Genomic DNA, 57,671 nt, shown 5'->3' with positions numbered 1-57,671 from the left:
GGACACGCCTACGGTAAATCGCTGCGCACGGTAAAATCCTGCGTAGGCAGCACCTGGTGCCGCTACGGCGTGCAGGATAGCGTCGGCATGGCGATTCAGTTAGAGAACCGCTACAAGGGCCTGCGCTCACCCCACAAGATCAAGTTTGGCGTTTCCGGCTGCACCCGCGAGTGCGCCGAAGCCCAGAGCAAAGACATCGGCATTATTGCCACCGAAAACGGCTGGAACCTCTACGTTTGCGGTAACGGCGGCATGCGCCCCCGCCACGCTGAACTGTTTGCCACCGACCTGGACGACGAGCAGCTCTACCGCACCATTGACCGCTTCTTGATGTTTTACGTGCGCACTGCCGACCGTTTGCAACGCACTTCGGTGTGGCGCGAAAACCTCGACGGCGGCCTGGAGTACCTCAAAGAGGTGATTCTGGAAGACAGCTTAGGCATCAACGACGAGCTAGAGCGCCAGATGCAAACCGTGGTGGATACCTACCAGTGTGAATGGGCCGACGCTATCAGCGACCCGGAGAAGCTCAAGCGCTTCCGCAGCTTCGTCAACGACGACCGCCCGGATCCGTCAATCATTATGACCTCCGAGCGCGGCCAGCTGCGCCCCGCTTAAGCGACGCTGGGCCCTGACACTGACAACGACACTGATTCTGAATAAAAACGAGGCAACCCATGACCGCAACGGCACTGAAAAAAGAGATGGATATGGCGGATGTGCACAATAGCGAGGCTTTTGAAAACCACGCTTCTGAAAACAACACGGCGTGGCAAAAAGTTTGTACCAAAGATGATCTGGTAGCGTTCTCTGGCATCGCCGCCTGGCTGGAAACCGCCGAAGGCCCCGCCCAGGTAGCTATTTTCTACTTGCCCGGGCTACGAGGAAAGGGCGATGAACTCTATGCTCTCGACCACCATGACCCCTTCTCAAATGCTAACGTGATCGCCCGGGGCATCGTTGGCGACCTTAAAGGCGCGGCGGTAGTCGCCTCGCCTATCTACAAGCAGCACTTCCGCCTTGAAGACGGCCAGTGTTTAGAGGATGAGGACGTTAAGCTACGTACCTGGAAGGTTGAATTTAAAGGTGATGAGGTGTGGGTTGAGGGGTGATAACGCTGCTTAACACTGTTAAGGACGGCCAGAACCGCTCTTAACATTATTGAAACACACCTCAATCTCAGCTTGCTTTAGAATCGACTGCATCTGGCTATCGAAAACCTGATTGCCTGATGCAGAATCTCCTTACGCTTAGGTGACGGAAGCTCTACTTTTGACGATCGTTATTTTTTTGAAGGGATTACCATACCGCACCATTTTAATATTTTCTTAAAAGAAAAACGTGAGAGTAGCGTCGTTGTTGAAGAGTGCTGAGTAGTGTCAGGATGACATAGCAACGTTTCACCTTGAATAACCGCGCAAGTTTTAGGCATTGGCTGCCCACCCTGCTCTGGCGGAAGGCTGATAACTTCATCCTCAATAAACGCTAACCACCACTGCTTCAGGCGGCGCCCAGGCTCACTGGTTAAGGGAAAGGCCTGTTCAACCAACAGCAGCTGAGAGGCAGCATGATCATACTCTGCATGATCCAATAAAAGGCTGTTTACCATAATAAAAAGCGTATGCCACGCTTGCAATTGGTCTTGTTCGGAGGGGCTCTGTTTCAGGTATTCGATAAATTCACTAAAGAAATTATTACTAAGCGCCATGGGGCTGCCTGCTTTTTCAAGGCGAGCATCATGTTGTCTAATATCGTTTAGGAAATCTTGTCGCCCTCCCCCTCTTTGCATAGAGCTAGGTTCATATTCATCGCTAGTCAATGGTGCAGTCATATACACATAGAGTTCTTGTATCAAACGTGCGCGACCCAACGCATCAGGCGCATCCAGAGCGACTTCTAACGCCAGGTTAACCAAGCGCTCGTTCAGTTCTTTGAAACAAGTGCAGATTGATGAACTAAGGTTTGCAGAACACTCTGAAACAAGCCACATTAAATGCTCATGGGGTACAAAACGACTGCCCGCTCGGTTATGAAATGCTACTAATGGCTGAGCAATAGACACCCAGTTACGGGCTTTATTTTCAGCGGTAGCGACATACTCAAAAAGCTCTTTTTCAGACTCACTTAGCTCATTCGACATTGTGTCCTCATAGGACAATCTTTTCTCTGAACTAACCGCTTGATAAATTTCAGTAGATATAGACTCAAGACCTTCTTCTAACTCTGCTAGCAAACCAGCAACATTTTCATGATACGTATCATATAAAAAAACTGCTAACTGATTGTTAGCAACATCAATTTTTTCATCTTTACTTATTGCCATTAAGACACTGCCCAGCACAGAAGCACCGTGCGGTTCAAAGGCGTTCACTACAGCATGAGCAATGCGCTTTGCATGCCATTCCAGGGCGTATTCAAGCTCTATCATCGACACTTCACTGAAGTGCCCGGCACGCCGCTGCTGGTTAATACTATCTAATAAGGTAGATTTATTAAGTTTCTGCCACTCGTATAATACATTGTTAACCGTATCAGGCTTTAATATACTTTCGGCTGTTAAATTGTGAACCGACGAGTTAAACCTAGCAAATGGTGGGCTCAGCGAATCCTCATCAAGCTGCCCCTCAACCGCTTGGAGGGCTTGGGTAAAACCAACACCTGGCAACCACGCCACCTCTGCTTTCAAACGCATAGCAGAGTCCACTAGAGCAGACTCGATCATGTTGGCCTCTTCGGCATTTAAGCAGGATTGCTGAACGTTATGCCGCAGCCGATGCTTTAAATCCGTATGGCTATTACTGGGCGAATAGTTTAAAAGGCAAAAAAGATTGTCATTTAATGAAAATGAGGAAATTTTCATTTCTCGAAGAGCGCTGACTTGCGCCTGCATACGGCCATTCATAGTACGTCCTAAATTAAAAGAGAGAAAACATTAACATCAAAAAATACAAAAACAACAACTCAGTAAAAGCACATCCTTAAATCCAACCACTTCTTTTTAAAATATGGTATAGGTTAAGAAACTGACTCCAAAACCCAGCCACACTTCTAATATCCTGATCAACCCTCTACCAAATAGACAAAATTACCATCATCAGGCTTTATTCAGACCAATTGTCAAATCAGCCTGGTTATCAACGAGCGCCTTCAGTAAACCAAAAATCCCCAGCCCGACGGGCATATAAAGAATAAACCCAAGTCCGCCAAAGTAGAGAGACACGATTAGTCCCCCGAGGGTGTAGAGCAGCATAAAAACAACCATCGCCTTCCCGAATCGCTCTCTTTTCTTCATAACACTCGCTAGGCGATCCTTGTCTTCAGTCCCAATCAGCAACTCACCTTCACAATTTGGGCAAGTAGCCTTATTGGCTTTCAAAAGGTCGGCAATCCATGGTGAATCTTCGCAGAAACAAGAGCTGCATGAGGGACACTCGAAATCAATGTTTTCAACTAAGGCTTTCTCTTCTTTTGTGCAGGCTTCTTTTTCACTCAATGCTGTACTCTCCAATACTGGGTTATTGATACACTATCGCTAAGCGACCTGGTTGCGCACCCACTCTCGGTTCTTCAGGCTGAGAGTAGCGTTTCCTCTGCATAAATCTCGGCAAAGATAGCGGTGATCGGCCGGTTTGGCTGTTGCGCATGGCGCTGTCTGACTTCTTTTGATAGGCGCGTGAGCTCTTCACTGGGCTTTGCCCACTGCTCTTTGGGCAAGGGTTGCGACCACTGATCAAGACTCGCCGGTAGCGTTTTCTGCCCAGCTTTTTGGATGACGCTTATCTCCCATTCTGCAAGGTGAAAAGGTATCGTCCATAGGTCGAGAATGTGCCACAGGTACCACATGGTGACCGCGAACAGACCGATGTCGCCCTTGCGGTAGCGGCGGTGCAACCGGCGCCGGGCATTGTGGAAAGTATGCACGCCCTCGTAGGGCGGATCACCGGGGCGATGTAGGCCGTGGGGGTCTTGGAGTTCTTCGCGAGTATTGACCTCGTACTCCATATAAGCCCGCACCGCTTCCCAAAGCCCCAATGCCAAGGGCATGCCCGGCTGTGATAACTCCAGGAAGTGCTGCTGCCCGGTTTCAGGCTCGATAAAGCCTATCCCCAAGCCATACTGACGCTGCACACCGTATTGTGTTACCCCCTGCGCCTGGGTCACCCAGGCCGCCACGCTTTCCCAGGGCACGATGATAGGCGGCTTGCCGCCACCCGGCGCAAAGGCCACCTCGCGGCGCTGGCGATGAAAACGGGTGGGGACAGCCTCACGGAACTTGAAGTGGTAGTGGGCTTTGATAAACAAGGCGAGAATCAATATCAAGGTGCAGATCACAGAGGCCTTGGCAAAGACTTCATTAAAAAGCCCGGCAATCCCTACATAGAACAAGGCAATATCCTTTCCAATGAACCACATTAGCCCCCCCCCCCCCAACACTGGAATAAGAAAAACAAACATTAAAAAACTAATAAAAGGGCCTCCCAGCGTAAACTGCCAAGTAAATGGCGTAGGAAGGCTACCGCCGAAATCCAAGTAGGCATCGTTTACTTCCCCAATCGCCTGATTGAAATCCAAGGGGGCTACACCCGTAGGCAAGGGGACTGGCGACAGGTAAATAACCTTGCCACCTGGAAATGACTCAACATCACCAGCCCGGTGGGGCTGGAGCATATCAGGGCGCGGCGAGTCCGGTATCTTCTGGTTCATAACTGACATCCTTGTCACGTTAACATAATCATGCTTTGAGCCCCTGCCACCGGTAGGGCGACATCGGGTGCTGCACATATGGCGCTAGGTATTGATGGCCTCGGCGTCTTCCGCGCCCTGGTTAAGTCTCCTCTGTAGCTTGGCACGCCCCAAGTAATTGATCATCGGTATGGTCAGCAGGCTCGATGGGGCAGTGGGTAAAGCGCCGATCGCGAGGAGTACCATAGAGGGGATAGACCACTTTTCTTGGCCAGGCTTATAAGCATAAGCCCTCAATGCCAGTCCAGAGAGGACAAAGATGACACAGGCCAAGGCATAGGGGTAGAGAAACGCGACATTGTTGTGAGTGGTATACAGCAACCCACCGCCAGCGACCAGAACGACATAAAGAAGAAGACAAGCGACGCCGATATCAGTCGTAACCTCCTGCTGGTGAATATCCCGCTCCTTCAGAAAGGCAAACAAAGGCTCTTGAAGCGGTCCCGCATGCTCCGTGTGAACGATTCCTTCCTTCGGGCTCATCCCGAACAGCTGCTTGTTGCTGGCATTGCGAATTTCTCCAATACCGGCCTTCTCGGGGTCATCGGTCTTGCGCCCATTCTTTGTCCTGAGTATCAGCTTTAGAGAGTCATCATGGCACACAAGCCGGTCATACAGCGATTGAATAAACTCAATATCAAAAGATGTTTTAAAACTTAATGGAAGCACGCACACTCTCCTTAATACGAAGGTTTAATTGAAAGCAAAAATCAAGAAAAAGACGTATTTTCATCTTTATCTTTTAATGTTCTCCTCTTGACAAACTTGATTTTAGGTTTGGTTTCTGAGGAAATTACTACATTCGGATTAGCCGCTTCTATTATAGCGACGTACTAAAAAATGCTTTATAAGCCTGATGCCAGGAGAGAGGCTTTAATCTACAAGCGCAATCACACCCCTTAGCAAAACAGACATGCTCTAAACACTCATTAAATCTAGCCTTTCATAGAACATTAACTTTCCCCTCTTCATACTCCGCATCAGGCAGATGCTCTTTGAAGAGCTGAATGCGCTCATCCAATTCATCTGCGCAGCAGAAAATAAAGTGGGTGCATGGCCTATAGTAGGAGTTCTTGCTAAAAGGCTTCCATTGGTAGGTCAGTGCAATAATGCTGCGTTTACGCCATACCTTGATATGCTCGGTTTTCTCCCACGTCCACTCTTCATGTCGACTATTACTCTGCTTCGCCTGTTGCGACCCCATGATCCACGCCATCAGCCCCATCCCTAATGGCCCTATACCCGCAACCACCAGCGAAGGATCCATTAAAATCAGCACACCCACGATAGGCAGCAAAATAATCGTAGACCATTTCAGGAAAGCAGCAGCGGCAGCCGCTTGCGGCTTCCATGAATATTCCCCAGCCAACGTTTCAGTAAAACGGTAAGCAATAATGGTGGTATTATGGGTTACGCTCATGAAAATCAACATGAGCAACAGGAACAGCCCCCCTCCCAGTAACAATGAGCCTAACAATGATTGTCCTAGTAAGGACATTACATACCCCCCCAAGGCAATGAGTGACATTGGAATTACAGCAAGATTATCAGGAGTGGTGTTGTAATTACGCGCTCTAATTTGCCATGCCATGACCGCAGGCTCATCGACATGCTTCCAAGGTATTTCAGGAATATAGTCCTGTTTGGGTTGAATAAACCACATATATGAATCCTTACTCTTCTGGGGTTATGGGAACCATGAGTTCAAAGCGGGTAGGCGCGCTGAGCCCCCAGTTCGGATTCCCCTATAAGGCATAGTTACTAAACACCTTAAGCTCTCGCTCGTGATACGGAACGTTTGGCAATGCCTTTCTCAGGTATTGGATATTTTCGTCAAAATTATGCGGCTGACAATAAATGGTGCTATAAAAAAAAGTCTCTATTCCATCTTCGTGAATATCAGTAAAACGTAAGCCAATTAAATTCCGCTTACGCCAAGCTACAATTTCCTCGGCTTCCATCCATTCTATTTCTTTATGTTGAATTTTATTCTGCTTCGCCTGTTTCCTTCCCATCATCCATGCCATTAGGCCCATTCCCAATGGCCCGATACCCGCAACCACCAGCGAAGGATCCATTAAAATCAGCACACCCACGATGGGCAACAAAATAATCGCAGACCACTTCAGGAAAGCAGCAGCGGAAGCCTCTTGTGGCTTCCATGAATACTCCTCAGCTAACGTTTTGGTAAAACGGTAAACAATAATGGTGGTATTATGGGTTACGCTCATGAAAATCAACATAAGCAACAGGAACAACCCCCCACCCAGTAAAAATGAGCCTAACAATGATTGTCCAAATAAGGACATTACATACCCCCCCCCCAAAGCAATGAGTGACATTGGAATTAAAGCAAGATTATCCGGAGTGGTGTTATAATTACGGGCTCTAATTTGCCATGCCATGACTGCTGGCTCATCGGCATACTTCCAGGGCATTTCGGGAATATAGTCCTGCTTGGGTTGAATAAACCACATACCTGTATCCTTACTCTTCTGGGGTTATGGGAACCATCAGTGCAAAACGGGTGGGCGCGCTGAGGCCCTGGCTCTCCTCGCTATTGGGTTCGATCTCTTTTTTTCCTGCGGCAGCGTTGGGCTTGTAAAAGGTGAAACTTAAGGTGTTGTCGCTTGAGAGCAACGCTTCGGCATAGTCCACCGTGAGGATGAAAGAGGCATTTTTTGCTTGTTCGCTGGCCGGAATCCAGGCCTGCCAGATACGCACATCGTCTGGGTTATATTCTGTGTCAGCGGGTAACGCTGCGCCGCGCTCCGCTTGTTGCGAAGGACTCTGCTCGAAGCTATCGCCCGGTGCCCAGAAGCCGTCTCCGGCGATCTCGGAGATTCTGACGATGTCACCTGCTAGCGAAGCGGGGAAGGAGATTTGTAGCCAATAGCCATGATACGTAGTGCTCATTCTACCTGGGCTGTAATTGGACGCACTAGACATATCGAATGTCGTATGACTTACTTGTGTCAATTTGACAGAGGGGCGTAGCAGAGTTTCCATCAACGCCTGCCACTCGTTTTTTTCGCCTTCGTCGGTTTGCTCCCACTGATACTCTCCATTGCCCCAAGTGCTGGTGTATAGCCAAATGCGCACCCCTTCACGGTTATAGCGGGCGGCAAAATGTGAGGCGATTAGGTGAATAATACCCGCCGCAAACAGAATGCCAGAGACCCACCCGCCAAGTATCCAAGCGAAAGCTTTTGAACCTGCCCGAGCTGCACCATAAATTTGAGCACCGGCTGTACCAGCCATAGCGAATCCTGCAAAAGCTTTAACTGCTAAGGCCAAACGCTCTTTCCCACTTGTCGCCTCTCCATAGTCACTTAGGCTATTCCACGTATCGAGCCCTGCAGAGATTGCACCGATAGCCGACAAGCCCGCCACTCGCGTGGCTAATTTGGCCGCTAAACGCGCCGTTTGCGGCGAGTTCTGACCTGACCATTCGGTAATACCAGCCTTTGCTACTTCTGTCATAGTTCGTGACAGCATGAACTTTTGCGTAGCATACTTGTTCCAAAATGGCATGACCCATAGGCTCATTGTTGCACCAGCGGCGAAACTGGCGGTCGTCGCCAAGTTCCGTGCTTCCTCTCCATCAATGCCTTCTTTGTTAGCGGTGCGTACCGCTTCCTGAAAGTTGTAGAGGTTTAGCCCTGCAATTAAGAGTGGCAACCCGCCACCCAGTCGTTCGACTAACCCCGTTAGATGTCGACGAGCAGCCCTCACGCCGCCCATGATTTTTAAGCGGTGTATTTCACGCTGTTCGTAAAAACCGACGGAGGCAAGATTATTCGCACGCGCCTGATTGCCGGGACTACTGCGGTCAAGGGTATCGTCCGCAGCGGTGACACGCCTGGGTTCATCATAGGCATGCTCGTAGCGTTGTTGCTCCAGTCGCTTCATCTCATCGACATTTCTTTGCCGCTTTGCGGTACGGATGTCTGTGGTTAGCTTCCAGGACTTTTCCCGCCATTCGCGGTGCTTAGCCTCGTACTCAAGGTCTAGCACCAGTTGTGATGAAGCAACATCTGGATGGACAAGAACGACCATAAGGGGGTGCAAGAGTGCTTTGGTTGCTTTTGCCACAGACACTTGGCCTCTGGCACTTAAGGAAGGAAGAAAGTGGTAGGCGATGCTTTCCCAAGCTTTTTGTGTTGGCCCGTTCACCCCCACGCGCAAGGTATCAAATGCCTCTTTTACATGCGGTGCCAGGGCTTTATAGGCGGGATGACTCTGCACCTTTTCGTACTTGAGGATACCGCGAAATGCACTGATCCGCGAAGCCACGCTCGCAGCGCCAATGCCATTATCGGCGGGTTCTCCATCTTCCGTACCTTGTTCAATAAAATGTTGTGCAATGGTTTCAAGGGCCTCGGCCAAGGCGGGGTCAAGGTTACTCATCGCAAAACCAATCAATGAGTCGCTCGCTTGATAGGTGTCATTCAACCAAGCACGGCCAGTCTGCGTAGCGCCGAGGGCTTCAATCACCATGCAACCAAATTCATGAATGCACTGGTTCTGCTTGACATTGCAGGTATCAAAACAGAGCTCTTGGGCGGACAGCGGCAAGCGTTCTAGCCAAGTAATCAGATCCGCCAAGCTGTTTTCGATATGCGCCTGCAGACGCTCAAGCTGTGGCACTTTTTCGGTCAGAAAAGCGATGGCCTCATCCAGCCTGACATCAAGGCGGGGAAGCTCTTTGCCATGCCACTCTTCATACTGCTCGCTATTACGATTGGGGGGGTTGGGCATGCCTAATTCGATTAGCTCTTCTCGAATCTCTGTTACGCGCCTTTGCCTAGCGATCAATGTATGATCAGAACCGTTCTCTGCCCTTTTCATTGCATCGAGCAGTTCACCAGTCTTAACGGTTATTTCACGATAACGCTCTGGATCTTGGCGCGCTTCATCACTGATCAGGTCATCAATATCGATCAGGCACAGGGATTTGACGACCTGCGCGGTCTCAAGCTTATGACCGTGTTCATCCAGAAACGCTTCTAACTCCATTTCGCGACCGGCTAACGCCATGTGCAGATCGTTAACAATCCCCAAATCGTCATCGAGCGCTACAAAGATAGCTTCATCGTGATTATCGATATTGGCGAGAACGCTAGCCTGGGTTATCTCCGGCTTGACCTCACAATGCCGATAAACGCTTGCCTCTTTACTATCGTCTTCACTCTCCCCATTTTTATCTGCTCGGTTTTCGCTATCGCTGCTGTCGTCGCTTTCCGGTGCGGTCTCCCTCTCTACCGTCGAAACGGTCGTGCTGGTAAAACTATCCACAGCACCATCGGGCGTAATGTCCGCCACGTGCTCGCCGAGCTGCGTTATAGGGGCAGCATGGGAAGAAAATGACGCGCAGTCGCCCGTTGCATTGATCGCCGCTATCAAACTGACGGAACGCATGATGCGTTGACGAAAATCCGCGTTCTCCAGCACATACTCACGAATACGTTCAGTCCATTGGACAGAGGAGTAAGCTAACGCGATGGAGGCGTAAGTGGGATACGTTAGGTGAGGGGCTTTATTAAACGTTGCACCCTCTATGCAGTACTCATCAATGCGCGGCTCCTTGCCAGCTTCACTCACCCAGACATAAAGCCAGCCATCGCGCAGTTGCCGAAGCGTGTAGTCGCGCGTTTCGATAGTAGGGTAGCCCGGCCCCTGCCACTCCTCATCAATCGGGTGTGGCGCTGGAGCACCGGCCTCGGCAGGCGCCTCGTCAATGGCGTAGCGCACGGGAAAAATGTCTATATCGATAAACAGCGGGCAAACACCGCCACCTATGGGGGTTTCATCAAAGGCGGCATCGCGTTCCTGTGCCTGAACATCCGTGTTAGCCATTGGCTTCCTCGTCTACTGATAGCGGTGCTTGGGAAGGTGACCCGTAATTTTGGGTGCGTTGCGAGGCGCCAGCAGCCGGTGTTCGGCTCCAGGCGTCAAGGGCATATAGCTGCTCCTGCCGGGGAAGACACACTTGGTCAGATGAGTGTCTTGCCCACTGGGCATATAGCCCATCATCAGCCGTCATAAGTGCTTTGCCCCAGTGCAAACTGAGATCTACCCAGATGGCGAGCTGACGTTCGGTACTGGCCCCCCATGCGATGGCATCGTCCAAGCGTTCGTCAAGCCATCGGCCGTGATCGCCCTCAAGTCGTTGCCACGCATTAGGCACATGCTGTTTAAAGTAGTCCGTTAACCGCTCTTTAAGCTGCCAGCGCGCCACGGCTTTGAGCGCTGCATACTGTTGATGCCCCATTGGCGGAAAATCGGGAGCTTGTGCCGCAGGGGTTGATTCGGGGTGGTGGCTGGCTTGAAAGGCTTGCCATTTCTGAGCACGCTGACCAGCCCAGTTAGGCGTCCAATCGGCGACCCACCACGTATTGATGGGGCCCATGAGGATAGCCGGTAACTCGTCGCCATAGCTCCTTAACCAGTGGCGTGTCACCAGGGGGTCGGCGAAGCGCAATAACTGTTCTTGCCCTGCCTCGCTGTTGAAGGTAATGAACCGGCGGAGATGCTTGCTTAGAGATTGCGTGCTTGCTTGGCTACTGAGCAGGGAAAGCGAGCGATAAAGCGGAGTGTGGTCATTTTGGCTGGCCTGACTGATCAAGCCAGCTCCTTTAAGAGTGACCAGCATGGGCCCATGCTCGGCCACCGCACTCCACCGGGTTGACAAGTAAAGTGGCTCAACTTCCTCAACACTATCGTGTCGATATAAGCGCTTCCATGCATCGGGATAGCAGACACCGTCTACCAGCGCATGGGTCGCGGATGATATAGGCGGCATTTAGCTTTCCCCCTGATTCGACTCTTCACAAATTTCGCAGTAGGCAGGCGCTCTGAGCAGGGCTTTAAGCTGTGCGGCCTGATTGATCGGAGGGCCCAACAACGGCGAATGCCCTATCGCTTCTGCCCGGTCATGATCTTTACCTTCTAACACCGGTGGCAGTTTGGGCGGCTCGGCCGCTTGCCCGGTGCCATTACCAGGGCTGCCGCCGGCGTTGATCTTGACCTGGGGGCCGACGATGGTGATGCCGCTGGCGTCCAGTTTGATAAAGCTGCCACCCACCTTGAGGGTGATTTCGCTACCGGCTTCGAGTACCGCTTTTTGGCCCGACTTGATATGCAGTTCCCGGCCACTTTCGCTTAGCCAGGCCTGCCCGGCACGCATATGCATAGTGCCTTCAACATTTAAATGTTGGGCGCCTTCGGTGTGCTCAAAACGGTGGCGATGCACCGTGTGGTGCTCGTCGTTGTCGATCTCACTGATACGGTCGTTGTGCACTTTGAGATGGCTATCGCGTTTGATCTCTTCGGTGCGGTCATTAAGCGTCAGCAGCTCTAGATCTTTTTGGGCGTGAAACCATATCTGCTCTTCGCCAGTGGCGTCCTCGAAGCGCAGTTCGTTAAAGCCTTCCGACTTATGGCTCTGGGTGCGGATCACCGTGCGGGTCTTGTTGTCCGGCAGCGGGTAGGGCGGGGTGTTCACCGCGTGGTAGGTGCGACCGGTGACCAGCGGTTGATCGGGGTCGCCCTCTAAAAACGAGACAATGACCTCATGGCCGATCCGCGGGATCGCCATGCTGCCGTAGCCACCCCCGGCCCAGCCCTGGGCCACCCGTATCCAACAACTGGCGGTCTCATCAGGATCAGCATAACGATCCCAGGGGAACTGCACCTTGACCCGGCCGTGTTCGTCGCAGTAGATCTCTTCGCCTTCGGGGCCGACCACAAAGGCCACCTGGGGGCCATCGACCCGCGGCTTGGGGTTGGGCACTGGGCGGAAAGTCTGATCCCGGGGCATGATCACCACGTCGTTGTGGTAGCGGGTCATCAGCTCGCCTGCTTGCGCCGAGGTAGCACTGCTGCCATTGTTTCCCCGCGCCATACCGTCCTCTTCCAGGGCCTGGGGCTGTTCGCCGTGGTGTACCACCGAGACCACCTGCCACGCTTGGTTAAGGCTATCGATATCGTGGTCGGTGAGGGTAAAGCAGATGCCGGGGGCGAGCTCGGGCAGGTCACTCTCGGCTTCGGCGGTGGTGGCGTCGGCGCGCAGGGATTCTAAGCGGTGGCGGGTAAAAGGCTTACCGGAAGCGTCCTTCTTATAGCGGCCGGGGTAGTCGAAGTGCTCGTAATCCTCCCGCTGGGCGTGCTCGCCCAACCCCGGCGCCAGGTGCTCGTGGATCTGGGCGTAAGGCGGGTTCTTAAAGGTGTAGTCCTTGAGCATGGCCGAGGCGGGGCGCACGCGGCTGGCCTGACGCAACTTACGCAGGTGACGTCGGGGCGGCGTGCCCCCGGCGCGGCCGTGGTAGGTGCGCTCGCCCACGCTGGGCAACACCACCGTGGCGTCCGCAAATACCAGCTGGTGTTTACCGCCCTCGGCGTTCTCGAACTCATGGAAATAGAAGCAGCCCTCTTCGGCGGCTAAACGCTCGATAAAGGCCAGATCGGTCTCGCGGTACTGAACCAGAAACTCCCGATCAAGGGGCGTGCGGGTGGTGGCAAAGCCGATATCGGTGAGGCTACGCTCATTAGCGAGGGTGGTGATGGCATCAAACGGCGAGGTGTCCTGAAAGATACGCGAATTATGGCGCAGCGATAACCGCCACAGTGCAGGGCGAATCTCCACCCGATAGAAGCTGCGCCGGTGTCCCCTATCGCCGCGGTGCAGCTCTGAAATCATCCCATGCACGCGGCGCAGCGGCTCGCCGTCCTGCCAAATGGTCAGGGTGGCGTTTTGATCCAAACAGTCGCTGGGCGACAGGTCGTGGGTGCGGCTGGCAAACTCAACCGAGAGCGAAAACGGCTCAGAGAGAGCCTCGCGATGGGTAAAGCGCACCACGGCGGTGTCATCGGCCCCGGGTAGGGTCAGGGTAAATTGCAGGCCCGTTTTGTCCGCCATCGCTCCGCTCCTTGGATCATCAACTGCTAATGAGAGGCAGTCAGGATAGCGAGCCAGGGGCAGAGGGCAACCCCTTGAGGGCACGAAGCGTCAATGTCTTACACGCTTGTAAGAGATCTCTTACAAAATAGGGCCGAAGACTCATCAAACAGGCAGCCAGCATTCAATAAGCCACTGACGTTGTGACCAACAAAGTTGCTATGCTTATTGGCTATTTTGACTATGTACACTGGAAGAAACCTTCGTGAAGACAGAATCAAGCACTCTAGCGTTCTCCGCTTTTATGGCGCTGTTAATTGGTTGTGCAGGCATCGTGGCCACACTCGCCTCCAACTCCCAGGCGATCCTACTGGATGGGCTGTTTAATCTGATCTATTTCAGTGTTGCCCTGGTGACGATCAAGGTGAGCAAGTTAGCCAGCCGCCCCGATAGCGAATCCTACCCGTTCGGCTATAGCTACTTTGAGTCGCTGGTGAATTTGTGCAAAGGGCTGCTTATTTTAGGCGTGTCTATTTTTGCCTTGGTCGATGCCATTGCCGCCCTACTCACCGGCGGCCGCGAGATCGCGGCAGGCTTGGCGGTGCTGTACGCGCTATTCGCCACCGCGGCTTGTTCACTCACCGCTTGGGTGATGCACCGCAGCCAGCGCCACGTAAGCAGCCCACTGGTGGCGGCAGACAAACTCAACTGGCTAGTCAACAGCGTTATCTCTGCCGCTGTACTCGTCGCCTTCTGCCTGGTGATGCTGTTTGAGCGCCTAGGCTGGCAGACTATTCTGCCTTACGTGGATTCGGTGTTGGTCATTGCGGTGGTGGTGCTGTGTTTAGGCGTGCCGGTGCGGATGGCCTCCCAAGCCTTGAAGGAGCTGCTCAACAGAACCCCGGAAGAGGCTATCGCGGTGCCCGTTCGCCAAGCCGTGGCGAGTGCCCTGGCGGATACCGACACCCAAGAGGTGCGGGTGCGCATGGTTCGCCCTGGACGCCTGCTATATGTGATAGTGCATGTGGTACTACCCGACGCATCCGATGTTTCGGTCTCCACCCAGGATTTACTCAGGGCACGCGTCGATGACGAGGTGCGCCGCTACTACTCTCCCGTGGTGTGTGACGTGGTGTTTACTGCCAACACCCGCTGGGCAGCGCCCTCCTGTGGTCTATTGATAGAGAAGCAACCATAGATCAGTTGTCCAAGTTACCGAGCCTTGCGCAATAGAACTAGCGTGGCGATCACGCCCACCAGTAGCGCAAGGCCAAATAGCGTTAACGCCAAGGTATGCCCTACAGCATCAATGAGTACCCCAGTAGTGATCACCGGGATACTGAAGCCCAGATAGGCCATCAGGAAATAGCCCGCGCTGGCTTGGGTGGCTTGTTGACTAGCCGAGCCGTCCGCAATCGCCAACACGCCGCTTAATCCCCCCAGGTAGATAAACCCATAGCAAGCGCTACTGGCTGCTACCGTGCCCAGCAGCACCGCCGCAAGATAACCATGAACCGCTCCCCAGGCGATCAACCCATAGGCAATCGGCAAAATCACCAGCCCCAGTCGGGTAGCGCTGCGCGGCGCAAGTCTTCTCGCCCAGGGCTGAAACAGCACCCCGCAGCTGCAGATACCGAAGGTGGCGAAGCCACTCCAGGCGGATAAACCGTGTTGGCTTAATGCCGAAGGCAGAATCGCAATCACTAGCCCCACCAACGCCCAGGCCAACAAAATCGCCAACCCATAGGAGATAGCCCCTTGGGGATAGCTGGGCAAACGCAGCATAGAACTTTTAGTGGTGCTCGGTGCACGATCCTTAAGCGTGGTGACCACCACCAGCGCCAACGAAGCGGTAGCCAAATAAATCCACAGGCTGGGTGGCGATACGCTTGGGGTGTGGAAAACAAACAGGCTAGTCACCGCGGCCCCTAGCCCAAACCCGAGAGCGGTACTGGCCGTTACATAGTTAGTCGCCACACGGTTGTCCTCACCACCCAACAGCATCTGCATATAAGCGGGAGCTACCGCAGACGTTAGCCCCGTACTGATACCCAGCAGAAAGCGTGCAACACCCAGCGCCAGCAAACCGGGCGCTATCAGGGTGATCCCGGTCGCCAAGAGACATAACAACAGCGCAGTCATAATTAGTGGCTTGCGCCCTACCCGATCGGCCAAGCCATTTAACCCCAGCAACACCGGTATAATGCCCACCACATAGCAGGCAAAAGCGATACTGGTGGCGCCAACGCCCAAGCTATCCCGCGCCGCCAGCGCATCGTAAAGTGGAGCCTGTAAATTAACCGCCGTGGTAATCGTACATAGCGCAAACGCCAGGCAGGCTGCGCTCCTTCTATTGTTAGCGCGATTGACAGTGCGGCTCATGGCTAAGTCCTAAATAAGTAAGTCATTGAACCGCTACCCTCCCACGCTTACTGCACAGCGGTAAGGTACACTTAACCTCCACTTTCCAGACACTGTTCCGCCTTTTTAGTGAACAGTTGAAAGCCATAGGGAACGTTATGAAACTAGAGGTTAATCGGCACGCCACAACGCCCATCGCCCAGCAGCTCGAAGCGGGTATTCGCGCTTGGATTGCAGCGCACGGTGCCGGTGGTGGCCGTCGTTTACCCTCTATTCGTCGCTTAGCCGCCACCCACCACATCAGCCGTAATGCGGTGATTGAAGCCTACGAACGGCTTGTCGCTTCTGGCTTAGTGCGTTCACGACCCGGTTCAGGTTTTTATGTGGCGGATAGCGCGGCAGCACTGGTATCACAACCCGCAGCTACGAGCGGATTGGAAGAGGTCACCAACGGGCTATGGGGGCTTTTCAGTGCCAATGAGCACACGCTCAAGCTGGGCTGCGGCTGGCTGCCCAGCAATTGGCGCGAAGGCGATGACCTCACTCACGCCATTCGCCAAGTGGCACGTAAAAGCCGTTCGGGGATTTTCGAGTACAGTACTCCTCAAGGGCCGCAGGATTTACGCGGCTTAATCCAGGAACGCCTGCGCCCAATGGCGATTACTGCGGACGCCCAGCAGATCGTGATGACCGGTGGCGGTAGCCATTCGCTGGATCTACTAGTGCGGATGCTTCTTGAGCCTGGCGATGTGGTCTTCGTGGAATCACCAGGCTATTACAATCTGTTCGGCCTGCTGCACTTACAGCGAATCCGCGTGATTGGCGTGCCGCGATTAGCCGATGGGCCTGATATCGAGCGCTTGGAGGTGTTGTTGGCCGAGCACCGCCCAAAGCTGTTCTACATCAATAGCGTTTTTCACAACCCCACGGGCAGCACGCTAACCCCGGCGGTGGCGCACCGAGTGTTACAGCTCGCCGAGCAACACGATTTTCAGATTATTGAAGATGATATCTACGCGGATTTTCAGCACACCCCCACCACCCGCTTGGCAGCGCTAGACGGTTTGAGCCGGGTGTTCTACCTGGGCAGCTTTTCGAAAAGCCTTTCCTCTTCACTGCGAGTAGGCTTTGTCGCCGCCCCCGTGGCTTGGGTGCAGCGCCTTGTGGATATCAAGATGTTGACCAGCATCTCCGCTTCGCGGTTTGCCGAGCAAGTGGTCACCACCCTGCTACAAAACGGCAGCTACCGGAAGCTTACCGAACGGCTGCGCATCAAGCTCGCCAATCAAATGGCAATGGCACTAACGATGCTGAAAAATGCCGGCTGGGAGGTGTATACCCAACCGGCTGGTGGGATGTTTGTGTGGGCAAAACCACCGGTAGCCATCGCCCCTGAAACCCTGAGTGAACTGGCTAACCGGTGGGAAATCACGCTATCGCCGGGGCATCTGTTTTTTGCCGATCACCAGCCAACACCCTGGCTCCGGCTTAATGTAGCCTATATACAAGATCCCAGAGCCAAAGGGTTTATTGAGGCGGCAAGTTAGGATTAAAGCGGCCCTTCTGATATCGCTGAAGGGGGCTGGTAACCCCCCGTTAATTACAGCTCGCGTTTGCCGTCAACTAACCGCGACACCTTCAGCGGGTTGCCCTCTTTCAGCGCATCGGGCAGTAAGCCTTCTGGCAGGGACTGGTAACAAACCGGACGTAAGAAGCGGTGAATAGCCGCCGAACCGACGGAGGTCGAGCGCGAATCAGAAGTGGCCGGGAACGGGCCACCGTGCACCATGGCATGGCACACCTCGACACCCGTGGGCCAACCATTGGCGAGAATACGCCCTGCCTTGCGCTCAAGCGTAGGCAGCAGCGCTTTAGCGGCATCCAAATCGGCGTCGTCCATATGCAGTGTGGCGGTGAGCTGGCCTTCCAGCTGTTCAGCAACACGTTTTACTTCCGACGCGTCTTCGCACTCAACAACCAGCGAGGTGGCGCCGAACACTTCCGCTTGCAGCGCTTTTGATGCAAGGAAATCGCTCGCTGAAGCGGCAAACAGGCCTGTCTGGCACTGGTAGTCGCTGCCGGTTTGGCCACGGGCGATTTCGCGCACTTTAGCTGCGCCGCTCAGACTGATCACGCCCTCTTGATAGGCGCGGTGGATACCCGGCGTCAGCATTGTCTGCGCGCCGCTGGCTTCCACGGCGCCTCGCGCTGCCTCAATAAAGGCATCCAACTCAGGACCTTTTTCCGCAATGACCAAGCCAGGATTGGTGCAGAACTGGCCCGCGCCCATATTGAGTGAGCCAACAAAGGCTTCGCCCAGTGCTTTACCGCGCGCTTTAAGTGCCGCTGGTAGCAAGAACACAGGGTTAATACTGCTCATCTCAGCGTAGACTGGGATCGGCTGAGGCCTTGCTTGCGCCGTTTTCATCAGCGCCATACCGCCACTGCGCGAGCCGGTGAAACCAACCGCTTGAATACGCGGATCATCCACCAGCGCCTGGCCAATTTCGTTACCGGCACCAAACAGCAGCGAGAAAACGCCTTCCGGTAAATTGCAGGCTTTTACGGCTTTTTGAATCGCCTGGCCCACCAGCTCAGAGGTGCCTGGGTGCGCAGAATGACCTTTCACCACCACCGGGCAGCCAGCCGCTAGGGCCGAAGCGGTATCACCACCCGCAACCGAAAATGCTAGCGGAAAATTGCTGGCGCCAAATACAGCAACAGGCCCCAGGGCGATATGACGCTGACGCAGGTCAGCACGCGGCAGCGGTTGGCGATCTGGCATGGCCGGGTCGATGCGTACATCAAGCCATTCACCGGCACGTACTACTGAAGCGAACAGTCGCAGCTGCCCGCAGGTTCTGCCTCGCTCGCCTTCAATGCGTGCCTGGGGCAGGCCCGTTTCAGCCATGGCGCGCTCAATCAGTTCACTACCGATCGCTTCTATTTCACTGGCGATGGTTTCTAAAAACGTAGCGCGTTCTTCTAGAGACGTTTCTCGGTAGATGGCATAGGCCGTTTCAGCTAGCTCGCAGGCTTGCTCAACATGGGCTCGACTGCCGCCAATATAGACAGGCTCTAGTTTTTCGCCGGTGGCGGGGTTTACCGCTTGGATATTGGCTTGGGTGCCGGCCATTGCTTGTTGACCGATCAGCATTTCGCCTCGAATCGTCATATGTTGCTCCTTATATGGGTCAGTGGTATCACTGGTCGCGATACTGGGCGTATGTATTGCGCGCCCGGTTAAGGTGCTGGTACATGGTTTCGCGGGCTGCTTGAGCATCACGAGAAAGAATAGCTTCAAGAATGTAAGCGTGTTCTTCCTGAACTCGCTCTAAATAGCGCTCTGAGGAGATCGGGTTAATATCAATACTCAGCAGCTTGGCGCGGGGAATCACGCTCTGGCTCCACTGCTTGTAGAAAGATTGAAAGAAAGGATTTTTGGTCGCCGTGGCAATCGCAAAGTGAAACAAATAATCCTCTTCACGAGCTTGGGTTTTTGCAGCATACGCATTGCTAAAAGCAAGGTGCTGCGCTTCGAGCCGTTGACGATCTTCATCATCATGGCGTAAGGCAGCCAGTTCAGCTGCCGCTGGCTCTAAGGTTAGCCGCAGTTCCAGCAGGTGCAAGATATCTTCCACGGTGGTCGGGTTTATGCGCTCTGCAGGCCGCGCCTCTACCGTAGAAGAGCGCAGCACCGAGGTGCCTACACCACGCCGGGTCTCAACAAGCCCCAGGGATTTAAGGTGTGTGATGGCCTCACGTATGACTGTGCGGCTAACGCCGAAGGAGTCACAAAGACTGTTCTCAGTGGGCAGTTTTTCTCCCACGCCTACTTTCCCCTGGGTGATCAACGCTTCCAACTGGTCGGCCACGTGCACGGACAAGCTTCCCTGCTGTGTCACTTTACTTATTTGAAGCGGTTTTAGGGCAGATGCCGCTGCGCTGGTTTTGACCATGGAAGCTATCCTTCATTAATATCCAAGTTGTATTATATCGTACAACCTAGGTCTTGAAAGTGCCAATAAACGGCTTCTGAATGACCCCAGACAGCCTGTTTTCTATTTTTAATGCCATCACGAGTAATAACAAATATTTTTTCATACCAGATATAACACATCATACAAGAAAAAAGGTAGGTCTGGTTATTGTGCCAAGCAAGCATAACTAACGAAATCTAAACCAAAGTTAAAGTAGCACTTTGATAAAAATCAAGCTCATCAACATTACGGTCTCACATACCTTATCCCCCCTTGCTTATGGCGCAATCGGTGCATGCTTTTTGTTGCAGTCTTGTATGATGTAATACAACATGTGATTCATAGAGGGATCCAAAGGCGATAAGACTTAACGCAACCCTCATACCGGCGAGATCACACAAGGTTCTTTACTTGCATAGCGCCACCTTGGGTGGATAACCCGCAGCCCTTAATAGAGTAATCATCAAGGAGTATCACCATGCTGTATGACCACCGTACCTATACCTGCACACCTGGCACGTTGAAGAAACAGATGGCGCTCTACGAAAAGCATGGCTGGGCTATCCAAAAACGTCACCTTGGCGAACCTCTGCTATATGGACCGGTAGAAACCGGCAATGTGAATTCCTATGTGCATATCTGGGTGTTCAAAGATGCCGCTGACCGTAGCCAGCGGCGCGCCGCTATGCAGAGCGACCCAGAGTGGGCCGCCTATCTCAAGAAAAGTGCCGAGGCGGGTTATCTAATCAGCCAAGAGAACAAGATTGTGGTGCCCGCCCCCTTCTTTAAAGACTGACCTCGTTATTGATGAATCTCTTCATGAACTGGCTTTCACTGAACGCAGTGCTGTCACGGTAGTGCGTGTCGAAATCCACTCCGGGTCGGTGACGAGTTCAATCACGGCAGGGCGACCCGAGGCCATGGCCCGCTCCAGAGCGGGCTTGAAAGCGGCCGTATCGATAACACGTTCGAAATGCGCGCCAAGCCCTGCTGCCAATTGGCCAAAGTCTGGATTCACCAGATCGGTTCCCGAAACGCGATTAGGATGTTCACGCTCCTGGTGCATACGAATCGTACCGTAAGTACCGTTATTGAACAGCAGTACGATGGGCCGCCCGCCATGCTGTACGGCGGTGGCAATCTCAATACCGCTCATCATAAAACCACCATCGCCGACAAACGCCAGCACACACTTATCGGGCTCGCGTAAAGAAGCTGCCACAGCGGCAGGTACGGAATACCCCATTGCCCCGCAGGTTGAGCCAATAATCCGACCAGGACGCTGGTAAGCCAGAAAGCGCTGCGCCCAACCGGTATGGTTTCCGGCGTCCAGAGTGACGATACACTCCTTCGGTAGACTGTCGCGCAACGCATGCATCGCCGCTCCCATATCGAGCGGGTAATCGTGTGACGGAGGCAAAATATCGGCAAGATACTCATCTCGCAACGTTTTGCACCACTCACTCCAACGGCTGCGCTGCCCCCAGTCGTGAGCGGCTAACGCTGCAGCCAGCTTATCAGGGGCCGAAACAACGCCCAGCGCCGGACTAAACACACGGCCTATCTCATCCGGGTCAATATGCACGTGTATCAGCGTCTGGCTGGGGTTTGGTGAAGTCAGTGTGGTGTAGGTTCGGGTGGTCATCTCGCCTAACCGGGCTCCGACGACCAACAGCAGGTCTGCCTCGGCTAGGCGCTTAATCAGTGACGGCACCACGGCAGTACCGAAATCACCGACATAGCATTCCGAGGCATTATCGAGAATATCCTGACGGCGAAAGGAGCAGGCTACGGGAATACCGTTAGTTTCAGCGAAGGTGCGTATCTGCCCGCAGGACTCATCTGTCCAGCCCGATCCACCAACCAAAATCATCGGACGTTCGGCACGGGAGACCAGGGCAGCAATTTTCTCGATTTCATCTACAGCAACGCCCGGCCGTGATGGCAAATAGGGTGGCGCATCTTCCACTTCGACGATATCGGTCAGCATGTCCTCAGGTAGCGCCAGCACCACCGGGCCAGGCCGGCCTGATGTCGCCACCCGGAAGGCGCGCGCCATGTATTCGGGAATTCGGCGAGCATCCTCAATCTGTGCCACCCACTTAGCCATACCGCCGAACATCACCCGATAGTCAATTTCTTGAAACGCTTCCCGATCCATCGAGCCACGGTCGACCTGACCGATTAGCAGGATCATTGGCGTCGAATCCTGCTGGGCAATATGAACGCCAATAGCGGCATGGCAAGCGCCAGGCCCGCGTGTCACCAGGCAAATCCCGGGGCGCCCCGTCAGCTTGCCAGAAGCCTCGGCCATATTCGCCGCTCCGGCCTCGTGCCGCGCATTGTAGAGGGTGAAGTGTTCACGCTGATCATAAAGCGCATCAAGCACTTCCAGGTAGCTCTCTCCGGGCACACAGTAGCCACTATCAGCCCCGTGGATCAGGAGTTGGTCAACCAGTACTTTTCCCCCGGTACGCGGTAGTGGGCGAGTTTTTGTTGTCATGTTGGCATCCTAATGGCAGAGAAGAGCGCCCCCAGCCGTTCGTGATGTTCAATACAGGAGGCGCATAGCGAGTAACAGAAACCAATCTTGTTGTGTACAAATGTTTATTAAGATCACGGAATGGCATCAAGCTTCGGCTTCTTGCGCAGAATCAGATAGGCGAAAACGACGGTTAATGCCAGGAAAGCAAGGCTGTCTAAACTCGTCAGAAAGACTATCGGGTTACCGTCATTGAACGATAAGGAGCGTCGCAAATACTGCTCCAGATCCGGCCCCAAGATGAAGCCTAGCAACATGGCCACAACCGAATAGTTATGTTTGCGCAGGAAGAAAGCCAACACACCAAACACTAGGGCTAAAAACATCTGAAAAACTGAGTAGGTCGCCACATAACTTCCGACGAGCGCTACCACGGCGATGGCGCTGTAGAGCAAACCACGGGAGATTGAGACGATGCGAATAAAGTACGGCCCGAACAGGAACAGCGTCAACGGGATGAGGATCAAGGCGCTCACAAACAAAGAGGCAAACATGGGCGCTATTAGATCAGCCTGCTGCTCAATGAGACGTGGCCCTGGCTGTAAGCCATTGATAACCAAAACGCCAAGTACAATAGCCGTGGTTGGGTCGCCCGGAATCCCGAACATCAGCATCGGCACAAAAGCACCGCCGCACATGGAGTTATTTGCCGATTCAGCCGCCGCAATACCTTCGCGGCTACCGTTGCCATACTCTTCCGGCTTTTTCGAACCGCGCTTGGCATCAGCATAGGCCACGAAAGCCGCCATTGAGCCACCCGCGCCGGGCAAAATACCAATGGCATAGCCAATGAAAGCACTCTTAATATAGGTAAAGAACCCCACCTCACGAATTTCAGACCACGGCGGAATAAAATCGCGCCGACGAATTTTTAAGCCTTTCGCCCGCTTCAAAGTACTCTCTAAAGAGAGGTTCCAGTTCTGCGCCTGTACCAGTATCTCACTGACCGCAAAGGCACCGATGACCACCGGCATCAAACCGATACCTTCCACCAGCAGTTCAGTGCCGAACTCAAAGCGCGGAATTGGCTGGAGCACATCTATTCCCACGGTAGCCAGCATGATGCCCAGCGTCGTAGCGACAATTCCCTTGGCGATAGCGCCCTTATCGACAATGATGATCACCACCAACGCAAAAAGCACCAGTGAGAACTTCCCTGGGGTGCGGATCAGCAGCGCCAGCTCACCGGCAATGGGCATGAACGCCATGAGCAGTAACGCGCCGATTGACCCACCGATCATCGAGCCCAGCGCCGCGTGCCCCAGCGCATTGGCGCCCTGCCCTTTTAACATCAAGGCGTTGCCTTCCACGGCGGTCATCATCGAGGACGGCGCACCGGGAATATTGATGGTTGTAGCCGTGATACTGCCGGAGTACATCCCCGCCATAAAGATTGAGGCACACATGACCAGCGCAGGTACTACGTCGATCGTATAGGTAATAGGTAACAACAGCGCAATGGCTAGCACTGATGTGAGGCCTGGCATCGCACCGAAAAACGTGCCAATTAAGAAACCGGCTATCATGAAACCAAGCACTTCCCAACTCAACAGCGCTTCGAAACCTCCCAGAAAACTGACAAAGGTCTCCATCAGAACCCTCCTAAAAGGGGAGGTAACCGCACCCCGAAAATACCGGCGAACAACCCATAAAAGAGCGCTGTGACGGCGATCACATAAAATACAAACAAGGCAGGGCGCTGTTTTTCAAAGTCAAAAATAAGGAAGAGTGCTACCAGGAAACCCAGCGTAGCTGGCACGTATCCCAAGGGACGAAACACGGCGATGTAAATGCCTGTCGCTACCACAATCAGCAATGGCCTTAGCAAAGAGCCGCCAGCAGCCGCCTCTGCTTCTTTGCGCCACTCCCCTACAATGACCACAACCAGCGCTGCATACATGATGAATGCCATAAGGATAGGCATAAAGCGTGGCCCCACGATGGTATCACCACCAAACTGAGAGCGTATGCTCAAGGCTTCCGCTAGATAGATCGTAGTCAATATCAGCAAGAAGACTGGAAACAGTAGTGCCGACCTTCTAAAGCGTTCGACGTTGTTCATTGACTCAAAATCCTCTGCTTGAGTTAGCCGTGGCACCGGTAACCGGCGCCACGCTCTTTGAGTAGCGAGTTACTTGGACATCACGCCTGCTTCTACCAGCGCATCCATTTCGCTGAACAGTGACTCGGCCGTTTCATCAGCCCAGACAGTCACCTCATCGGTACCCAGCCAGTTCGGCGTAACACCAACGTTGGCAACCCACTCTTGAAACTCATCACTGTCGTAAGCCGTTTTGTAAGCGCTTTCCAGTACGTTAATGGCTTCTTCCGGGGTGTCTGCTGGTGCGGCGAACACAATAAAGCTGCCAATCTGGAGGTCGATCCCCTCGTCAGCGGTGGTAGGCACATCGGGATACGTCGGGTTTTGCGTATCGGAGAACTCAACGAGACCGCGTACGGTGCCATCTTCCAGGAGATTGGAAAAATCGCCCAGGCTGGTGAGGGCAACATCGACCTCATCGGACAGAATGGCCTCTTTCTGCGGAGCAGCTCCGCCAGGATAAGAGACGATTCGGAACTCCGTACCGGTCAGCTCTTGAAGCTGTAGAATCGCTAGATGGATACGCCCGCCAAGATTCTGAATGGCTACGCGAATCTCACCAGGATTTGCCTTAGCCGCTTCAATAAGGTCATGAATCGTTTGATAGTCGGAATCGGCGTCAACAACGATAGCGTCGGGCTCGCTTGTTACTCGTGCAATCAGCTTCAACTTATCAATATCGTAACTGGGCAGCATGGCTTGCCAAGGCACGGTCACCAGGCTGTCGTAGGTTAACGCGCCAATGGTATAGCCGTCGGGCCGGGCGCTCATAAGCTGGCCAATACCAGTGGCACTCACGCCACCCTCGATGTTTTCTGCATACATGGAAACATCAAGATTTTCTTCAGCGATGGTGGTCAGTTTTCGAACGATTCCATCGGTACCCCCTCCGGCCCCCCAAGGCACAATCACGCGAATATCGCGCTCGGGGTAGTCAGCAAGCGCCACGCCAGTTAGTGAGGATAAAGCGACGGCAGCGGACAGTGTTAGCAGGGCTTTGTTGTTTTTGTACATTGTGTACTCCTTGGTTTAAAACCTATCAGCAAACTATTTCTTATGATCAAGTCATACATCATACAACCTGAAACTTAGTGTGTTCTTGTTAGCGCTACAATAGAGAGATGTAAAAACTAGACCAAAGTCGAGCGCTTACCTAACTGACCACATCTCTCTATCGGTAATACGTCTGGCTAAATCCATCATCATCGAGAAAGTACTTTAACGAACGAGTGCGGGACGCTTAGGATCAAACTCCCACCCAGGAATCAAAAACTGCATCGCCATGGCATCATTTCGCTGTGTGGTATCCAACGATTTATAAAGACTATGCGCCTCCATAAGCTTCTCTTCATCAAGCTCAACCCCCAGCCCTGGGGTGGTGGGCACCTTGAGTTTGCCATTGCGAATGAGCAATGGGTCTTTAGTGATTCGCTGCCCGTCTTGCCAAATCCAATGGGTATCAATCGCGGTAATCTCACCCGGGCAAGCCGCTGCGACGTGGGTCATCATGGCGAGCGAAATATCGAAGTGGTTATTACTGTGAGAGCCCCAGGTCATGCCCCACTCGTTGCAAAGCTCACCCACTTTTACCGCACCTTGCATGGTCCAGAAATGACAGTCTGCCAAAGGTATATCCACCGAATTGAGCTGAACGGCGTACTGCAGCTGTTTAAAATCGGTCGCAATCATATTGGTAGCGGTGGGTAGGCCGGTTCGCTTCTTAAACTCGACCATAGTCTCGCGCCCTGAATAGCTCTCTTCCTGGCCACAGGGGTCTTCAGCATAGCTGAGCAGATGCTTGATAGGCTCCAACACGCGCACCGCTTCATCCAGTTTCCAGGCACCGTTGGGATCAAGCGTCAATCGAGCATCGGGAAATGCTTCATGGAGCGCCCGTATGCAATCAGCCTCCTCTTCCCCACGTAATACACCGCCCTTTAGCTTGAAGTCTTTAAACCCATAGCGCTCATAAGCGGCTTTGGCCAACTTAGCCACGGCCTCGGGTGTTAGCGCTTCTTGGTAGCGTATTTCATCCCAGCTATCCTGTGGGTTATACGCGTTAGGGTATGGCAGGTCTGTCTTGCCCGGGTCACCCAGTAAAAACAGGTAGCCCAATGCCTCGACTTCATCACGCTGACGGCCGTACTGCCCCAGCAGGTCGGCGACGGGTAGCTGTAGTGCCTGCCCATAGAGGTCTAACAGCGCCGACTCAATTCCGGTGATCACGTGTACCGCTACGCGCAAATCAAACGTCTGACGCCCCCGCTCTTCGCGTCCGTTCTGAGCCAATCGCAGGCGAACCTGATTGAGGGTGTGCTTGATGTTATTGATTTGCGAGCCTTCCACCAGCTCACGGCACTGCTCCAGCCCCTTAAGAATGCCGCCACTGGAAGGGATCTCACCCACGCCTTGATTACCTGCATTATCCTCAAGGATGACCACACAGCGGATAAACCAGGGGGCATGACCGCCACTGAGATTTAATAAGAAACCGTCGTAACCTGCGACAGGTACCACTTTCATTGATTTAATTTTTGGAAACATATGTCGTACACCTCTCTTATTATTGACCCAAGTTGAAACTTTATTCAGGTGATCAAGTCACTGGCGCAGGATTAAACAACACCAAATCGTTATGAATTCCCAGCCGGTCGGCAGCGGCCTGCTGGCGCCCACTGGCCACCTCAAGAATGAGATGAAAAAGCTCCCAGCCCACCTCTTCGATACTGGCATCACCGGTGGCAATGCGCCCCGCATCGAGATCGATAATGTCGTGCCACCGTTTTCCCAGCGCTGAGTTGGTGGAAACTTTCAACACCGGCACCATGGCTAGACCATATGGTGTCCCCCGACCTGTGGTGAATACCTGCAGATTCATGCCTGCGGCTAACTGAAGCGTGCCACAGATGAAATCGCTGGCCGGGGTCGCGGCGAAGGTCAGCCCCTTACGGCGTAGCCTTTCACCAGGGCCGATGACATCGACAATCGGCGAGTTGCCCGACTTGATCACCGAGCCCAGCGCCTTCTCAACGATATTGGAAAGCCCCCCCTTCTTGTTGCCCGGTGAGGTGTTGGCGCTACGGTCTGCTTGGCCTTGAGCCAAGTAGTTGTCGTACCACGCCATCTGCTCAATCAGTGCCCTACCCACGTCTTCGTCAATAGCCCGCGGGGTTAACAGATGTATGGCGTCGCGCACCTCGGTAACCTCTGAGAACATCACGCTACCACCCGCCCGCACGATCAAATCGGTCGCAAAGCCCACTGCGGGGTTAGCTGTCACCCCCGAAAAGGCATCGCTGCCGCCACACTGCATGCCGACGACGAGCTCGGACGCCGGGCAGGTTTCACGCTGGCGTCGATTGAGTCGCTCAAGGTGTCGTTCGGCCATGGCCAAAATACCCTCGACCATCTCGCCGAAGCCCTGAAAAGAGTCATCCTGAAGGCTCAACACGTTGGCTTCCGGGTCGGCCGCCTCGGTGTTTTCATAAATTTTCACCGGTCGATCGGAAAGCAGTGTCGAGGGTTGCAGCTTCTCGCACCCCAAACCGATGATCATTATTTCGTTGCCGAAGTTGGGATTCAGGGCGATATTTTTAAGCGTTCGAATGGGCACAATAGCCGCAGGCGCATTAATGGCGACCCCACAGCCATAAGAGTGATTAAGCCCCACCACATCATCCACGTTAGGAAATCGCGGCAGCAGCTCGCGTTTGATCCGCTGCACGACGAAGTCGACGGTACCCGCGACACACTGCACGCTGGTGGTGATACCCAGCACATTTTTGGTGCCGACGCTACCGTCAGGGTTACGAAAGCCCCCGAAGGTATAGCCTTCAAGCGGGTCGGTTTTCGGTGCTGGCCGAGTCGCCAGCGGTAGATCCGCAAGCGGCGGTGGTGTCGGCATGTGCAAGTTGGTCTCGCTGACGTGGCCGCCTTGGGGAATAGGCGTAGCTGCCGTACCGATCACTTCACCGTAGCGAATGATGCGCTCACCCTCCGCCAGATCGACAAGGGCCACCTTATGCCCCTGCGGGACAGCCATTGTGGTGGTAACTCCTCCCTCAATGACGGCACCCTCAGCGAGTCCGCCCGGCTCAACCACGATAGCGACATTATCGTTGGGGTGTATGCGAATCACGCGCGTATTAGTCGTTGTCTGTTTCATGACCCTTTCCTGAGGCTGTGCGTGTACTGCCAGTTACCTGGGTCAGCTCCATTTTTTGCCTGGCGCGGGATTTGAAGCCCATGACGATGGCGAACATTACCGAGGCGACAATCAACCCCCACAGCACCATGGCGATGGGACTCTTGGTGAAAAAGATCGAGAAAGTGCCGAACGACTCCAGGCTCTTGACGAAGTAGACCTCGGCTTGGCTGCCCAAGATAAAGCCAATAATTAGCGGGGCCACTTCCAAACCAATTTTCTGCACCAGGTAGCCTAAAATGCCGAAAATAAGCAGCGTCCAGACGTCAAACATAATGCCGTAGTTGATGGCATAGGCCCCCACTACACACATCATCACAATGATGGGGAAGAGAATATGCTTTGGCACCATCACCACTTTGGCGATGTACTTAATGGCATAGAACATTAAGAAGAACATCACGATATTGGCGAACACCAAAGCCGTCATCATGACGTACCAGGTCTCGGTATTCTCAGGAATAAATAGCGGCCCTACCTGGATGCCCTGCAGGGTGAACGCACCAATCAGTACCGCCGTCGTCGAGTCGCCAGGAATACCTAGCGATAGCAGTGGAATCAAAGCCCCACCGGTCAACGCATTATTAGCGGACTCCGAGGCAATAAGCCCCTGAGGCGCCCCTTTACCCATTTGCGATGAATCACGGGTTAAGTTTTTCTCTTGGGTATACGCCAGCACGGAGGCAGCGCTGCCACCGACCCCTGGCAACATGCCAACGAAGGTGCCAATAAACGACGAACGCACCAGATTGGTCAGGCGTCCATTAAAGATTGAAAGCGAAAAGCCGCCTCCTTTGCTGATCTTTATGCGTTCGTTGACTAGCCCGCTCTTTGCCCCCTTTTCCGCCTCAAGCAGAATCGTGGAAATACCAAAGACACCGATCAGCACCGGCAGCAGGGAAAACCCTTCAAATAAGTAGGGTTCCATAAAATCGAACATCAGCCGGGTCTTGCCATTTCCGCCATCAGATATGCTGTAGTCGCCAATCAGGCTCAACCAGATGCCGATAACGCCACTAAAGATGCCAATCAGCATGCTGCTGGACAGCGAAGCAATGACACTCAGCGCTAATAAAATGATCAAAAACTTCTCTACATAAGAGAACTTGATCGAGAAATCGGCCAGCAGAGGCGCAAACAAGAACAGTATAGCGGCGCTAATAAGCCCGCCGACGACTGAAGCGATGACACAGATCTTCAGCGCTTTCTCACCCTCACCCTTTTGAGCCATCGGGTAGCCATCAAAGGTGGTGGTAATGGAAGAGGGAGTGCCGGGAATATTGAGCAGAACGGCGGGCACCATACCGCCCGAGATACCCCCCACGTACAGCCCCAGTAGCAGCGCCAGACCGTGGTGTAGCCCAAGGGCATAGGTGAGCGGTAAGCAAACAGCGACTGCCATGGTGGCGGTCATGCCGGGGATCGCGCCGAAGATGATGCCGACCAGAGCACCGAACCCGGCGAGTAAAAAGAAGGTTATATCGAGAAGTGAGAGGAATTCCATGGTGGCACTCGCTCCGGTCACGGTAAGGTGATAGTGAACAGCTTGGCGAGAACGAACCAGGCCAGACTAGGGGCGACGATGGCATTGACCACGACGATGGTAAGCGCCTTTTTCGTCCAGTCATGCAGATAGAGCAGTGACATCAGGAGAACGAAAACCATCGATACCAGCAGGAAGCCATAGCCTGTGTAGGGGAACATATCGCCCACCACGGCCATGAAGTAAAAATACGCCGCGATCAAGACGAGAGTGCCAATAAAACGGAAATTATCTCGAGCCTCACCCACAATGGGCAGTGTGCGCTCTCCTCGTTTCACTGATGCCATGAAGGGAGCTACCTTTGTCATTAAAATCAAGACAAAGAGTCCCGCCATGATCCAGTGAATAATCCTCGGGAAAAACAGGTGGGAGGTCTCGAAATCGATGGAGACACTGAGCAGACTTGAAAGACCTGATTCCATAACAGCTCCGGGCATTAGCAGCAGATACCCTGCTTACTATTGTTCTTTCTATAGCGGTTCTATAGCGGCTCACGCATAGGTGAGACACCCGCCACCCACGCAGCGAGTGCCATACCCTTTACTTGATGTTGCTGATGATTTCTTCGTAGCGAGCCATTTTATCGGCGAGATACTCAGAGGCTTCATCAGAAGGCTTGAAGTTGGGGATAAAGAAGGCGTTCTTCTGAGTCTCCTGTATTTCACCTTCCGCATAGATATCCGTTAGCGCTTCATCGATTTGCTCAACAATCGCTGGATCCATGTCTTTGTTGTAGAGGAAGAAGAACTCCTTATCGAATGTAAAACTCTCGTCATCGCCCATTGTGACGTGCACGTTTGGCTCTACATACTCCAGCAGTTGCTCACGAGACGTTTGGCCAAGCCCCTCTTCCGGGGCCTGTTCAATGGTATCTTGCCGGGCCGTCAACCAGACAAAACGCATCGCTTTCTGGTCGTCTTCAGGTAACCGCGTGTACTGCTCGTTAGCCTGCACAGTGCCATTAATTACATCGGCTTGGCCGTCAAAAAGCTGCTGGTTTTTGTCGGATTGAGAACCGGTATTGACAGCGACCAGGTTGTCTTCCTGACCAGGATGCTCAATAGCGATGGCATTTTTCAGGGCACTGAAACCAATCTCCGATACGCCACCCGGCTGGATAGCGACCCGCACAGTCTCACCATTGCCTACTGCAGCAATGATGTCGTCAAGGGTTTGGTAAGGTGAGTCTTTAGGCACCAGGTAGGCATTGCCTGGGTTGATTGCAAGCGTCGGCCCGACGGTATATTTCTCAAAAATATCGTCGTAGCCCTCAACCCCATACAGATGGCCAAGATAGGACTGATCGTGGAAGATCATCAGCGTATTGCCACGAGAGTCCCGGTCAAGTGTGCGAAAAGCAGAGCTTGCACCAACGGCATCCACCTTCATGTTGAGATCCAGCCTTTCAGCTAGCTGATCCACCACAATAGTAGAGTTTTGATACGTATCCCCGCCGGTGGACGTTGAACCGATAACCACACGAATATTGCCCCGCAATGGGCCATCTTGGGCCATGGCTACGCCAGCGCTGACGCTCAATGCTGCCATCAGCGCTGCTGAACCGACACGTGTCATTAATCTATTGGAAATGCGCATACTTTCACCTCTTTCGCTCGTTGTTAAATTGTTATAGCTCAGTGGTTTAATGGCTTAGTGAGCTGGCGCTTTATTACTATTTAACGCGATCGATCAACTTTTTAAGCTCCTGACACTCCGCCTGGGTTGGCATTGTCAGCGGCGCGCGAACACTGCCGGCGGGACGGCCAACAATGTCTGCGCCTGCTTTGATCAGGCTAACGGCATAGCCCGCTTTTCGATCCCGGAGGTCTACGAAAGGAATAAAAAAGTCGTTAGTGATCTGTTTCACAACGTTTTTATTACCTTTGCGCAACTCCTTGTAGAACTTCACTGCCATCTCCGGCACGAAGTTGAAAACAGCCGATGAGTAGGTATTTACGCCAATGGAGACATAGGCCTCGGCAAAAATTTCAGCCGTGGGAACGCCGCCGATATACACCAAACGGTCACCCACAGTTTTGACGATTTTGTTGAGCGCCTGAATATCGCCTTTGCCATCTTTTAGCCCCACCAAGTTGGGACACTGGTCGGCGAGCTGCTGAACAGAATGAGCATTCAAAATGCCATTACCGCGGTTGTAATAAATCACGTTGACTGACGTGGCATCACAAATCTGGCGGGCATACTCCACCAAGCCATCCTGCGGGCACTCGGTAAGGTATGGCGGCATCAGTAGAATGCCGTCAGCGCCCGCTTCTTCGGCCGCTTTTGCAAAGGCCTTGCCGGCTTCAACGCTTAAGCCCGCGCTAGCAATAACGGGCAAGCGACCGTCGATTACTTCGACAGCGACGCGAACAATCTCGCGATACTCATCAAGTGACAGGTTAAAAAACTCCCCCGTGCCACCCGCGACGAAGACCGCCGAGATCTCGTGGCTGATAAACCACTCAAGCCGCTTGCGGTAGCTCGCTTCATCGAAACGACCTTGACTATCGAAATCGGTAATCGGGAACGATAGCAGACCATCGCCGATGGCTTTTGTTACTTCTTGTCTTGAAAACGTCACTTTGCGCCCTCTTTAAAATGTGTTGACCACTGAATGAGCAGACATCACTAGCTAGCCAACAACCTTATGTCATACATCATACAACTTAGAAGATAAGTATCCTGCTAGCAGGGTGCAAGCAGAACTATCGAAATTTAAACCAAAGTAGCAGCCATACCCTGTAAACCTGTTGAGGATTAAAACGCCTTTAACTAATCACCCGCCAGCTCGCAAACAGAGCGCCATAGCATGTCATCGACAACAATCGGCCTCTCTCCATATCGCTGATTAGCGGTCGACTCGCCCGGCCAGCGCACTGTGCGCCCCGGCTCGGCAGGCGTGGTTGCGGCCAGATGAGACTGAATGCCTTCGACAATGCTATCGCAAGCTTCGCGACCACCAAGCTGTTCAGGGTCAAAGACCATAAACACCTGGCTGCAACCGCCGCCACTGCCACGCTGAACCTTATCAATAGCATGGCTAGGACGCCCTTGAGCGAGCAGTGCTGCCAACGCATCCAGTAGAATCGACAACCCAGAGCCTTTCCAGTACCCGGTCGGCAGCAAGCGCCGCGTCGCAGCGATCGCCGCAGGATCACGGCTCAACTCTCCACGCTCATCAAAACCGCCATCAACGGGCAAATGTTCGCCCTTCAGCTGAGTCGTCTGCAGCTTCCCATAGGAGAACTGAGACATCGCCATATCGAGCACCAGAGGCCCGGTGTTATGCGGTACGGCCATCACCAACGGGTTATTGCCAATCGATTGGGAAGCACCACCCCAGGCAGGCATGCACGACTCGGTATTGGTCCACATAATCGTAGCGAACCCCTGCCCAACCGCATGCCAGCCATAGCTTCCGCCCCGCATCCAGTGGGTTGTATCGCGTAACGCCACCAGCCCCATACCATGTTCACGCGCCAACGCCATGGCACGCTCTGTGGCATGAAGTGCATTGACCACACCTATTCCAAAACCTCCATCAAGCACCTCAATCGCGCCCAATCGCTGGACAAGGCTTGGCTTAGCGTCGATATCGACCCAGCCTTTCCCGACGTACTCAATGAAACGCGGAACCCGCCCGATACCATGCGAATGTACGCCGTCGCGGGTACTTTCAGCATGGATTTGCGCGCAGGTCTCAGCATCAGCGGGCTTTAGCCCCGCCTTCAATAGTGATTTCTCAATCGTACTGCGCAACGTCTCAAAATCGATATTAGCCATCACTTCCCACCATTAAAAAAGCCCACTCCGCGAGTGGGCTTCAACACCCCAGCCGCCTCGAATGGCGGCCATGGACTTCAAGCAGCGTCAGGCGCCGCGTCTTGTTGACGAGTACGGTAGTTCTGCCACAGTGTCAGCGCCAGCAACCCACAGGCGATGACTAAAAAGGTAACGCTGATGGGCCGGGTGAAAAACGGTGTCCAATCACCACCGAAGGTCTGCAGCCCCCGCCTCAGGTTAGATTCCGCTATAGGCCCCAGAATTAAACCCAGTATTACCGGAGCGGTTCCAAAGCCATATCGGTTGAGAAAATAGCCGAGCAATCCAAAAGCGAGCATTATGTAGAGGTTAAAAACATCACCATCAACTCCGTAAACACCGATGAAACAGAAAACAATGATAGCCGATATCAACTGCTTTCTTGGCACTAGCAGTACACGAACAAACAGCTTGATACCTAAACACATGATGATAAGCATGAAGAAGTTAGCGACTAAGTACGCTAAAAATATCCCGTAAATGATGCCGCTCTGGCTTTCAAATAGCATCGGCCCCGGCGTAACGCCTTGAATCATTAAACCACCCAATAGAACAGCCGTCGCGGCCTCGCCGGGGATGCCCAGCGCAAGCGTAGGAATTAACGCCCCACCTAATAAAGCATTGTTCGCACTCTCAACGGAGACAATGCCAGCACCATGCCCCTTACCAAACTTTTCAGGTGTTTTAGAAAAACGACGTGCTTGGTCATAGGCTACCAGTGAGGCGATACTGCCCCCAGCGCCAGGCACTGGGCCCACGACAGAACCAGACACTATACCGACGAGAAGGGCGCGCCAATTGCGCAGCGTTTCAATAAAGCGCGGGCGTGCAATATCGACCTTATGGGGGCTATTCTGAAGTTTATTGGAGGGGTCATATTCGAAGGCATCTTTCAGCACTTGTGACACAGCGAATAATCCAATCAGCGCCGGTAAAAGGTTAATCCCGGTCAATAAAGAAAGCTGTCCAAACGTAAAACGGTCGACCCCCGCAATAGGATCTGTACCGATGGTAGAGCAAAAGAAACCTATCAGGCCTGCAATCAAACCTTTAAGAAGGGACTTGCCCGCAACAGAAGCAATAATGACTAGCCCGAAAATACTCAGCGAAAAATACTCCGCAGCACCGAATCGCAATGCAAACTCAGCGATGGGTGGTGCGAGAAGACTTAACACCACCATACTTGCTACACCGCCAAAGAAAGAGGCAACAATTGCCAGCCCCAGGGCTCTCCCCGCTTCCCCCTTTTGAGCCATTGGGAAGCCATCGAACGTCGTCGCGACCGAGGATGGCGTCCCTGGAATATTCAACAATATGGCGGGTATCGAGCCACTGGCACCAGCACCACACAGGGTACCCAGCAGCATACCAATACCCATCACAGGCGGCATTCCAAAGGTTACCGGCAATAATAGGGCTATCGCCATGGCCGATGTTAAGCCAGGCAATACCCCCATGATAATACCTAGGAAAGTCCCACCGGCAATCGCCAATAATGTACCCAACTGGAAGACCAGCCCCAAACCATCAATATAACCCGTTAGCATCTCACTTCTCCTTCTTCAATCCGGCAGTGGGATATTGAATAGTTCGGTAAATACATAATAGATAACCAATGATAAAGTGAACGCAAAAACTGTATACGCTGCTAGGTTTCGAAGTTTTCGACTATTGCTTAATTTTTGAAATTCACCGCTAGTTATGACAAGGCAAACGACATTTAAAAAGCAAAATATCGCTGTGCTTGCGATATACCCCAGCCGCTCGAAAGAGTTGATATAAACAATAATCAAAGCCACGATGGTCAGCCATTGCAAAATGCCTTTCTTCGGAGCAGTGGCATTAAGGGCTGTTACGCCTTCCCGCACTCGCCTTGCAGCAAGCCATTCGTAAGAATCACGTATTAAGCAGGGCACAGCACACACAAAAATCAAGCCAGAAATCAACTTTGGAAAAGAAGCGGGGGAAAGCCCCCCCGCCATGCTGACTGCTGGCAGCGTAGTGGCCATATAAAACCCAATTGCCGATGCCACCACAAGAAACAGATCAAAGATCGGTTTACCTATATCCTTTGCCATCAGTCACTAACTCCTTATTTTATTTAGCAGCTAAGTCGCCAGCACTGTCTTTCATCACTTCAGCAGATTCAGCGATAAACGCCTCTAACTCATCTCCATACAGCGGTACAATATCCAAGCCCAGATTCGAGGCAGTCTCTTCGAAGGATCCTTCGTCTACAATTTCTTTAATGGCGTTGACCCACGCTTCCTTAGCCTCTTCCGGTAGGCCATCAGGGCCCGCGATGCCGCGCCATACTGTCAGAGACAGGTTGTAGCCTTCCTCTTGGAAAGTGGGGACATCGGGCAGCGACTCGCTACGCTCTGCGTAGGACATACCCAAGGCTTTCAGACGACCGGACTCTAGCGCCGAGCGAAGTTCCGCCCCACCTAGCACCACGGCATCCACGTGCCCGCCCATAGCAGCGGAGATAGTCTCAGAACCACCGGGATAGGGAATGAAGTTAAAATCGACTTCAGCGGTATCAGCAAAGGCCACCGCCGCAATGTGAGCTGATGACCCTACCCCCGAAACCCCAACTTGCACCGAGGTGCCTTCCTTCGCAGCCTCGACCATAGCGTCCAAGTCGGCGTATTCACTGTCTTCACCAACAGCGATGACGTAGGGTTCTTCAAGAATCTTGGCGACAAAATCAAAATCTTCGTAGGTAAAGTCAACATTACCCAACGCCTCCAAGGTCAGCAGTGCATTGCTGGCGGCAGCTAAGGTATAGCCATCTGAATCTGATGCCTGAGCACGTGTCAGCCCCACGGCTCCGCCGCCGCCCGAGATATTGCGAATGACCAAGTTGGTATCGAGTTTTTCTTCCAGAAGCGGCTGTAGTGCGCGGACGAAGGTGTCGTTGCCGCCACCGGCTGAGAAGGGCACGATCATATCGATGTTTTGCTCAGGATATTCAGCAAATGCACCAGCACTGGCCATCATTGCTGTTGCCACAGATAAGCTTAGCGCTAACTTTTTCATTGTAATGTCCTTCTTTGTCATGTTTAGAGTATTCACTCAGCGCACTAACGCTGGCTTTTTCGGATCAAACTTCCAATCATCTATCAAATATTGCATTGCCATCGCATCATCCCGAGCACCAGCAGGCAGTGAACGATAGAGCTTATTAGCCTCCTCTATGGCCTTCATATCGATGTCGACCCCAAGCCCCGGCGCATCGGTTACGGCCACTTTGCCACCCACAATCTCCGGCGGATTGCGAGTCAGGCGAGCATCGCCCTCCTGCCATATCCAGTGGGTATCAAGCGCGGTTGTGCGCCCCACGGCGGCGGCCCCCACCTGGGCGAACATGGCAAGCGAAATATCGAAATGGTTGTTGGAGTGCGAGCCCCAGGTCATACCATGATCCTGGCAGAGCTGGGAGACACGTACAGCACCGGAAAGTGTCCAGAAGTGCGGGTCGGCTAATGGAATATCGACTGAGCGCAGCATCAACGCGTGGGCCATTTCCCGCCAGTTGGTGGCTACCATGTTGGTGGCGACAGGCAATCCGGTGGCATGGCGAAACTCAGCTAAAATCTCGCGACCGGAGAAGCCTTGTTCCGCCCCGCATGGATCCTCTGCGTAGGCAATCACACCGTGGAGATCCTTGCACAGCCGGATCGCCTCTTCTAGCGACCAAGCACCGTTAGGGTCAATGGTCGTGCGCGCATCCGGAAACGCATTGTGCAGCGCCGTGACGGCCGCTATTTCTTGCTCACCAGCCAGAGCCCCGCCCTTTAACTTAAAGTCTTTAAAGCCGTATCGATCATGCGCCGCCTGAGCTAGCTCAACAATGTGCTGAGGGGTCATGGCCGCCTCGTCGCGCAAACGGTACCAGTCGTGATCCAAGCCCCCGGTGCCACGTCGAAAATCCAACGGCGTAGCGTGCCCATCACCGATAAAGAATAAGTACCCCAGCACGTCAACGCTGTCACGCTGCTTGCCGTTGCCTAGGAGCTCTGCCACCGGCACTCCCAGAAACTTCCCCATCAAATCAAGTAACGCCGCTTCAAGCGCGGCAACTGCATTGATGCGTAGCTCAAATGTCCAGGATCCTTTACCGAAATCTTCAAAATCGGCACTCCGTCCGGCATTGTGCAACGACGCAATCATGGAGCGCATTTTTCCGATCGACTGACCGACCACCATCTCTCGCGACTGCTCAAGAGACGTTTGAATCGTCTCGCCACCGGGGGCTTCGCCCACCCCTACATTACCGTGACTATCCTTGAGGATAACCAGGTTGCGGGTAAAATACGGCGAGTGCGCTCCACCGATATTGAGTAACATGCTATCGCGCCCTGCCACGGGAATGACCTGCATATCGGTTATCGTGGGAGTGTCGTGACTCGACATAAAACAATTCTCCATATAGGCGGTGTTAGCGCGCAGATCAGCATCCCGCTCATTGCCGCATTAAAATAACGAAGGCGGACAAACGCAGCCCTTGTTGGTCAATCAAAGACTTTTAAACTCAAACCCACTCTTCGCTGCTTGGCATAGGCGATCTAATTATCCGGATCAATATGTCATACATCATACAAACAAGAAGATAAGTAGCATGACTTTCAGACGCAAGCAGCAGTAGTGAAAATTAAACCAAAGTAGCACTTGCTGGCATGACTGCCAGCAAGTGATTAACAACCTAAAAAAGACATTAAATAACTGATTTTATTTATTTTTATACTTCAACCACCCAGCCTGGCTTAAACACCGCTGGAGTAAACTCATCAGGGTATCCACCAGGGTTGGCAATGATACGCGTGCCGTTACGCAGAATATCCACGGGTTCGTGAACATGTCCGTGCACCCATACATCCATATTGCCCATTAAATGAGGCAAATTGGAGGCAAACGCGGGGGATAACGCGTCGCCCAGATATTGGCCTGGGATACAGTCGTGTAGCGGGGCATGATGGCTAACCACCACCTTAGGGCCATCAAACGGCTGGGACAGCTCTTTTTCGAGCCAAGCAAGCGCTTCAGCATGCACCTGCTGGCTTGCCTGAGGTGTGAATGTCTCCCCTGGCGAGGTTTGAACGATTTTAAAGTCGGGCATGTAGCGCAACGCCTTAGACTCAGTATCGGCGGGGTTTTGCGTTGGGTCACCGGCGTACAACGCAAAGTCAGTCCATAGCGTTGTACCGTAAAAGCGTACGCCATTGAAAGTGACGGCACGATTATCCAGAAGCTCAATGTCGAGCCGCTCGGCTTCGAGCGCCAGCTCATCACGCAGCAGCGGCATGCAGGTACCGTAGAACTCATGGTTGCCTGGTACATAGATAATCGGCGTGTCTGGAAACTGGTGGCGCGACCAGGCAAGGCCTTCGCACTTACGGTGAATATCCCCCGCCAGAACCACTACATCTGCCTCCGCCTCAGGCAGCTCGCGGTTCCCGTCAAAAAACTCCAGGTGCAGGTCAGACAAAATACGCAGACGCATAGGGCTCCTCGCAACAAATACCTATTTAAACGATCTTACCCGGCCTAGGACACGTTGTCGCAGGGCATCGGTGTCACGTCAAGGCATGCTGCATTGCAGCAAAAATAGGCTATAATAACGATGTAGTCCCAATAGGAGGACCGCACAATGACTTTTTTAATAACCCCCCCTGCACGCGATAATGAAGTTCTAGAGTTCTGGAGCTTGAATGCTCAATGGCATCGTGCCGCAGTTGAAGCGCTGAAAGCCTATTTAGGCTAATTCAGGTGCTTTTGCGCCCTTTAGACCAAAAGCTAATCACCGAAGCCGGAATATTTTCCGGCTTTTTTATGACTATGAAAATCTTTTCCATTCAAAGACCTAATATCGTCATTTCAGCATTTGTAAGCCATGGCTTACGAAAAATGGCAAAACACCTACATCGTTAGGACTAGCCCTTCGCAAAAAAAGCTCTTAGTATCCGACCACAGCTAAATTGCTGCTATGCACAACACAGGCTGTGTACAACATAAGCTTTCTACAACTTGAAGGCTTTACAACATAAGTTTTACAACAAGGTCTCATCGCATTCCCTGTCCCCTGAAAGAGGAGTGAACGCCATGCAACACTTAGTCACCCCAACACAAGCGTTGGAAGTAGATGTTATGGAAGTATGGGCACAGCGTGCCCGCCAACAACGTGCGGCACTTGACGCTATTAAAGCTTACCTGCGCTAAGTCCCCAAACGTCATATTGGTTCAACGCCGCTCAACGCCTCGTTTCAGCGAGGCGTTTTTTTACCTAGTTAAATGGACAAGCATCACTATCAGGTCTAAATATACGACCTCCAGGCTATAACTATGCTTTACGCAGCCATGCATTACCCTGCAACATAGTCTCTTGACACAAGACGCCTGTATAAGATAACGCTCTTCTGCTTACCCGCACCCCTTACCAGATGAACCGCTTTAATGCTCGCTACCATTAGGCTTAATTATATTTGTCACCTCTTTAAAAAAACAAATAGTATTGCAATACCTAGTGGATTAATGATAACCACCTCGACGCTTCAGTATACATAGTCCCCCCAAATCATTTACTTCACGGCTGGGTATGGAGTTATATAAAGAAATAGTCTAATATTAATTCGGCTGATAAAGGCGCAATACTCAACGTGCAGACTCTTCTTGTTATGCACGCACATTGACGAAGGAACGGACGATGCAAACACCTTTTTTGGTTCGTAAAACATCTTATGCTTTAGGTTTAGTGGCGACACTCGCCCTTAGCGGCTGTCAATCAGGCGCTGATCTCGGAGGCTTAATGTCTGCGGGCTCCAGCTTAGCCGGCGCTGCCACGATGTCAGATCAGCAAATGCAACAACTAGGCGATCAAACCATCGCCCAGCTTGACTCCCAGAACCACCTTGTTGCAGACGATAGCCAGTATGCAAAACGCTTGGCCGAGTTAACCCAAGGCTGGGAAACAGTCGACGGCCATACGCTTGACTATAACGTTTATCGAATAGAAGAAATGAATGCTTTTGCGGTACCCAACGGATCCATTCGACTGCATAGCGGGCTGATGGATGAGATGACCGACGATGAAGTGCGTTACGTTATCGCCCACGAGATCGGCCACGTCTCGTTAGGACACTCCAAGCGTGCTTTCCAGGTTGCCTATGCTGCTTCCGCTGCACGTGAAGCAGCTGCGGCCAGCGGCAGCACTACCGCCGCCGCACTATCAAGCTCTGAGCTTGGTGACCTGGGCGAAAAACTGATCAATGCTCAGTTCTCTCAAAGCCAAGAGAGTGCAGCTGATGACTATGCCATTGAGCTAATGCAGCGCCACGACATGAATGCAGAGGCTTCAGTTGCAGCTCTACGCAAAATGGAAGCCAAATACGGCAACAACAGCAGCGTCTTCTCCAGCCACCCAGCAGCGGGTGATCGTGCAGAGCGCCTAGAAGCTTCGTTCCAGTAAAGCTCAGGCACTGGTACTCCTGCCAAGTTAGTCTTGATAATGAATGGCAGGAGTATTGGTTGCTTAGGTTTACCGATTTTTCTTACCCCCACTAAGCCCACTCGCCACCCTCTTCTTGCTGTTCGGACAGTTGCGTCAGGTAAGTGCCCTGCAAGATATACATTCGCTTTACATCGCGGTATTTGCCATTGATAAAGAACTCCTGCACCAAGTGGCCCTCTTCTATAAAGCCACTCTCCTCGTAAAGATGAATCGCTTTGACATTATCCACCGCCACAATGAGATATACCTTGTGCAGGTTTAGAATGGTGAACGAGTAATGCAGCGCTTGGCGAATTAACGTGCGCGCAAACCCTTTGCCCTGATGCTCCGGGGTAATAATGATTTGAAACTCGCCGCTGCGATGGATGTAGTCGATCTCGATCAGTTCTACCAGACCGATGGCATTTCCATGGCTATCTTCAGCGACAAAGCGCCGTTCGGCGTTGTCATGGATATGCTTGTTATACAGCTCCTCCAGCTCATCAAATGACTCGTAAGGCTCTTCAAACCAGTACGACATAATGCTCTGGTTATTATTTAGCTCATGAACAAAGCGCAGGTCGTTGCGCTCCAGTGCACGCAAATAAAGTGTATGGCCCATTGCCCGCTTTCCTTATGAATATCCGTTAAGAATACTCGTTTTAAACTTGCCCGCCACTCGGTTCTTGCCTTTAGGTTAGGCCATTTTGGCCAGGCGTCTAAATGAAAACAGCTCCGCCAAAGGGTGTTCTCTACCCTCTATAAGCGCGCGCAGCAGTTTGGCGCCTATCATGCTATAGCTGATGCCGTTGCCGCCGTAGGCCATGGCAAAATGAACGCGTGGGCCTAGGGCGTCATGCGGGCCGAAAAAAGGCAGGCCGTCGTCGGTTTCAGCAAAGGTGCCACCCCAAGAGAATGTTGGGTTGATATCGAGCTTAGGCCATAGCGTTGCTATTTTAGCTGTTAGCCCTTCGGCCTTCTCTTCTACCCGCGCATCGCGGCGCTTGGGAATATCTTCATCGTCGTCGTCTCCCCCTACGAGAAGTCGTCCATCGCAGGTAGTGCGCATATACAGGTAGGGGCGCGATGATTCCCACATCATGGTGTGGCGCAGTTTGACCAATGCCTCTGGCGGTAGTGGGTCGGTAATCAGCGCATAGCTACTGCGATTGACGGCCACCTTTTCTGGCAGCCAGTCTTGAGACTCATACCCTGCGGCCATCACTACGTACTGGCAACGCAGCTTGGCGCCATTGGCCAGAGTGAGCGTGACGCCTTGATCATCCGGCGTCATCGTCTCCATCTGTGTGCGGTCATATACTTCTCCCCCACGCGCGACCACTCTGGAAAACAGCTGATATGCCATGCGATAAGGATCAATAGTGGCGGCTAGCTGAGTAAGAATAGCGCCGGGTGCCTCAAAGCCGTACTCCGCCAAAATAGCCTTGCGCTCAAGCCACTCGGCTTCAAAACCGTGTTTTTGGCGCAGCGCCAATTCCTCCTGAAGCGATGCGACATCCTCTTCGCTACTGGCATAGTAAAGGCTTTGCTGACGCTCAAAGTCCACATCGCCCAGCCCTGCCGCCAGGGACTCAAGCTCGCCAATGGCCTCTGCACAGGCGCGGTAAGCACGCACTGCATCGGCTTCGCCATAGCGCTCGGCTAGCTCTGTCATATGGGTGTCAATTTCGTACTGCAGCAAAGCAGTACTGGCGGCTGAACTGCCCCACCCAACATCCCGGCGTTCAAGCACCACCACATGGTGGCCACTGCGGCTTAGCTCATCAGCAATCAACGCCCCCGTAATACCGCCACCAATCACAACAACCTCGCATTGGTGATCGCGAGTCAATTGAGGAAAGGTTTTCAACAGGCCATTTTTGACTGCCCAAAAGGGATAACCACTTTTCAGATCCATCTGTTTGCCTTTGCTTGAGAGACTTGCAGTATGCTGTTAACCATAGATGGTTCCCCAGAACTTGCTTGAGAAAACGCTTCCGAGTGATTGCTCCACACAATAAAGGAGATGCGCATGATTGATTTACGCAGTGATACGGTGACCCGTCCGACCTCTGCCATGAAAGACGCCATGATGGCCGCCCCGGTTGGCGATGATGTGTGGGGCGATGACCCAACGGTCAACGCGTTTCAAGCAAATCTGGCCGAACAGGCAGGTAAAGAAGCGGCACTGCTGTTTCCTAGTGGGACTCAAAGCAACCTAGTGGCACTAATGTCCCACTGCGAGCGCGGCGATGAGTACATTGTTGGGCAGTCCGCGCACGCCTATCGTTGGGAAGGCGGTGGCGCCGCGGTGCTGGGCAGTATCCAGCCCCAGCCCATTGAAAACGCCGCTGACGGTAGCCTGCCACTGGAAAAAATCAGTGCCGCGATTAAAGCCGACGATTTTCACTTTGCGCGTACTAAGCTGCTGGCATTAGAAAACACCATTGGCGGCAAAGTGCTGCCCGCAGAGTACGTATTAAAAGCCACTGAGCTTGCTCGCGAGCGCGGCCTGGCAACGCATTTAGACGGGGCGCGCTTATTCAATGCCGCTGTCGCAACCGACACCTCGCTCAAGCAGCTGTGCCTGCCGTTCGATAGCGTGTCGCTGTGCTTCTCAAAAGGCCTGGGTACGCCAATAGGGTCGGCGCTGGTGGGCTCACAAGCATTGATCGACCGCGCTCGGCGCTGGCGTAAAGTGGTGGGTGGTGGCATGCGCCAATCAGGTATTATCGCCGCCGCCTGCCAGTATGCGTTAGATCACCACGTGGCAGACTTAGCCGACGATCACCGCCGTGCAGAGCGCCTTGCAGCGGGCTTAGCAAAGCTGCCAGGAGTCGAGATCAGCGCTCAGACAACCAATATGGTATTCGCGCATTTTCCCGACGAGCATGTAAAGCCACTCTCCGCCTGGCTAAAAGAGCACGGCATTTTGATTGAGCTGCTTTACGCCACGCGTTTCGTTACCCATCGTGATCTTAATGACGCAGATATCGACAAAGTCATCGCGGTGATGGAGGCCTATTTTAGTCGCCATTAAAAACGAGTCGTCATTAACCAATAAATGGCTTAGCTAAGCGATGTCGCCCCTAGAGCAAGATGCACGGCGATACCCGCCATCATCAAGCCAATCAGGCCATCGATAATGCGCCATGCGATGGGTTTTGAAAGCCAAGGCGAAAGCGCAGCGCCGCCCCAGGCCAGAAGGCTGAACCAAAGGATGGACGCAGTAGATGCCCCCGCCACAAACACACCGGCGCTCTCCTGCTGGGCGCCAATGGCGGGTATTAGCAGCAGCGTATCCAGATATACCTGGGGGTTAAGCACGGTGACGGCAAGAGTGGCGAAAATCACTTTGGTTAAGCTGCGCGCTTTGCCCGCTTCGGCACTTAACCCTTGCCGCCCGCTAAAGGCTCTAAACAGCGCCTGAGCCGCCAGCCAGCTTAAAAACACTACGCCCACCCAGCGCATTGCCTCCAATGCGTTGGGCATCGTCAGCAGAAAAGCACTCACCCCAAACATGCCCGCCGTGAGCAGGATAATATCCGCGCTGATGCACAACCCTGCCGACCACCAGTGGTACTCACGACGAATAGCCAGCCCTAGGATATAGGCGTTTTGCGCCCCAATCGCCATGATAATCCCGCCGCACACCACTAGCCCGGTGATATAACTTTCCCACATTGCCCTGCCCCCATTGCCGGAATTAGCGTCGCGTTAATTAATCTGGCAATAAAGTAACCGGGAATGCTGATTGCTAAAAATCATCCTGCTAATGGGGTATTAGTTTTTCTTATACTCACCCTCTTACACACAGCCTATCTATTTTGATTCCAAGGCTATGGTTTGTTGGAACGTTTGAACTGAAGCGCACGCTCAACACCACGAATTTCCGCCATGCCGCGCAAACGCCCGATTGCCGGGTAGCCAGGTTTAAAGTCGCTGCGCAAATCACTCAACATCGCATGACCATGGTCTGGACGGAAGGGAAGTTGTTCGCCCCTTTTTGCTTCAATGTCCAGAATGATATCGATTAGGCGAACCATATCGGTATCACCCTCTAAATGGGCATCTTCGTGGAAACTGGCCCCATCTGCTTCCAAGGTAGTATTTCGTAAGTGCAAAAAGTGCACTCTATCCGCCTGTTCTTGCAATATTGCAGGCACATCGTTATCAGCTCGTACGCCCAGTGATCCAGAGCAGAGCGTGAAACCATTTACCGGCGAATCGACCATATTCGCAATATCTCTTAAGTCCTGGGCGGTTGAGACCACTCTCGGCAGCCCGAACAGAGAATACGGTGGATCGTCTGGATGAATCGCTAATCGAACGCCTGTATGCGCTATCTTTGGAATGACTCTTGAGAGAAACGAAGCGAGGTTTTCTCTCAAAACCTCGGCGGTAATGTCTTTGTAGGCAGCGAGCCGCTCGCTGAAGCTATCGAGACTGTAGCTTTCTTCAGCGCCTGGTAGGCCAGCAATAATAGTATTCGTTAATTCCTCAACCTGATCTGCGTTCATTTCAGATAGGCGAGCCCGGGCTGATTCCTGCGTTTTCTCGTCATAATCTGACGCTGCGCCGGGGCGCTGCAATATAAGCAAATCAAAAACGACGACGCTAAGCGCGTCATACCTTAAGCATAAGGCCCCATCAGGTAACTCATGGCGCAAGGACGTCCGGGTCCAATCAAGAACCGGCATAAAGTTGTAACAGATGGTTTTTATGCCAGCCTCGGCAAGGTTAATGGTACTTTCTGCCCAGGCATCGGCCAGTGTTTCCCAACCATGGGCGTGAGTCTTTATATCCTCATGAATTGGAATGCTTTCTGCCACTGTCCACTCAAGCCCAGCAGCTTCGATAATAGCTTTACGCTCCATGATTTCACTCAAGGGCCACACACAACCGTTCGGTAAGTGATGCAGAGCCGTCACAACACCAGTCGAGCCAGCTTGTCGTACATCCGACAAGCTGATTGGATCGTCCGGCCCAAACCAGCGCCATGTATGTTTCATCAACCTTCTCCCCCGTATTATTAGTGTTAAATAATGCTCTTATTAAATCGTGCTCTTGTTAAACAGATAACCGTCAAAATTCGGGTCTTCCACGTCGGAAAGCTCCATTAGGGTGTCTCGGACGTTATCTAAATGAACCCACATCGCCTTACGCGCCCCTTCGGCATCTTTTAGCTGCAGTGCAGAGAGAATATCCTGATGATCCTTTAGCCATTTTTCTCGGTAGTTGGTATCAAATATCCGCTCATGCAGTCTGGCCCACATCAAGCTCTGGTCTCTTTTGGCCCACAGTTCAGAAACCATATCGACCAGTACACTGTTTTGCGTGGCCTCTGCTATCAGGCGATGGAATAGTTCATCACTGGAGTAGTCGTTATTCTTTTCTTCAATGCCCTTGCGCTCCATATCAAGCGCTTCCCGCATGCGTACAATATCGTTTTTGGTGACTGACACCGCGGCAAAGCCGGCGATGCTGCTTTCCAAAAGCTGCCTTGCCTGTAACAGTTCAAACGGTCCTATATCATCCACAACAGGCTGTGCTACCGAGCGACTGTCGGAAAGCAAATAGATGCCAGACCCTTTTCTCACTTCAACCAGCTCTTCAATTTCAAGCATGAGTATGGCTTCGCGTGCGGCAGACCTGCCCACGTTCAAAGCCTCTGAAATCTGACGCTCAGTCATAATACGATCGCCGACTTTATACCCTTTCTGCTGAATCAAAATCTTTAAGTCGCGAGCCAGCTCTTGGTAACGCCGTAAACCTTTATGCATTAGATTTCATTTCCATTTTTAATCTTTTATAGAGTGGTAAAAAGAAGCTAGAACATTAAATGCTTCTTTTTTTGTAGATTTATCAGCAGCAATTAACCCTTTTCGATTAAATCCTCTCTGGAAGATATTTTGTCTTCGCTCAACTCTAAAATCGTATAAAATCCAAGGAGAAATGCCTTTGATATACGCTAATTTTTGCAGCGTATCGATCTGCCGCCGATAAACATCCGCCATATACTTTTCGCTGAACAGGCCTTCAGATGGGCCTTGAGACGAGTTATCGCCATCCGCCCCTGTTTCAGAAATGACGACGGGGCGATCAGGATCGGAATTTTTTCCGATGGCGTACAGGTCGTCGAAGTTTTCATCGTACCAACCGTAGTACTCATTAATGCCTATAACGTCTAAATGGTCGACTAACCGATCCTCAATTTTCAATTTTGCATGATTAATTAGGCACGCTGCGGCGACTAAGCGCGTGGGGTCATATAGGCGTGCAGTTTCAGCCAGGTCACGCATAAAAGAGAGACGACTATCCGTATCTGGATTCTCGTTGCCAATCGACCAAATAATGACGCTAGCTCTATTGCGATCACGCTTTATTAACTCAATGAGTTGGTTTTTAGCGTCTTTAAGCGTGTTGTGATTATCAAAGTCAATGGCCCAGTAAACGGGAATTTCTTGCCACAGTAAAAAGCCCATCTCATCGGCTAGTTCAGCTGCGCGTTCATGATGGGGGTAGTGCGCGAGGCGAAGAAAATTGCACCCAAGCTCTTTCGCATGAGCGAGCCGTCTGCGAATGTCTTCGTCGGACGTCACTTTCCCTAGGATGTCGTCGTCTTCATGGACAGAAATGCCGCGTAGCCAGATAGGCTCGCCGTTTAGGAGAATATCTACCCCTTGGCGAACGATGGAGCGGAATCCGACATTGTCAGTGATACGGTCTTCACCAGCCGTCAGCACCACTTTATATAGGCGTGGGTTTTCAGGCGACCATCGCTCTGGCTCTGCTGCTATTCGGCAAGTACCTTTGCCATGTTCAATGTTAATCTTTTGAGCAATTCCTAATTCAGGTATCTCAAGGTGAGCATGGTGAATGCTGGGGCCATCAACAGCGCTATCAACAGCTCTATCAACAACTACATCAACCTCTATCGCCCTTCCATCCTGAGAAAGGCGAATGAACATATCGCGAATGAATTCTCTGGGTAAGCTAAAGAGCTCGACCTCGCGGTAAACGCCACCGTAATTAAACCAGTCTGTATTGCGCATCGGGACGCGATCCAGCGTACGGGTATTATTGACACACAGCATCAGCCAATTGGTTTCTTCGGCAAGGTCATCCGTCAACTCAACGTAGAAGGGCGTCGAGCCGCCATAGTGATTGCCTAGGAATTTTCCGTTAAGAAATACTTTACAGTCGTACTGAGCCGCACCGACCCTAAGGATGTAGCGTTGGTCTGATTCCGCGTCACTCTCTCGCTTTTTAAAAAGCTCTGGGGGCAGCTTTTTGGTGTACCAAGCACTGCCCTCAAAGAAGTACCATTTTTCCTTTAACATGGCCCAGTTTGAGGGCACCGGGATGGACTCACCCATAAATGGGTCGTAGTCCCAGGGTTCAATGCGATCAACAGGGTTGGCCGGCTGCATTTCATACCATTTTTGACGCAGACCTGTATCAAGCAAATCCACGCAAAAATTCCAACTGCCGTTAAGCGACGTTGACGTGCGACCTTTCGTGAACACCATGGTGGAGTGATTCAGATTTTGCAGATTCAACGGCACGTCATACTCTTCGTCATGTAACGACGTTAGGGCATTCTCAGCCAAGGATGATCGCTCTAGCATCTCCCACCTCCCCTGCAGCGGTTTTAGTTAGCCTCTGACTTGATTCGGCTGATTAGATCGGCCAATTCAGCAGATTGGTTGGCCACTTCATCGTGCATAGGCATGACCGCTTCAATAAAGGGCGCTTTATCTACTTCATTAATCTCAACCCCCATCTCAGTCTCTGCGGTTTCCAATGCTGCCATTGCCGCTTTATTCCAGGAATCGGAATGGAATGCCTGAGCCTCTGATGCCGCCTGTCTCATCGCCGCTTGCTGATCCTCCGACATACGATCCCAGGCGCAGCTGGAGATGACGACCACGGATGGGATGATGGTATGTTCATCAAGCGAAAAATGGCTTGCTACCTCGCCATGACGCGCGTTCGTCAGGGCCGTTGGGTTATTTTCTGCCATCTCGACCACCCCTTGCTGCAGCGCACTGTAAAGCTCGCCCCAATCAATAGGTGTCGGATTACCTCCCAACAGCTCAACCATTCTTACCGCTGATGGGCTTGGTTGTACTCTTATATTCAGACCCTCTAGGTCTGCTGGCGATTGAATGGCCCGGTCACCATAAAAGGAGCGAGCCCCCTCGGTTAAAAAGGCAACCCCTATGAATCCTTTATCACGTGACGCGTTAAGAATATCTTGGCCAATATCTCCGTTAATGACCCGTTCAAAATGCTCTTCGCTTTCAAAAATGAAAGGTAAATTCATGGCGCTGTACATTGGCTCGAATGCTTCCAGTTCGGCCGTATTGCTGCGCGCCATATCCAATGTACAGTTTTGTACCAACTCCATGGATTCACGCTGCGAGCCAAGCTGTGCGTTGGCATAAATGCGGATATCCAGTTCACCATCGGTGAGCTCTGAAAGACGTTCACTCATGTACTGCATGCTGACATGAGTAGGATGGTCTTCAGGATTATTGTGGTTCAGCCGCAGTGTCTGGGCTTGAGCTGAGGCCGCTGACATGAACAGCGCCGCACTGATTAGAGCCGTGTGTCGCAAGGCTTTTGTTGTCATCAGCTGTTTCTCCTGCTTGTTATGCTTGTTGTTGTGATTGTTGTCGTGAAAGCCGACTGTCATTGAGGCACTCACTTTCTAAGTTACAGATGCAAGATGGCTTACCGACTATATCATGTCAACCAATAAAACAAATTGGTTGACATCTTTTAGAGTAGAAGCGACTCTCTGCACAATGACTAGGGAGTAAGAAGCTAGTCACCAATACACAAAAATAAAACCAGAGGTCTTACGTATGAAACGCACAATGGACTATGTGCTTGGCACGTCTGTGTTTTTAATACTGTTGATCATCGTCGTCAGTGTGACGTGGCAAGTATTATCCCGGTACGTACTAGGCACCCCAAGCACAGCGACAAGTGAAATCGCTCGCTTGTTGTTCATGTGGTTAGCGCTACTTGGAGGTGCTTACACCTTTGGCCAAGCTCGACATCTCGCCATTGATATATTGCCTCTTGCCTTAAACGGCCGCTCACGTCAGTTACTTAATACACTCATACTGTTAATCGTGGCTGGCTTTGCCTTCTTTGTAATGGTTTGGGGTGGTTGGCAAATGGTCTCCCGAACGCTGGCATCGGGCCAAATCACCCCCACGTTGAGACTCCCCATGGGCTATGTATATGGTCCCATTCCAGCTTCCGGGCTAATCATCATTTTTTACTGTTTTATCTTTTTAGGGCGGGTTTGGCTTAACCCTAAGTCGGAGGGCGGCTTCACTATCGATCCGCAACAAGCACCTGCTCCACAAGAGAGAGATTAATATGAATATAACCGTCCTGGTGCTTTTTGGGTCGTTCGCGCTTTTAATGGTCTTAGGCATACCCATTGCGTTCGCGATTGGCGTATCTGCGACACTCACCTTCCTGCTATTCATGAGCGTCGACCAATCCCTCAGCATTGTTGCCCAGCAAATAGCGTCGGGGCTTGATAGCTTTACGTTAATAGCCATCCCCTTCTTCATTTTGGCTGGCAACATTATGAATCGAGGCGGCATCGCACTTCGCCTTATCGATTTAGCGAAAGTGCTTGCCGGAAGGCTTCCTGGCTCGCTTGCCCACGTCAATATCATTTCCAATATGCTGTTCGGCGCTTTATCCGGCTCAGCCGTTGCGTCAGCGGCGGCCGTTGGGGGCGTAATGGCTCCTATCCAGAAGCGGGAGGGTTATGATCCTGCTTTTTCGACAGCCGTTAACGTCACCTCTTGTCCTACGGGCCTGTTGATTCCTCCCAGCACAACACTCATTGTTTACTCGCTGATTACTGGCGGCACGTCGATAGCCGCGCTTTTTTTGGCGGGTTATATCCCCGGTATCATCATGGGCTTATCCCTGATGGTGGTGGCAGGGATCATATCTAAAAGAAAGGGCTACCCCGTCGCGGAGAAACCCTCCCTTGCTGAAGTTAAATCAGCAGTACGCCGGGCGATATTACCTTTAGGCCTTATTGTAGTGGTGATTGGCGGTATTATTAGTGGCGTATTTACGGCGACCGAAGCCTCAGCGATCGCAGTTGCTTATTCACTGTTCCTGTCTTTATGTTGGTACAGAGAAATAGGGGTAACGGATCTTCCCAAGATCTTTATCGACTCGGTCGTCACAACGTCTATCGTATTATTTTTAATCGGCTGCTCCATTGCCATGTCCCGCGCCATGGCGTTCGGCGACATACCTTTAACGATCTCTTCTTTTATGATCGGTATATCTGATAATCCGATCATCATTCTACTGTGCATTACCGCCGTACTGCTGGTGATTGGTACTTTTATGGATATGACACCAGCACTGCTTATCTTCACCCCTATCCTTATGCCAGTGATGCAGGATATCGGTATAGACCCGGTTCACTTCGGCATCATCATGACGATCAATCTCTGCGTCGGTATCTGTACCCCGCCAGTGGGCTCAGCACTGTTTGTCGGCTGCTCCATCAGTGGCGTGAGTATTGGTCAAGTGATGAAACCCATCCTGCCATTTTATTTAGTCTTGATAGCCATTGTTCTACTGGTGACCTTCGTTCCACAAATCAGCTTATTTTTGCCCCAGCTTATTTTAGGTTATTAACGAGTTGGTTCCAGGTGATGACCACCGTTAAATCCTGAATTCAGGAATCAAAGGATAAACAATGAAAACCTTAAAAAACTGGCGCCTGGAGCACCACGACGACACGACAGTGCAACTGAGAGTGCACGATAGACATTTAATCTGCATCAACATTCTCGACAACAAATTGTTCCGAGTGCGACTGCTAAAAGATGGTGCATGGCGCCTTAACCGCTCATGGACGGTAAACCCGGATGGCAACACCTTACCAAAGGGCCGCTCACGTGATTCGGTGACGGGGTTCAGTTGTCCCCAGTACAAGCTTGGGTGGTCGGATGGGCAGTTGCAGATCGAGACAGATGCCTTACGGCTCATCGTCTCTCAGCCACTGCATTTTAGGTGGGAGGCCTTCGTGGATGAGGGCTGGAAGTATTTAACTGAAGACAGACCCACCGGCGCTTATATGCTGGGCGTTAAGAACCATGCCCACGCCCACTATTTACGCCGACACCCCAATGAGCGGGTTTATGGCTTGGGCGAAAAAGCCGGGCTGTTGGAGCGGACAGGGCGGCGTTTCGAAATGCGCAGTTTAGACGCTATGGGGTATGACGCAGAGCGCACCGACCCGCTGTATAAACACCTGCCGTTCACCCTTACCCAAACCGCGTCCACCGGTAGTTTTAGTATCTTCTACGACACTTTGAACACCTGTGTATTGAACATAGGGCAGGAGCTTGATAACTACCACGCCCCTTATCGCTCCTTTACGGCCGATGATGGCGACCTGGATTACTATTTCCGCTGGTCTCTACAGCTTCTAGACCTGGTGAAGAACCAGTTGGCCTTAACCGGGGGGATGGCATTTCCACCGCGCTGGTCGCTGGGCTATTCCGGGTCGACCATGGCCTATACCGATGCACCCGACGCTCAGGATCAGCTCATCGGCTTTTTGCGAAAGCTGGAGAACGAGGCCATCCCCTGCGACAGCTTTCATCTTTCTTCGGGTTACACCTCCATTGAAGATAAGCGTTATGTATTTCATTGGAATAACGACAAGGTGCCCAATCCAACCACATTGACGAAAGCCTTTAATGATTCCGGGGTGCGATTGATCGCCAACATCAAGCCCTGCTTGTTAAGGAACCACCCGCGCTACGCAGAAGTGGCAAACAATAAATTATTTATCCAAGACAGTGAATCTGACACGCCGGAGCTTTCAAGCTTCTGGGACGATGAAGGCTCTCATCTCGACTTCACCAACCCCGATACGCTCAGTTGGTGGAAAGAGAACGTCACTCAACAACTGCTGAACCTCGGCATCACTTCCACCTGGAATGATAACAACGAATTTGAAGTGTGGGATCATGGCGCTCGCTGCGTTGGTTTTGGTGAAGAGATCGAAGTGGGGCTGATACGGCCCTTGCATTCGCTGTTGATGGTTCATGCCTCTTGGGAAGCACAGTCTCAACACGCGCCTCAACATCGGCCCTATGTGGTGACCCGATCAGGCTGTGCTGGCCTACAACAGTTTGCCCAAACCTGGACGGGAGACAACAAAACCAGTTGGGAGAGCCTGCGTTGGAATATCCGCATGGGGCTGGGCCTGTCGCTTTCGGGAATCTACAACATTGGGCACGACGTAGGCGGGTTTGCGGGCCCCCAACCTGGGCCAGAGCTTTTACTCCGTTGGGTTCAGAACGGCATTTTTCACCCCCGGTTCTCCATTCACAGTTGGAACAACGATGGCTCTGTGACCGAGCCTTGGACGCACCCCAGCGTTACCGAAGGCATCCGTGCCGCTATCCAATTCCGTTACCGCTTGTTGCCATATTTTTATACCTGCCTTTGGCAGGCGGTCAACAACCATGAACCCATGCTACGGCCCACTTTTCTCGATCACGAGAATGACGCACAGACCTATGCAGACACCGACGATTTCCTTCTAGGTCGAGACCTACTCGTAGCGTCTGTAGTTGAGCAAGGCGCAGATAAGCGGCGCATCTATCTGCCCGACAACCATGCAGGATGGTGGGACTACTGGACAGGCCAACTGCATGCCCCTGGAACGTGGTTCGAGAAGCCGGTTTCATTGGCGGATATGCCGCTGTTTGTTAAGGCTGGATCAATACTACCGCTTGCTAATGAAGCCATAAAAGCAACGCCGGAGGCGCAAGTTGGCCGAACGTTGGCACTGTTTCCACAGCCTGGATCGTTTTCCTGCACCTCACTGATTTACGATGATGACGGCGAGCGCAAAGATGGCCCGCACTGCATCACCACTCTGCTGCTTACCGGCGATGAGCATAGTTTGGAACTGCAAATCAGCCATGCTGGGGATATGCCTTTTCCTTTTTCACAACTCAATATAGTGCTACCAGCAGGTGAAAATCGCCCCTTGAATTACGGTGGTCGCGTCATAGAGCATGGCGGGCTCATCACCGTGGGAGAAGCATCATGAGCAGCGATAACACATTACTTTGGCGCTTTTGCACAAGCCGCTATCGCTGAAATGGTAAACCAGAAGGCTTTTCTATGAATAATTACCTACACACTGATTTCTTGCTGGATACAGAAACAGCACGCCGCCTCTACCATGATGTAGCTGCGGACTTGCCGATTATTGACTACCACAACCATCTTCCGCCCGAAGAAGTGGCTCACAATCGCAGCTGGGACAACCTGGGCGATCTATGGCTGAGCCATGACCACTACAAGTGGCGTGTCATGCGCTGGGCGGGCGTCCCAGAGTCTCACATTACCGGTAGCGCAACAGATAAAGAGAAGTTTCAGGCGTTTGCCCAGATTCTGCCCAAGGCAATTGGCAACCCCATGCACCACTGGAGCCATCTCGAACTGTGGCGCTACTTTGGTGATGAGGGCAAATTGATCAACAGCGATACCGCAGAGGAGATTTGGCAAAGCACGCAAGCAATGCTGAGCCAGCCTGAGTTCCGTGCCCAGGGCTTGCTAAAAAAGATGAAGGTCGAACTCATTGGCACCACCGATGACCCGCTCGATAGCCTTGAGCACCACCGAGCGTTTGCTGCCTCGCCACACAAAGGTGAGCTTTCCATGGTGCCTACCTTTCGCCCGGATCGCGCGCTGGCCATCGAAGGTTCGGGATTCAGCGCCTACCTTGAAAAACTGGAGACCTTGACCGGACAGCCCATCAGTACCTTCGAGCATCTGGTAAGCGCACTCACGGATCGCCTGGAGTACTTCATTGCCAACGGCTGCCGTGCCGCCGACCACGGTATTGGGCAGCTAGAGCAGGCCGATGAGCTAAGCGCTAGCCAGCTTGATGCCATTCTGAAAAAAGGCCGCCAGGGCAAAGCCTTAGAGCCCAAGGAAGCAGAGAGCTTCCGTATGGCCGTATTGGTAGCACTTGGCCGTGGGTACGCGCGGGCTGACCTGGTAATGCAACTTCACATAGGGCCACTGCGTAATAACAGTACGCAAATACTCACGGCGGCGGGCAGCGACTCAGGTGCTGATTCCATTCAAGATAAGCCCATTGCCGAGCCGTTAAACAAATTGCTGAATCGCATGGATAGCACCAATGAGCTGCCGCGCACCATTCTTTATGCGCTGGATCCCAGTAAAAACCCCATCATCGTCACCACGGCGGGTAACTTTCAAAGCGGTGGCATAGCAGGCAAGGTACAGGCGGGGACTGCATGGTGGTTCAATGACCAACTTGACGGCATGGAAAACCAGATGAGCCAACTGGCGCAAATGGGCCTGTTGTCTACCTTCACCGGCATGTTAACGGACAGTCGCTCCTTCTTGTCCTTTCCTCGGCATGAATACTTCCGAAGGTTGCTATGCCGTATCGTCGGGCGTTGGGTTTCTGAGGGGCTGGCACCGAATGATCACAAGCTGCTTGATGAGATCATTGCGGATATCTGTTACCACAATGCACGCCGTTGGTTCATTGAATGAATTAAATAAATGATTATTTAGTAGTGCGATTAGCTAGCAGCATTAGGGGGCGCTTGCGCCTCCAAGGCTTCAACAAGCGACTCGGCGAAACCTAGAGCAGAAGGAAGAGCGCCGAAATGGTTAAAGGTCGCCGGTAGGAAGATGACATCGCCGCGTTTTATGATAGGCAAATGTTGCCACATACCACTTACGGCGAATTGTTCACGACTGGGACTTGTGGCGTACGGACTTTCTAATATCACTAGGCGGGCATTGATATCGACTAAGGAGTCGATACTAACCATTGTGATTCCAAAGTGACTCTCGGGGCCTTGCCAAGCATTTGACAGCCCCAGCTGTTCAAGGGAACCTTGGAACAGACTGTTGCTACCAAACACCCTGGCATGTTTATGATCCATCAAGCGAACAATCAATAAGGCTGGCATTTGAACACCAGCTATCCTGCTTCTCAATGTTTGGAAATGCGACTCGGTTTCCTTAATCATGTCCTCCGCAAGATCCGTAGATCCGATGGCCTCTCCCACCCCTCTTGTGAAAGAGATCATTCGTTGCCAGCTACTTGCTCCGCTTTCTGAGCTATAAGGAGCTAGGCTTTTTACCTTGGCAATACCTGACAGTCGAGGGGCCATGTGCGTGAATTCCGGCGATGTCAGAACCAGCTCGGGTGAGACTTGATCAAGAAGTTCAAGGTTGGGCTGGATAATGGTTCCGAGATTGATGGCTTGCGCCGCTCCCTCTAGCGTGGTGTATGGAGTGTCCGGATCTATGACGGCGCTAGGTATTATTCCCATCGACAATAATGTTTCAGTACAGCGATAATCAAGAGAACCAATGGAGGGTATGTCACGGGAAGCAATTGCCAAGTCAGGAATAGAAAGTGCAAGGCACGCAGTTGGGATCATTATTACCATGCAGCGATATAGAAGCATACGTACGATACAGATACGGAGCATGACAGTCCTTGCTTGATCTTAGTAAAGCAACTGTAGTCTTTATGCTGCTGAAAGCGGCCTCTCTAAGCCCATCAAGGATAGGCACCACTTATTGTTATAGCAGCAACATCTAAAAATTATTAATAACTCGCCACCCCGCCGCCATCAGCGGGGTAGCGACTTAAAACTAAAATTCCATAGTTGCAGACAGCACTACACTTCTTGGCTCGCTGAGGCGAAGCCTTCCGCCACTCCCACCAGCAGATTCCCAGTAATTCTTACCTAAGAGATTATTTACATTAGCTCTCACTATTATAGGCTGATCATCAAATTGGTAACCTGCTCCAATATCCCAACGTGTCCACCCTGGAATCTCTTGAGCGTTACTGGCATCAATATATTGCGAACTGCTGCTAACTACACTTGAATTTAG

Annotated in this window: 48 protein-coding genes (1 of these 48 running past the window's edge); 11 read left to right on the top strand and 37 right to left on the bottom strand. The window is 52.3% G+C overall.

The window, feature by feature from the left end:
• Both nirB and nirD read left to right on the top strand, forming a co-directional pair.
• Positions 1–618 carry the 3' portion of a nitrite reductase large subunit NirB gene (gene nirB, locus HALTITAN_RS11045; RefSeq protein WP_039859247.1) on the top strand. It extends 1,890 nt beyond the left edge of the window, so 618 of the gene's 2,508 nt are visible here — the last part of the coding sequence; the start codon falls outside the window, past its left edge; the stop codon is at positions 616–618.
• A gap of 59 nt (positions 619–677) precedes the next feature.
• Positions 678–1,112: a nitrite reductase small subunit NirD gene (nirD, locus tag HALTITAN_RS11040; protein WP_027959929.1), complete on the top strand. Its 435-nt coding sequence runs from the start codon at positions 678–680 to the stop codon at positions 1,110–1,112.
• A 170-nt stretch (positions 1,113–1,282) separates the two neighbouring features.
• On the opposite strand, the gene HALTITAN_RS11035 is transcribed toward nirD, so the two are convergent.
• The 9 genes from HALTITAN_RS11035 to HALTITAN_RS10995 form a co-directional block, all read right to left on the bottom strand.
• Positions 1,283–2,902, bottom strand: coding sequence for a hypothetical protein (locus HALTITAN_RS11035; RefSeq protein ID WP_009287160.1), 1,620 nt, complete (start codon positions 2,900–2,902; stop codon positions 1,283–1,285).
• A 192-nt stretch (positions 2,903–3,094) separates the two neighbouring features.
• On the bottom strand, positions 3,095–3,493 hold the full coding sequence (locus HALTITAN_RS11030) for a hypothetical protein (protein ID WP_039859246.1): 399 nt from the start codon (positions 3,491–3,493) through the stop codon (positions 3,095–3,097).
• Between the two features lie 74 nt (positions 3,494–3,567).
• Complete coding sequence (locus HALTITAN_RS26025; protein WP_039859245.1) at positions 3,568–4,704, bottom strand: hypothetical protein; 1,137 nt, start codon at positions 4,702–4,704, stop codon at positions 3,568–3,570.
• 84 nt (positions 4,705–4,788) lie between these two features.
• Positions 4,789–5,412, bottom strand: coding sequence for a hypothetical protein (locus tag HALTITAN_RS11020; RefSeq protein WP_039859244.1), 624 nt, complete (start codon positions 5,410–5,412; stop codon positions 4,789–4,791).
• 274 nt (positions 5,413–5,686) lie between these two features.
• The gene (locus tag HALTITAN_RS11015) at positions 5,687–6,406 is read right to left on the bottom strand and encodes a hypothetical protein (protein ID WP_009287157.1); all 720 of its coding nucleotides are present in this window, start codon (positions 6,404–6,406) and stop codon (positions 5,687–5,689) included.
• A gap of 82 nt (positions 6,407–6,488) precedes the next feature.
• Positions 6,489–7,220, bottom strand: coding sequence for a hypothetical protein (locus HALTITAN_RS11010; protein ID WP_009287156.1), 732 nt, complete (start codon positions 7,218–7,220; stop codon positions 6,489–6,491).
• A 10-nt stretch (positions 7,221–7,230) separates the two neighbouring features.
• Positions 7,231–10,602: a T6SS effector BTH_I2691 family protein gene (locus tag HALTITAN_RS11005; protein ID WP_009287155.1), complete on the bottom strand. Its 3,372-nt coding sequence runs from the start codon at positions 10,600–10,602 to the stop codon at positions 7,231–7,233.
• Complete coding sequence (locus tag HALTITAN_RS11000) at positions 10,595–11,548, bottom strand: DUF4123 domain-containing protein (protein WP_009287154.1); 954 nt, start codon at positions 11,546–11,548, stop codon at positions 10,595–10,597. Before HALTITAN_RS11000 ends, HALTITAN_RS11005 begins: the two co-directional genes overlap by 8 nt.
• Positions 11,549–13,663, bottom strand: a complete 2,115-nt coding sequence (locus tag HALTITAN_RS10995; RefSeq protein ID WP_039859243.1) for a type VI secretion system Vgr family protein — start codon at positions 13,661–13,663, stop codon at positions 11,549–11,551.
• 244 nt (positions 13,664–13,907) lie between these two features.
• Between HALTITAN_RS10995 and HALTITAN_RS10990 the strand changes: the two genes are divergently transcribed.
• A complete protein-coding gene (locus tag HALTITAN_RS10990; RefSeq protein ID WP_009287152.1) occupies positions 13,908–14,840 on the top strand; it encodes a cation diffusion facilitator family transporter in 933 nt (310 codons plus the stop codon).
• A 14-nt stretch (positions 14,841–14,854) separates the two neighbouring features.
• On the opposite strand, the gene HALTITAN_RS10985 is transcribed toward HALTITAN_RS10990, so the two are convergent.
• Positions 14,855–16,024: an MFS transporter gene (locus HALTITAN_RS10985; protein ID WP_009287151.1), complete on the bottom strand. Its 1,170-nt coding sequence runs from the start codon at positions 16,022–16,024 to the stop codon at positions 14,855–14,857.
• 137 nt (positions 16,025–16,161) lie between these two features.
• On the opposite strand from HALTITAN_RS10985, the gene HALTITAN_RS10980 reads away from it, so the two are divergent.
• Positions 16,162–17,550 carry an aminotransferase-like domain-containing protein gene (locus tag HALTITAN_RS10980; protein ID WP_039859242.1) on the top strand — a complete coding sequence of 463 codons (1,389 nt, stop codon included), beginning with the start codon at positions 16,162–16,164 and terminating at the stop codon, positions 17,548–17,550.
• 53 nt (positions 17,551–17,603) lie between these two features.
• Here HALTITAN_RS10980 and HALTITAN_RS10975 read toward each other — a convergent pair whose 3' ends face one another.
• Together HALTITAN_RS10975 and HALTITAN_RS10970 are read right to left on the bottom strand one after the other, a co-directional pair.
• Entirely contained in the window at positions 17,604–19,178 is a 1,575-nt protein-coding gene (locus HALTITAN_RS10975) for an aldehyde dehydrogenase (NADP(+)) (RefSeq protein WP_039859241.1), read from the bottom strand.
• 28 nt (positions 19,179–19,206) lie between these two features.
• Positions 19,207–19,962 (bottom strand): FadR/GntR family transcriptional regulator, encoded by a 756-nt coding sequence (locus HALTITAN_RS10970; RefSeq protein ID WP_022521772.1) that lies wholly within the window; start codon positions 19,960–19,962, stop codon positions 19,207–19,209.
• Positions 19,963–20,461: 499 nt separating this feature from the next.
• On the opposite strand from HALTITAN_RS10970, the gene HALTITAN_RS10965 reads away from it, so the two are divergent.
• On the top strand, positions 20,462–20,779 hold the full coding sequence (locus tag HALTITAN_RS10965; RefSeq protein WP_022521774.1) for an NIPSNAP family protein: 318 nt from the start codon (positions 20,462–20,464) through the stop codon (positions 20,777–20,779).
• A 21-nt stretch (positions 20,780–20,800) separates the two neighbouring features.
• Here the strand turns inward: HALTITAN_RS10965 and HALTITAN_RS10960 are convergent, their stop codons facing one another.
• From HALTITAN_RS10960 to HALTITAN_RS10885, 16 genes are all read right to left on the bottom strand, one after another.
• The gene (locus HALTITAN_RS10960) at positions 20,801–22,486 is read right to left on the bottom strand and encodes a thiamine pyrophosphate-binding protein (protein ID WP_039859240.1); all 1,686 of its coding nucleotides are present in this window, start codon (positions 22,484–22,486) and stop codon (positions 20,801–20,803) included.
• A 113-nt stretch (positions 22,487–22,599) separates the two neighbouring features.
• On the bottom strand, positions 22,600–24,117 hold the full coding sequence (locus tag HALTITAN_RS10955; RefSeq protein ID WP_009287149.1) for a tripartite tricarboxylate transporter permease: 1,518 nt from the start codon (positions 24,115–24,117) through the stop codon (positions 22,600–22,602).
• A complete protein-coding gene (locus HALTITAN_RS10950; protein WP_039859239.1) occupies positions 24,117–24,587 on the bottom strand; it encodes a tripartite tricarboxylate transporter TctB family protein in 471 nt (156 codons plus the stop codon). Before HALTITAN_RS10950 ends, HALTITAN_RS10955 begins: the two co-directional genes overlap by 1 nt.
• Positions 24,588–24,656: 69 nt before the next feature.
• On the bottom strand, positions 24,657–25,640 hold the full coding sequence (locus tag HALTITAN_RS10945; protein ID WP_009287148.1) for a Bug family tripartite tricarboxylate transporter substrate binding protein: 984 nt from the start codon (positions 25,638–25,640) through the stop codon (positions 24,657–24,659).
• 204 nt (positions 25,641–25,844) lie between these two features.
• Positions 25,845–27,170 carry an enolase C-terminal domain-like protein gene (locus tag HALTITAN_RS10940; RefSeq protein WP_009287147.1) on the bottom strand — a complete coding sequence of 442 codons (1,326 nt, stop codon included), beginning with the start codon at positions 27,168–27,170 and terminating at the stop codon, positions 25,845–25,847.
• Between the two features lie 52 nt (positions 27,171–27,222).
• Positions 27,223–28,791 (bottom strand): galactarate dehydratase, encoded by a 1,569-nt coding sequence (gene garD, locus HALTITAN_RS10935; RefSeq protein WP_009287146.1) that lies wholly within the window; start codon positions 28,789–28,791, stop codon positions 27,223–27,225.
• Positions 28,772–30,334, bottom strand: a complete 1,563-nt coding sequence (locus HALTITAN_RS10930; RefSeq protein ID WP_051051997.1) for a tripartite tricarboxylate transporter permease — start codon at positions 30,332–30,334, stop codon at positions 28,772–28,774. Before HALTITAN_RS10930 ends, garD begins: the two co-directional genes overlap by 20 nt.
• 17 nt (positions 30,335–30,351) lie before the next feature.
• Complete coding sequence (locus HALTITAN_RS10925; protein WP_022521782.1) at positions 30,352–30,795, bottom strand: hypothetical protein; 444 nt, start codon at positions 30,793–30,795, stop codon at positions 30,352–30,354.
• A 118-nt stretch (positions 30,796–30,913) separates the two neighbouring features.
• Complete coding sequence (locus HALTITAN_RS10920) at positions 30,914–31,969, bottom strand: hypothetical protein (protein WP_009287144.1); 1,056 nt, start codon at positions 31,967–31,969, stop codon at positions 30,914–30,916.
• A gap of 76 nt (positions 31,970–32,045) precedes the next feature.
• The gene (gene kdgD / locus HALTITAN_RS10915; RefSeq protein ID WP_009287143.1) at positions 32,046–32,957 is read right to left on the bottom strand and encodes a 5-dehydro-4-deoxyglucarate dehydratase; all 912 of its coding nucleotides are present in this window, start codon (positions 32,955–32,957) and stop codon (positions 32,046–32,048) included.
• 191 nt (positions 32,958–33,148) lie between these two features.
• Positions 33,149–34,159, bottom strand: a complete 1,011-nt coding sequence (yiaK, locus tag HALTITAN_RS10910; protein WP_039859238.1) for a 3-dehydro-L-gulonate 2-dehydrogenase — start codon at positions 34,157–34,159, stop codon at positions 33,149–33,151.
• A 77-nt stretch (positions 34,160–34,236) separates the two neighbouring features.
• Positions 34,237–35,745 carry a tripartite tricarboxylate transporter permease gene (locus HALTITAN_RS10905; RefSeq protein WP_009287141.1) on the bottom strand — a complete coding sequence of 503 codons (1,509 nt, stop codon included), beginning with the start codon at positions 35,743–35,745 and terminating at the stop codon, positions 34,237–34,239.
• 15 nt (positions 35,746–35,760) lie between these two features.
• Positions 35,761–36,276: a tripartite tricarboxylate transporter TctB family protein gene (locus tag HALTITAN_RS10900; RefSeq protein WP_009287140.1), complete on the bottom strand. Its 516-nt coding sequence runs from the start codon at positions 36,274–36,276 to the stop codon at positions 35,761–35,763.
• A 19-nt stretch (positions 36,277–36,295) separates the two neighbouring features.
• Positions 36,296–37,240: a Bug family tripartite tricarboxylate transporter substrate binding protein gene (locus tag HALTITAN_RS10895; RefSeq protein WP_022521784.1), complete on the bottom strand. Its 945-nt coding sequence runs from the start codon at positions 37,238–37,240 to the stop codon at positions 36,296–36,298.
• A 36-nt stretch (positions 37,241–37,276) separates the two neighbouring features.
• A complete protein-coding gene (locus HALTITAN_RS10890) occupies positions 37,277–38,617 on the bottom strand; it encodes an enolase C-terminal domain-like protein (protein WP_022521785.1) in 1,341 nt (446 codons plus the stop codon).
• Positions 38,618–38,942: 325 nt separating this feature from the next.
• Positions 38,943–39,704, bottom strand: coding sequence for a metallophosphoesterase (locus HALTITAN_RS10885; RefSeq protein WP_009287137.1), 762 nt, complete (start codon positions 39,702–39,704; stop codon positions 38,943–38,945).
• A 1,200-nt stretch (positions 39,705–40,904) separates the two neighbouring features.
• Here HALTITAN_RS10885 and HALTITAN_RS10880 point away from each other — a divergent pair.
• Positions 40,905–41,666: a M48 family metalloprotease gene (locus HALTITAN_RS10880; protein ID WP_022521788.1), complete on the top strand. Its 762-nt coding sequence runs from the start codon at positions 40,905–40,907 to the stop codon at positions 41,664–41,666.
• A 91-nt stretch (positions 41,667–41,757) separates the two neighbouring features.
• Here HALTITAN_RS10880 and speG read toward each other — a convergent pair whose 3' ends face one another.
• Both speG and HALTITAN_RS10870 read right to left on the bottom strand, forming a co-directional pair.
• On the bottom strand, positions 41,758–42,309 hold the full coding sequence (gene speG / locus HALTITAN_RS10875; protein WP_009287135.1) for a spermidine N1-acetyltransferase: 552 nt from the start codon (positions 42,307–42,309) through the stop codon (positions 41,758–41,760).
• 75 nt (positions 42,310–42,384) lie between these two features.
• Entirely contained in the window at positions 42,385–43,605 is a 1,221-nt protein-coding gene (locus tag HALTITAN_RS10870; RefSeq protein ID WP_009287134.1) for an NAD(P)/FAD-dependent oxidoreductase, read from the bottom strand.
• A 114-nt stretch (positions 43,606–43,719) separates the two neighbouring features.
• Between HALTITAN_RS10870 and ltaE the strand changes: the two genes are divergently transcribed.
• Entirely contained in the window at positions 43,720–44,727 is a 1,008-nt protein-coding gene (ltaE, locus tag HALTITAN_RS10865; RefSeq protein WP_039859237.1) for a low-specificity L-threonine aldolase, read from the top strand.
• Between the two features lie 29 nt (positions 44,728–44,756).
• Here ltaE and HALTITAN_RS10860 read toward each other — a convergent pair whose 3' ends face one another.
• The 5 genes from HALTITAN_RS10860 to HALTITAN_RS10840 form a co-directional block, all read right to left on the bottom strand.
• The gene (locus tag HALTITAN_RS10860) at positions 44,757–45,371 is read right to left on the bottom strand and encodes a LysE/ArgO family amino acid transporter (RefSeq protein WP_009287132.1); all 615 of its coding nucleotides are present in this window, start codon (positions 45,369–45,371) and stop codon (positions 44,757–44,759) included.
• A 155-nt stretch (positions 45,372–45,526) separates the two neighbouring features.
• A complete protein-coding gene (gene uxuA / locus HALTITAN_RS10855; RefSeq protein ID WP_039859236.1) occupies positions 45,527–46,699 on the bottom strand; it encodes a mannonate dehydratase in 1,173 nt (390 codons plus the stop codon).
• Positions 46,700–46,741: 42 nt separating this feature from the next.
• On the bottom strand, positions 46,742–47,470 hold the full coding sequence (locus HALTITAN_RS10850; protein ID WP_027959959.1) for an FCD domain-containing protein: 729 nt from the start codon (positions 47,468–47,470) through the stop codon (positions 46,742–46,744).
• Positions 47,471–47,488: 18 nt separating this feature from the next.
• Entirely contained in the window at positions 47,489–49,318 is a 1,830-nt protein-coding gene (locus tag HALTITAN_RS10845; protein ID WP_009287130.1) for a glycoside hydrolase family 2 protein, read from the bottom strand.
• A 23-nt stretch (positions 49,319–49,341) separates the two neighbouring features.
• Positions 49,342–50,388 (bottom strand): TRAP transporter substrate-binding protein, encoded by a 1,047-nt coding sequence (locus tag HALTITAN_RS10840; RefSeq protein WP_201764688.1) that lies wholly within the window; start codon positions 50,386–50,388, stop codon positions 49,342–49,344.
• 172 nt (positions 50,389–50,560) lie between these two features.
• Here HALTITAN_RS10840 and HALTITAN_RS10835 point away from each other — a divergent pair, with 172 nt between their 5' ends.
• The 4 genes from HALTITAN_RS10835 (at position 50,561) to uxaC (ending at position 56,306) form a co-directional block, all read left to right on the top strand.
• Positions 50,561–51,085: a TRAP transporter small permease gene (locus HALTITAN_RS10835; RefSeq protein ID WP_009287128.1), complete on the top strand. Its 525-nt coding sequence runs from the start codon at positions 50,561–50,563 to the stop codon at positions 51,083–51,085.
• Between the two features lies 1 nt (position 51,086).
• The gene (locus HALTITAN_RS10830; RefSeq protein ID WP_009287127.1) at positions 51,087–52,385 is read left to right on the top strand and encodes a TRAP transporter large permease; all 1,299 of its coding nucleotides are present in this window, start codon (positions 51,087–51,089) and stop codon (positions 52,383–52,385) included.
• A 61-nt stretch (positions 52,386–52,446) separates the two neighbouring features.
• Positions 52,447–54,822 carry a glycoside hydrolase family 31 protein gene (locus tag HALTITAN_RS10825; RefSeq protein WP_009287126.1) on the top strand — a complete coding sequence of 792 codons (2,376 nt, stop codon included), beginning with the start codon at positions 52,447–52,449 and terminating at the stop codon, positions 54,820–54,822.
• A gap of 74 nt (positions 54,823–54,896) precedes the next feature.
• Positions 54,897–56,306, top strand: coding sequence for a glucuronate isomerase (gene uxaC / locus HALTITAN_RS10820; protein WP_009287125.1), 1,410 nt, complete (start codon positions 54,897–54,899; stop codon positions 56,304–56,306).
• A 29-nt stretch (positions 56,307–56,335) separates the two neighbouring features.
• Here uxaC and HALTITAN_RS10815 read toward each other — a convergent pair whose 3' ends face one another.
• Both HALTITAN_RS10815 and HALTITAN_RS25350 read right to left on the bottom strand, forming a co-directional pair.
• Positions 56,336–57,259 (bottom strand): ABC transporter substrate-binding protein, encoded by a 924-nt coding sequence (locus HALTITAN_RS10815; protein ID WP_009287124.1) that lies wholly within the window; start codon positions 57,257–57,259, stop codon positions 56,336–56,338.
• 166 nt (positions 57,260–57,425) lie between these two features.
• Positions 57,426–57,671 (bottom strand): TonB-dependent receptor domain-containing protein (locus tag HALTITAN_RS25350; protein WP_152419261.1); only part of this gene is annotated, 246 nt, incomplete at its 5' end.

The sequence above is a fragment of the Vreelandella titanicae BH1 genome (assembly GCF_000336575.1).
GTDB lineage: Bacteria > Pseudomonadota > Gammaproteobacteria > Pseudomonadales > Halomonadaceae > Vreelandella > Vreelandella titanicae.
The sequence above is the reverse complement of the archived record's forward strand: the minus strand, read 5'-3'. Positions and strand labels throughout refer to the sequence as shown.

What these genes read in the sequence shown, in the direction of transcription:
- uxuA (WP_039859236.1), bottom strand. Translation starts at nt 46,699, where the DNA reads ATGAAACATACATGGCGCTGGTTTGGGCCGGACGATCCAATCAGCTTG.
- HALTITAN_RS10885 (WP_009287137.1), bottom strand. Translation starts at nt 39,704, where the DNA reads ATGCGTCTGCGTATTTTGTCTGACCTGCACCTGGAGTTTTTTGACGGG.
- HALTITAN_RS10830 (WP_009287127.1), top strand. Translation starts at nt 51,087, where the DNA reads ATGAATATAACCGTCCTGGTGCTTTTTGGGTCGTTCGCGCTTTTAATG.
- HALTITAN_RS10860 (WP_009287132.1), bottom strand. Translation starts at nt 45,371, where the DNA reads ATGTGGGAAAGTTATATCACCGGGCTAGTGGTGTGCGGCGGGATTATC.
- HALTITAN_RS10840 (WP_201764688.1), bottom strand. Translation starts at nt 50,388, where the DNA reads ATGACAGTCGGCTTTCACGACAACAATCACAACAACAAGCATAACAAG.
- speG (WP_009287135.1), bottom strand. Translation starts at nt 42,309, where the DNA reads ATGGGCCATACACTTTATTTGCGTGCACTGGAGCGCAACGACCTGCGC.
- HALTITAN_RS10895 (WP_022521784.1), bottom strand. Translation starts at nt 37,240, where the DNA reads ATGAAAAAGTTAGCGCTAAGCTTATCTGTGGCAACAGCAATGATGGCC.
- ltaE (WP_039859237.1), top strand. Translation starts at nt 43,720, where the DNA reads ATGATTGATTTACGCAGTGATACGGTGACCCGTCCGACCTCTGCCATG.
- HALTITAN_RS10970 (WP_022521772.1), bottom strand. Translation starts at nt 19,962, where the DNA reads ATGGTCAAAACCAGCGCAGCGGCATCTGCCCTAAAACCGCTTCAAATA.
- HALTITAN_RS10925 (WP_022521782.1), bottom strand. Translation starts at nt 30,795, where the DNA reads ATGGAATCAGGTCTTTCAAGTCTGCTCAGTGTCTCCATCGATTTCGAG.
- HALTITAN_RS10900 (WP_009287140.1), bottom strand. Translation starts at nt 36,276, where the DNA reads ATGGCAAAGGATATAGGTAAACCGATCTTTGATCTGTTTCTTGTGGTG.
- HALTITAN_RS10965 (WP_022521774.1), top strand. Translation starts at nt 20,462, where the DNA reads ATGCTGTATGACCACCGTACCTATACCTGCACACCTGGCACGTTGAAG.
- HALTITAN_RS10995 (WP_039859243.1), bottom strand. Translation starts at nt 13,663, where the DNA reads ATGGCGGACAAAACGGGCCTGCAATTTACCCTGACCCTACCCGGGGCC.
- HALTITAN_RS10950 (WP_039859239.1), bottom strand. Translation starts at nt 24,587, where the DNA reads ATGAACAACGTCGAACGCTTTAGAAGGTCGGCACTACTGTTTCCAGTC.
- HALTITAN_RS10940 (WP_009287147.1), bottom strand. Translation starts at nt 27,170, where the DNA reads ATGTTTCCAAAAATTAAATCAATGAAAGTGGTACCTGTCGCAGGTTAC.
- HALTITAN_RS10960 (WP_039859240.1), bottom strand. Translation starts at nt 22,486, where the DNA reads ATGACAACAAAAACTCGCCCACTACCGCGTACCGGGGGAAAAGTACTG.
- HALTITAN_RS26025 (WP_039859245.1), bottom strand. Translation starts at nt 4,704, where the DNA reads ATGAACCAGAAGATACCGGACTCGCCGCGCCCTGATATGCTCCAGCCC.
- HALTITAN_RS11005 (WP_009287155.1), bottom strand. Translation starts at nt 10,602, where the DNA reads ATGGCTAACACGGATGTTCAGGCACAGGAACGCGATGCCGCCTTTGAT.
- HALTITAN_RS10825 (WP_009287126.1), top strand. Translation starts at nt 52,447, where the DNA reads ATGAAAACCTTAAAAAACTGGCGCCTGGAGCACCACGACGACACGACA.
- HALTITAN_RS10880 (WP_022521788.1), top strand. Translation starts at nt 40,905, where the DNA reads ATGCAAACACCTTTTTTGGTTCGTAAAACATCTTATGCTTTAGGTTTA.
- HALTITAN_RS10845 (WP_009287130.1), bottom strand. Translation starts at nt 49,318, where the DNA reads ATGCTAGAGCGATCATCCTTGGCTGAGAATGCCCTAACGTCGTTACAT.
- HALTITAN_RS11035 (WP_009287160.1), bottom strand. Translation starts at nt 2,902, where the DNA reads ATGAATGGCCGTATGCAGGCGCAAGTCAGCGCTCTTCGAGAAATGAAA.
- HALTITAN_RS10870 (WP_009287134.1), bottom strand. Translation starts at nt 43,605, where the DNA reads ATGGATCTGAAAAGTGGTTATCCCTTTTGGGCAGTCAAAAATGGCCTG.
- HALTITAN_RS10930 (WP_051051997.1), bottom strand. Translation starts at nt 30,334, where the DNA reads ATGGAATTCCTCTCACTTCTCGATATAACCTTCTTTTTACTCGCCGGG.
- nirD (WP_027959929.1), top strand. Translation starts at nt 678, where the DNA reads ATGACCGCAACGGCACTGAAAAAAGAGATGGATATGGCGGATGTGCAC.
- HALTITAN_RS10850 (WP_027959959.1), bottom strand. Translation starts at nt 47,470, where the DNA reads ATGCATAAAGGTTTACGGCGTTACCAAGAGCTGGCTCGCGACTTAAAG.
- HALTITAN_RS11010 (WP_009287156.1), bottom strand. Translation starts at nt 7,220, where the DNA reads ATGTGGTTTATTCAACCCAAGCAGGACTATATTCCCGAAATGCCCTGG.
- HALTITAN_RS10890 (WP_022521785.1), bottom strand. Translation starts at nt 38,617, where the DNA reads ATGTCGAGTCACGACACTCCCACGATAACCGATATGCAGGTCATTCCC.
- HALTITAN_RS10905 (WP_009287141.1), bottom strand. Translation starts at nt 35,745, where the DNA reads ATGCTAACGGGTTATATTGATGGTTTGGGGCTGGTCTTCCAGTTGGGT.
- HALTITAN_RS10985 (WP_009287151.1), bottom strand. Translation starts at nt 16,024, where the DNA reads ATGAGCCGCACTGTCAATCGCGCTAACAATAGAAGGAGCGCAGCCTGC.
- HALTITAN_RS10980 (WP_039859242.1), top strand. Translation starts at nt 16,162, where the DNA reads ATGAAACTAGAGGTTAATCGGCACGCCACAACGCCCATCGCCCAGCAG.
- uxaC (WP_009287125.1), top strand. Translation starts at nt 54,897, where the DNA reads ATGAATAATTACCTACACACTGATTTCTTGCTGGATACAGAAACAGCA.
- HALTITAN_RS10920 (WP_009287144.1), bottom strand. Translation starts at nt 31,969, where the DNA reads ATGCGCATTTCCAATAGATTAATGACACGTGTCGGTTCAGCAGCGCTG.
- HALTITAN_RS10945 (WP_009287148.1), bottom strand. Translation starts at nt 25,640, where the DNA reads ATGTACAAAAACAACAAAGCCCTGCTAACACTGTCCGCTGCCGTCGCT.
- garD (WP_009287146.1), bottom strand. Translation starts at nt 28,791, where the DNA reads ATGAAACAGACAACGACTAATACGCGCGTGATTCGCATACACCCCAAC.
- HALTITAN_RS11000 (WP_009287154.1), bottom strand. Translation starts at nt 11,548, where the DNA reads ATGCCGCCTATATCATCCGCGACCCATGCGCTGGTAGACGGTGTCTGC.
- HALTITAN_RS10835 (WP_009287128.1), top strand. Translation starts at nt 50,561, where the DNA reads ATGAAACGCACAATGGACTATGTGCTTGGCACGTCTGTGTTTTTAATA.
- yiaK (WP_039859238.1), bottom strand. Translation starts at nt 34,159, where the DNA reads ATGGCTAATATCGATTTTGAGACGTTGCGCAGTACGATTGAGAAATCA.
- HALTITAN_RS10975 (WP_039859241.1), bottom strand. Translation starts at nt 19,178, where the DNA reads ATGACGATTCGAGGCGAAATGCTGATCGGTCAACAAGCAATGGCCGGC.
- HALTITAN_RS10815 (WP_009287124.1), bottom strand. Translation starts at nt 57,259, where the DNA reads ATGCTCCGTATCTGTATCGTACGTATGCTTCTATATCGCTGCATGGTA.
- HALTITAN_RS10955 (WP_009287149.1), bottom strand. Translation starts at nt 24,117, where the DNA reads ATGGAGACCTTTGTCAGTTTTCTGGGAGGTTTCGAAGCGCTGTTGAGT.
- HALTITAN_RS11015 (WP_009287157.1), bottom strand. Translation starts at nt 6,406, where the DNA reads ATGTGGTTTATTCAACCCAAACAGGACTATATTCCTGAAATACCTTGG.